Source organism: Micromonospora sp. LZ34 (assembly GCF_052981855.1).
Genome location: NZ_JBRIQN010000025.1, coordinates 56,176 through 107,592, shown reverse-complemented (window position 1 = coordinate 107,592; position 51,417 = coordinate 56,176). Strand labels below are relative to the sequence as shown.

Here is a 51,417-nt window from a genome sequence, read left to right as displayed (position 1 = left end):
GCCGACTCGGCCAACCCGGACACCGCCTCCTACCGGATGAGCGTGGACAACCTGGCCGACTGGATCGCCACCCGCGGTTACGCCACCTCCTGAGGTTGCTGACCGACCGAGCCGAAGGGCCGGCCCCACCCCTGGGTTCTAGGAGTCGTTGCAACACCCCAGCTTGCGATGGACTTCGAGATCCGGGAGGACCGGACGCCGCAGGGACCCAGAAAGTTGTTACGGGAGCGGGAGGCATACTCCCGGCTCGTGCAGCAGGGCTACAGCAACATCGAGGCGTGCCGGATCGTCGGCGTCGACTGCCGGACGGGCCGTAAGTGGCGCAACGGCCGTTCCGGGGAGCGGAACCAGAAGGCGGTACCACCGATGCGTATGGTGGTGCCGCCTTCCGGCCCGTCCCGGTATCTGCGTGAGGACGAGCGGATCCGCATCGCCGACCGGCTGCGGGAGAAGGCCACGGTGCGCGCGATCGCCGCGGAACTGGGCCGCAGCCCGTCCACGATCAGCCGCGAGGTTAGGCGCAACCGGCACCCTGAAAGCGGGATCTACCGCTCTCACGCTGCTCAGGCTCGCGCCGATGCCCGGCGGCCCCGCCCCAAGCCCCGCAAGGTCATCCAGAACCCTGAGCTGCGCGACGCCGTCCAGGCGATGCTGGACGAGAAGTGGAGCCCGGAGCAGATCTGCCACGCTCTACGGCGGAAGTTCCCCCGACCGGCCGGAGATGCACGTGGTCCACGAGACCGTCTACCAGGCGCTCTACGTCCAAGGCCGAGGCCAGCTGCGGCGCGAACTCGCCGGCGCCCTGCGCTCCGGTCGCGCCCGCCGCAGGCCCCAGCGGCAGGCCAATCGTCGCCAGCCCCGCTTCACCACCCCGATGGTCATGATCAGTGAACGCCCGGCTGAGGCCGCGGACCGGGCCGTCCCCGGCCACTGGGAGGGCGACCTGATCATCGGCAAGGACGGGAAGTCCGCGATAGGCACCCTGGTCGAACGCGCAACCCGCTACGTGATGCTGCTGCACCTGCCGGGCGACCACGGGGCCGAAGCCGTACTCGACGCCCTGACATCCACCGTCCAGACCCTGCCCGCCCAGCTGATGCGGTCCCTGACCTGGGACCAGGGCAGCGAGATGTCCCGACACGGCGAGTTCACCCTCGCCACCGACATCCCGGTCTACTTCTGCGATCCGGCCAGCCCCTGGCAACGCGGCTCCAACGAAAACACCAACGGCCTGCTGCGACAGTACTTCCCCAAAGGAACCGACCTGTCCGCCCACAACCCCAACCACCTGGCCGCCGTCGCCGACCAACTCAACCGCCGCCCACGCAAAACGCTCGGCTGGGAAACCCCCAGCCGAGCGCCTGCATAAACTACTCACGGCCTGATCAACACGACCAGTGTTGCGACGACCCCTAGAAACCGCCACCCGGGGGCCGGCCCTTCGTCGTCTCAGCCGCCGGAGTCTTCCAGCTCGGCGCCCTCGGGGACGGTGTCGTCGTCCCGGCTGGCCAGCCAGCCGTCGGGCAGGAAGACCTTGCCCGGCGAGTTGGTCCGGCCACGCGGCTGACCCAGCGTGGCGACCGGGAACGGCTCGGCCGGGTCCAGCTTGCCGAGCAGGTCGTCGAGCTGGGCCAAGCTGTCGATCATCGCCAGCTCGCGGCGCAGCTCGCTGCCGACCGGGAAGCCCTTGAGGTACCAGGCGACGTGCTTGCGGAAGTCGGTGCAGCCGTCCCGCTCGCCCCGCCCCGGCGTACGCGACCCGGCGCTGAACTGCTCGACCAGCAAATCGGCGTGCCGGCGCATGGTCCAGGCCACCTCGCCGAGGGTGGGCAGCCGCCGCTCCGGCCGGCCGTCGAACGCGGCCTCCAGGTCGGCGAAGAGCCACGGCCGGCCGAGGCAGCCGCGGCCGATCACCACCCCGTCCACGCCGGTGTGCGCCACCATCCGCAGCGCGTCGTCGGCCTCCCAGATGTCGCCGTTGCCGAGCACCGGCACGTCGAGCGCCTGCTTGAGGGTGGCGATGGCGTCCCAGTCGGCGGTGCCCGAGTAGCGCTGCGCGGCCGTACGCCCGTGCAGGGCCACCGCGGCCACGCCGGCGTCCTGGGCGGCCAGCCCCGCCTCGACGTACGTCAGGTGGTCGTCGTCGATGCCCTTGCGCATCTTGACCGTGACCGGCACCCCGGCGGGCGACGCGGCGTCCACCGCGGCCCGCACCAGCCGGGCGAAGAGCCGGCGCCGCCAGGGCAGCGCGGCGCCCCCGCCCTTGCGGGTGACCTTCGGGACCGGGCAGCCGAAGTTCAGGTCGATGTGGTCGGCGAGGTCCTTCTCGACCACGATCCGCACTGCGGCGGCGGTGGTCTCCGGATCGGTGCCGTAGAGCTGGAGGCTGCGCGGCCGCTCGCCGGGGCCGAAGGCGATCATCCGCAGCGTCTTGGGGTTCCGCTCCACCAGCGCGACAGTGGTGATCATCTCGCAGACGTAGATGCCGCCGCCCTGCTCCCGGCAGAGCTGACGGAAGCCGACATTGGTGATGCCGGCCATCGGGGCGAGCACCACCGGCGGCCACACCTGGTGCCGCCCGAGGGTGAGCGGGCCGAGGGCGGGAACGGCGGGACTGGTCACGTCCCCAAGAATCCCACGCCGGCCGCGCCGGGCCGGCGGGGGAGGCCGGTCGCCGCCGCGATGGTGAGCGAACTCGCACCGCGGCGGCGACCGCCGCCGGTCAGCCGGCCGGGTTGGCCAGGATCAGCCCGGAGACGTCCACGATCACCGCGGTGGCGCTGGCGGTGTAGATCGTGAACGAGTAGCCCCGGCTGCCGTGCGTGCCGAGCTGCACCTCCACCAGGTTGGAGAGGATCTGGTTCGGCCCCCACCAGTTCAGCGAGGAGGTCGACGGCAGCGCCAGCGAGGAGCTGTACGCGGTCAGGAAGCCGCCCGTGATCGTCCCGGCCACCGTGATGTTGATGTACGCCGCCTGGGCCCGTCCCGGGCCGACGCCGGACAGCCCGCTGATCGACAGCTGGATGGCGGTCTTGGCCATCAGCCGGCCGCCGCTGTCGACGTTGGCCCGCCCACCGGCGATGTACGTGTCGTACTTGGTGGACTTCGGCACCTCGCGGGTGTCCAGGATCCGCTGCGGCTGGATGGCCACCGTCCGGTTCGCCCACCGGGAGGTGTTCACGTAAGCCTTGGTGTTGCCCCGGCCGCCGATGACCAGGTCGCCCGCGTCGGTCACGGCGAGCGACCCGGTGGGCAGCTCGGTCGGGATGCTCGAGTCGCTGGTGGGTTGCAGCACCAGCGGTGCCTTGCCGGCGGGCGCGCGCAGCGCCAGCGCCGGGTTGGCCGAGGAACCACCCGTCAGCAGGGTCTCGCTGCCGCCGGCGGCGGTCGTGCCGCCGAGGATCACGGGGTCGCCCGGGTCCGCGCTCGCCGGGGTGGCCACGACGGCCGCCGCGCCGACCCCGGCGCCCGCGACGACGCCGGCCTTAATGATCCGACGCCGGGTGGTCGACGGGGTCTCGTCGGCGCTCATGCTGCTGCTCTCCTCGGTTCCGTGGTCACGCACCGGTCCGCACCTCCCGGTCGCCGCGCTCGGCCCGGGCCTTCAGCTCGCGCACCCGCACCTGCGGGGTGTCGGATTCCGCGGCCAGCGCCGTCCGGGCCGCCGTCTTGGGGTTGTTGATGACCGCCGAGTCGGGGTGCCAGACCAGCAGCCCGGTCACGTCGAGGATCACCGCGGTGGTCGCCTGCACGTAGATCGCGACCACGTCCGGGTAGTAGTCGCCGTTCACCGTCTCGTACGCGCCGAGCTGGGTGATCACGCCGTTGGAGAGCAGCTGCCCGGCGCTCCACCAGTTGATCGTGGAGGCGTTCGGCCTGTCGCCGTAGCCGAAGACGGTGGCGAAGCCGCCCTTCTCGGTCTTGGCCACGGTGATGTTGCCGAGCATGCCGTCGGCGTACAGCGCGATGCCGTCGAGGTGCACGACCAGGAAGGAGCCGGCGAGCGCGCGACCCTGCGAGTCGATCAAGCCGGCGCCCTCGATCAGCCGGGCCCGGCCGGTGGCGCTGCGGGTGTCCAGGATCCGGGTCGGCGGGATCGGCACCAGCATCGTGGAGTTGGCGGTGGTGTGCACCTCGTGGCGCGGCACCGCGCCGGCACCGTCCGCCTTGCCGGCCACGCCCAGCCCCGCGGTGGTGGAGTAGACGCCACCCGCCTGGGGCGAGGTGACAGCCGTCCGGGCGAGGTGCAGCGGCGCGCCGGTGGCGTTCTTCAGGGCCAGCGTCGCCTGACCGCCGGTCGCGGAGCCGGTCAGGGTGGTGCCGTCGCTGCCGGTGTTCTCCAGCCCGATGACGGCCGGGTCACCAGGGGCGGCCGCGGCCGGCGAGGCGTTGGCCGCGGTCACGGCGGTAGCCGCGACCGCCGCGCCGCCGGTGACGGCGGCCCGCCGCAGCAGGGAGCGCCGCGACGCGGAACGCTCGGGTTCGGACGAAGTCATCTCGTTCCCCCGTTGCAGGATTGGTGGTCGGGTTGGCGGCGGGTCGGGTCCGGCGTCGGTGGCATCCCCGCCACCTACGCCCCACCGCCGAGCAGGACCTGGCTCGGGTGGCCGACCAGCAGGCTGGTCAGGTCGACGATCACGTGGGTCGGCGAGGCGGTCGCCTGGATCGTGATGACGCTGCGGAAGGCACCGCTGACGCCCAGTTCGGTGAAGAGGAAGTTGGACAGGATCGTGCCGGCGGCCGACCAGTTCAACGTCGACGTGGCGGGCCGGGTGCCGGCGCCCCAGACGGTCAGCACGCCGCCGCCGGTCATCCCCGCCACGGTGACGTTGGCCTTGATCGCGTAGCCGTCCCGGACGTAGGAGTCCAGGCTGAGCACGATCGGGTTGCCGGGCGTCAGCCGGCCGGTGGAGTCGAGCGTGTCCGCGCCCGAGACGATCAGGCGGCGCAGGTCCGGGTTGCGGGTGTCGAGCACCCGGGTGGGCGGCACGGCCACCGAGGTGGTGGCCCACTCGGTGGTGAAGGCCCAACCGTTGGTGCCGTTGTCGACGCTGTCAGTGCCCGCCCGGACGAAGAGGTCGCCCATGTCGTCGACGGCGAGGGTGCCCACCTCGGAGTCGAGCACCTGCGGGTAGAGGCTCTCGCCGGGCACCAGGCGCAGCGGCGCGCCGTTGCTGTGCTGGAGCTTCAGCGCCTCGACCGGCTGGCCGGCGACGAGCGTCGTGGTGGCCGGGCTGGCGTCGTTGGCCGCGCCGGCGATGAGGTTGTCGCCCGGAGCGGCCTGGGCCGCACCCGGCACGGCGACCGCGGCGGCGACGCTCGCGCCGGCCGTGGTGGCGGCGACCGTGGCCGCCCGGCGCAGCAGCCGCCGGCGGTTCGGGTCGTGGTCGTGGTCCTGCGACGCGCGCGTCATACACACACCCCCGTGACGAGAATCAACGCCGGGAATGCTCGCACGAGATCATCGCCTGCTCAACCACCGGGTCGCCCCCGGCCGTGGCCGGTCAACCCATTGGTCCGCATCGCCCGGAAATGCCGACCGACCGGTCGGCGAAGCCGGACGGCCCCGCCCCGGATCGGGACGGGGCCGTCGGACGGGTCGTGGTCAGCAGCCGGGCAGGCGCTCGATCAGGTAGCGCTCGACCTGGTCCAGCGGGATCCGCTCCTGGGCCATGGTGTCCCGGTTCCGCACGGTCACCGCGTTGTCGTCGAGGGTGTCGAAGTCGACGGTCACGCAGAACGGGGTGCCGATCTCGTCCTGCCGGCGGTAGCGGCGGCCGATCGCCTGCGAGTCGTCGAACTCCACCACCCAGCGCTTGCGCAGCGTGGCGGCCAGGTCCTTCGCCTTGGGCGAGAGGGCCTCGTTGCGGGACAGCGGCAGCACCGCCACCTTGACCGGGGCCAGCCGCGGGTCGAACCGCATCACGGTGCGCTTGTCCACGCCGCCCTTGGTGTTCGGCGCCTCGTCCTCGTCGTACGCCTCCAGCAGGAACGCCAGCACCGCCCGGGTGAGGCCGGCGGCCGGCTCGATGACGTACGGCACCCAGCGCTCCTGCTTCGTCTGGTCGAAGTAGGACAGGTCGACGCCGGAGTGCTTGCTGTGCGTGGAGAGGTCGAAGTCGGTGCGGTTGGCGATGCCCTCCAGCTCGGCGAACTCCGTGCCGCCGAACTGGAAGCGGTACTCGATGTCCACCGTCCGCTTCGAGTAGTGGGAGAGCTTCTCCTTGGGGTGCTCGTAGAAGCGCAGGTTCTCCTCCGACAGGCCGAGGTCGAGATACCAGTTCCAGCGCTCGGCGAGCCAGTACTCGTGCCACTGCTCGTCGGTGCCCGGCTCGACGAAGAACTCCATCTCCATCTGCTCGAACTCGCGGGTGCGGAAGATGAAGTTGCCCGGGGTGATCTCGTTGCGGAACGACTTGCCGGTCTGCGCGATGCCGAACGGCGGCTTCTTGCGGGCCACCGTCTCGACGTTCTTGTAGTTGACGAAGATGCCCTGGGCGGTCTCCGGGCGCAGGTAGTGCAGCCCCTCGTCGCTCTCCACCGGGCCCAGGAAGGTCTTCATCAGACCGTTGAACATCTTCGGCTCGGTGAACGTGCCCTTGTTGCCGCAGTTGGGGCAGTTCAGCTCGGCCAGCGAAGCCAGCGGCTTGCCGTGCTTCTCGGCGTACGCCTCCTCGAGGTGGTCGGCCCGGTAGCGCTTGTGGCAGAACTGGCACTCGGTCAGCGGGTCGACGAACGCGTCCAGGTGACCGGACGCGGCCCAGACGTCGCGGGCCAGGATCACCGCGGAGTCCAGGCCGACCACGTCGTCGCGCTGCTGGACCATGGTCTTCCACCACTGCCGGCGGACGTTCTCCTTGAGCTCGACGCCGAGCGGACCGTAGTCCCACGCCGACCGGGTGCCCCCGTAGATCTCGCTGGAGGGAAAGACGAAGCCCCGGCGCTTGGCGAGGCTGACGACGGCGTCGATACGGTCGGCTGGCATGTTTCCTCCTACGCCGGCTGGCGGTCGGCGGGGACGTGATGTGGACGGAACGAACAGTTCGGGACAACGGTACGGCCAGCAGGGTCCCGAGCCCAGCAGAATACCGGGGCGGGTCAGTTGACCCCGCACACCTCCAGGCCGCCGGTCTGCCGGTCCTGCCCGAGGACCACCTGCTGGCGCTCCTGCCGGCCGCCGGTGAACGTCACGTCGACCGGCACGGTCAGGTTGCTCGGGTCGACCTCGCCGACCCGGTACGCGGCGACCTGCGGCTCGGCGGCCACCCGCCGCTCGAACTCCCGCCGCGACTCGCGCCGCTGGGCGTCGTCGCAGAGCTGGTCGTAGGCCTGGCCGTACTTCCGCTCGACCAGCGCCTGGTAGTAGTCGGTGGAGACGGTGCGGCCCTGCTCCTCGACCGCCTGCACGCCACTCACCGCCAGCCCCACCACGGCCGCGCCGCCACCGCCGCAGCAGATCAGCACCGCCAGCGCCCCGGCGCCGAGGCCGAGCCAGAGCCGGGTGCGCCGGCCCTCGGTCGGCGGCGCCGCGAACGGCGGGGCCACCCCGGGGCCGGGCGGCGGCACGGGGGCGCCGTGCTCCGCCGGGGGTACCGCGGGCGGCTGGGCGCCCTCCTGGCCGGGCAGCGAGGGGTACGGCGAGGCGGCTGCCGGTCCGGAGGCGGTCATAGGAGCAGGGTAGTGCCCACCGGCTCAGCGGTAAGGACCAGCGGCCCGATCGCTCGCCGCGACCACCACCTCGCCGCCGGGCGCGGCGGTGGCCAGCGCCTCGTACGCGGACGGCTCGTCGAGGCTCTCGGCGAGCAGCGGGACGGCGGTGACCTTGACGTCGAAGCCGCCGAGCGCCCGCCGGTAGGTGCCCACCGACTCCCACTCGGTGACCAGGCACCAGTGCCGCGGGTCGTCCAGCGCCCGGACCAACTGGCCGCGCAGGTAGCCGGGACGCGCGGCGAGCGCCGCGAGGGCCGCGTGCGCCCGCTCGGTGAACGCCTCCGCGACATCGACCTCGACCACGAACCGGTTGGTCACCAGCACCGGCCACCTCCTCGTAGAGTCTGTGGGATGCAGCGTACGCAGAGCTCCCTGCCGGGCCGGCTGGCCCGGGCGAACCCGACCGCGGTGTTCCTGGTCACCCTGGTGCTGGTGCTGGTCGCCTTCTTCACCCCGGGCGTGCCGGGCGGGCTGCTCACCCTGCTGCTGGCCGCGGCGGTGGCCGCGCTGCTGGTCACCACCTGGCCGGTGCAGACGCCGCAGACCCGGGTGATCCGGCTGCTGGCGCTCACCCTGCTGGTCACCGCGGGTCTGGTGAAGCTGCTCTGACATGCAAGCATGCGTTTTTGACAATCATTATCGTTGGCGCGGACAGTTGATGTCATGAACTTCCGCACCGCTCCGCGCGCCCTGGCCGCGGCCACCGCCGCCCTGCTCGCCCTCGGTGGCCTGGCCGCCTGCTCCGACGACGGCACGGCCGGCGCCGACCCGCAGCGGGTCGACGTGGTGGCCGCCTTCTATCCGCTGCAGTTCGTCGCCGAGCGGGTAGGCGGGGACGCGGTCTCCGTCACCAACCTGGTCAAACCGGGCACCGAGCCGCACGACCTGGAACTCAACCCCGGCCAGGTCGGCGAGGTGGCCGGTGCCGAGCTGGTCGTCTACCTGAAGGGCTTCCAGCCGGCGGTCGACGAGGCCGTCGAGCAGAACGCCGCGGACCGCGCCTTCGACGTCGCCACCGTGCAGCCGCTGCTCGACGCCGCCGCCGGCGGTCACGACCACGAACACGAGGGCGAGGAGGCCGGGCACGCCGAGGAGGAGTCCGGCGGCAAGGACCCGCACCTCTGGCTCGACCCGACCCGGCTCGCCACGGTGGGCGACCAGCTCGCCGCACGGCTGGGCAAGGCCGACCCCGAGCGGGCCGCGGACTACACCGCCCGCGCCGCGACGCTTCGTACCGACCTGGAGAAGCTGGACGCCGAGTACACCCAGGGCCTGAAGACCTGCCAGCGCCGGGAGATCGTGGTCAGCCACACCGCCTTCGGCTACCTCGCCGAGCGCTACCAGCTGGAGCAGATCGGCCTCACCGGGCTGAGCCCGGAGACCGAGCCCTCCCCCCAGCGGCTGGCCGAGGTGGCCGAGGAGGCCCGTTCCCACAAGGCCACGACGATCTTCTTCGAGACGCTGGTCAGCCCGAAGGTGGCCGAGACCATCGCCGCCGAGGTCGGCGCGAGGACCGCGGTGCTGGACCCGCTGGAAGGCCTGTCGGCCGAGAACGGCGGGGACTACCTTTCGGTGATGCGCACCAACCTGCAGACCCTCCGGACGGCGTTGAGCTGCTCGTGACCGCACCTGTCATCTCCGTCACGCACGGGGTGGTCGGCTACGACGGCCGCCCCGTGCTGCGGGACGTCTCGCTGACCGTGACCGCCGGCGAGGTGGTCGCCGTGCTCGGCGCCAACGGCTCCGGCAAGTCCACGCTGATCCGCGCCGCGCTTGGGCTGGTCCCGCTCAGCGCCGGGTCGGTCACCCTCTTCGGCACCCCGCTGCGCCGCTTCCGGCAGTGGCGGCGGATCGGGTACGTCCCGCAGCGCCTCGGCGCCGGCGGCGGCGTACCGGCCACGGTGCGCGAGGTGGTGGCCTCCGGCCGGCTGGCCCGGCGCGGCGTGCTGCGCCCGCCCGGCGCGGCCGACCGGGCCGCCGTCGACGCGGCCCTGGCCGCGGTCGGGCTCGCCGACCGGGCCAGGGACCCGGTCGCCACCCTCTCCGGCGGGCAGCAGCAGCGCACCCTCATCGCCCGGGCGCTGGCCGGCGGGCCGGAACTGCTGGTGCTCGACGAGCCCACCGCCGGGGTGGACGCGGCGAGCCAGGAGGCCTTCGCCAAGGCGCTGCACGACTTCGTCGCCGGCGGCGGGACGGTGCTGCTGGTGGCGCACGAGCTCGGGCCGCTGCGGCCGTTGATCAGCCGCGCGGTCGTCGTGCACGAGGGCGGCATCTGCCACGACGGGGCGGTGCCCGAACCGGCCGGCCACCACGCCGAGCCCGACCACGACCACGTGCACCCGCACGGTCCCGACGAGCCCGCCGGGCTCTGGAGCAGCTGACCCGATGGAACTCTTCCAGTACCCCTACATGCAGCGGGCCCTGATCGGCGCGCTGGTCATCGGCCTGGCCGCCCCGGCGCTCGGCATCTACCTGGTGCAGCGCCGGCTGGCCCTGATCGGCGACGGGGTCGGGCACGTGGCGCTGACCGGCGTCGGCGCCGGCCTGCTGCTCAACCGCTCCCCGGTGCTCGTCGCGGTGGTCGTGGCGACCCTCGGCGCGATCACCATCGAGCTGGTGCGCGCCCGCGGCCGCACCTCCGGCGACCTGGCCCTGGCGCTGCTCTTCTACGGCGGCATCGCCGGCGGCGTGATGCTGGTCGGTCTCTCCGACAGCACCAGCGCCAACCTCAACGCCTACCTCTTCGGGTCGCTGACCACCATCTCCCCCGCCGACCTGACCACCATCGCCGTGCTGGGCGCGGCGATCCTGGTCACCATGCTGGCGCTGCGCCCGGCGCTCTTCGCGGTCAGCCACGACGAGGAGTACGCCCGGGTCTCCGGCCTGCCGGTGCGGGCGCTCAACCTGCTGATCGCGGTCGCCACCGCGGTCACCGTGACGATCGCCATGCGGGCGGTCGGGGTGCTGCTGATCAGCGCGCTGATGGTGGTGCCGGTGGCCACGGCGCAGCAGGTCACCCGGGGCTTCCGCAGCACGATGACGGCGGCGATGGCGCTCGGCCTGTTCGCCGCCGGCGCGGGCGTCTGGGTGGCCGCCACCGCCGACACCGCCCCCGGCGCCTCGGTGGTGCTGCTGGCGATCGCGTCCTTCGCCGTGGTCGCCGTGGTGGGCGCGGCCTGGCGCGCGCTCCGCCGCCGGCGCATGCCGGCCGCCGCGCCGGCTCCCGAGCCGCACGAGGTGGTGCTCCACTGAGCCTGCTCAGCGCCGTGTCGGCGGGATTGGTTACCGTTATCCGGTGAGCAGCGGTTCGGGTTACGACGCCTACGAGGGCGCGAGCGAGCTGCTGCGCGCCCTGTCGGCGCCGATCCGGCTGGCCATCGTCAGCGAGCTCGGCGGGGGCGAGCGCTGCGTGCACGAGCTGGTCGAGAAGCTCGGCGTCGCCCAGCCGCTGGTCTCCCAGCACCTGCGGGTGCTGCGCGGCGCGGGCGTGGTGCGCGGCTCCCGGCGCGGGCGCGAGATCGCGTACACGCTGGTCGACGAGCACGTCGCGCACATCGTGGCCGACGCGGTCAGTCACGCCGGGGAGGGGTCATGAGCAGCAGCGCCGCGGTTCGCAACACCCGCCAACGCTCCGCCGTGAGCGCCCTGCTGGCCGAGGTCGAGGGCTTCCACAGCGCGCAGGACCTGCACGCCATGCTGCGCGCGCGCGGCGAGCGGGTCGGCCTGACCACGGTCTACCGGACGCTTCAGGGGCTGGCCGACGCGGGCGAGATCGACGTGATGCGCCCGCCCGGCGGCGAGCACCTCTACCGCCGGTGCAGCGAGGGGCACCACCACCACCTGGTCTGCCGGGCCTGCGGCCGGACGGTGGAGGTGGCCGGCCCGGCGGTGGAGACCTGGGCCGAGCGGGTGGCCGCCCAGCACGGCTACGCCGACGTCAGCCACACTCTGGAAATCTTCGGCACCTGCCCGGCCTGCGCCGGCTGACCACCGAGGGGCCGCGCCGCGGGGTGCCACCGGGGGCCGGGCGTGGCACGCTGTCCGGCGTGAAGATCTACGCTGATCGCTTCCCCGTCGCCGTCCGACAGCTGATCACCGACCTGCTCGTCGTCGCCTGGGTGTACGCCGCCGTGCGCGGCGCGCTCTGGCTGCACGACCTGGTGCAGAAGCTCGCCGTACCCGGGCAGAAGCTGGAGGGGGCCGGCGGCGGACTGGCCGACAACCTGGCCGAGGCCGGCGGCAAGGTCGGCCGGGTGCCGTTGGTCGGCGACGAGCTGACCGCGCCGTTCGAGCGGGCCGCCAATGCCGCCCGGTCGCTGGCCGAGGCCGGCCGGGACCAGCAGGAGCTGGTCGACCAGCTGGCCCTGGCCCTCGCCGTCGCCGTGCTGGTCTTCCCGCTCGGCCTGGTGCTCTTCGGCTGGCTGCCGCTGCGGGTGCGTTGGATGCGCCGCGCCGGGTCAGCCGCGAAGCTGGCCGCCGCTCCCGCCGGCCGGGACCTGCTGGCCCTGCGCGCGCTGGCCACCCAGCCGCTGGGCCGGCTGACCCGGATCGCGCCCGACGTGGCCGAGGCGTGGCGGCGCGGCGACGACGACACGGTCGACGCGCTGGCCGCACTGGAGCTGCGCCAACTCGGCCTGCGGGGCGGCCGCTAAGGTCGTCGGGTGTTCTACTTCCTGGTCGTCATCGCCGTCCTGCTGCTCGGCTACGCCGCCGTCCTGGTCAACTTCGTCCGCCAGGGCCGCAAGATCCCGCCCGCGGCGTACCTCGGGCTGGCCGTGCTCAACGGGCTGATCCTGGCGGCGATCCTGGCCTGGGCGATCGCCCGCTGAGCCGGTCGCCGGTCGCCGGTCGCCGGTCGCCGGTCGCCGGTCGCCGGTCGCCGGTCGCCGGTCGCCGGTCGCCGGTCGCCGAGGGCATCATCACAACCAGCTTGATACCTCAGAGTCATCAATATGACTCTGAGGTATCAAGCTCAACACTCCTCTGCCCCCGGGACCGGCGACACGCCAGAGGCGGCCACCGGCCACCCGCCACCCAACGCGACGCTGCGAGTGCGGCGGTGATCCGGTTGGTCAGTGTGGTGCCGGAGACCGACCGGGCACACCCGTGCCGGTCGGGATGGCGCACTGGACGCGGGGCGCGCGGTGTCGGGTGCCGAGCGTCATCGCGGCGGGACACGGCGGCGGGCGGGCGTCATCGCGGCGGCGGGACGCGGCGGCGGACGTCTGCCGCGGTGGCCGGGCCGGGTGACCAGCGGGCCACCCACGGCAGGTCGTCGGCCGGGGTGATCACGCCGGACTCCAGGTCGGCGTAGCGGCCGTCGAGGATCCGCTTCGCCGCGGCGACGTCGACCGAGTCGGTGTTGTCCCAGAGCGCGGTGAAGAGCGCGTCGACCCGGACCCGGGCCTGCCGGCAGAACAGGTCGGCCAGTTCGACGTTCTCCGGCCGGTTGTCCCGCTCCGCGTAAGCGCGCACGCAGACCGCGGACATCGCGAACAGCTCGGCGCCGATGTCCACCACCCGGCCGAGGAACGCCTGCTTGCGTTCCATCCGGCCCTGCCAGCGGGACATCGCGTAGAACGTCGAGCGGGCCAGCTTGCGGGAGTAGCGCTCCACCTGCCGCAGGTGCCGGGCGAGCGGCCCGAACTCGGCGTACGCCCCGGGGCTCTGGCCCTTGCCGACGGCGAGGGTGGGCAGCCACTTCGCGTAGAAGGCGCCGGCCCGGGCACCCGCCCGCGCCTTCCGGCCGAGCCCGGCGTCGGGGTCGATGATGTCGCCGGCGACAGAGAGGTGCGCGTCAACCGCCTCCCGGGCGATCAGCAGGTGCATGATCTCGGTGGAGCCCTCGAAGATCCGGTTGATCCGCAGGTCGCGCAGCAGCTGCTCGACGGCGGCCGGGCGCTCGCCCCGGGCGGCCAGCGACTCGGCCGTCTCGTAGCCACGGCCGCCCCGGATCTGGATCAGCTCGTCGGCGATCCGCCAGGCCATCTCGCTGGCGTAGAGCTTGACCAGCGCCGCCTCGATCCGGATGTCGTTGCGGTCGTCGTCGGCGAGCAGGCAGCACAGGTCGAGCATGGTCTCCATGCCGTACGTGGTGGCGGCGATGAAGGCGACCTTCTGGGCGACCGCCTCGTGCTCGCCGACCGGCCGGCCCCACTGCACCCGCTCGGCGGCCCAGCCCCGGGCCACGTGCAGCGCCCACTTGCCGGCGCCGACGCACATCGCCGGTAGCGACAGCCGCCCGGTGTTCAGCGTGCTCAGGGCGATCTTCAGCCCCTTGCCCTCGCCGCCGATCACGTTCTCCTTCGGCACGAAGACGTCGTGGAACCGGGTGACGCTGTTCTCCAGGCCGCGCAGGCCGAGGAAGGCGTTGCGCCGTTCGATGGTGATGCCCTCGGCGTCGCCCTCGACCACGAAGGCGGTGATGCCGCCCCGCCGCCCCTCGGCGGCCGGCACCCGGGCCATCACCACGAGCAGGGTGGCGACCGTGCCGTTGGTGGCCCAGAGCTTGACGCCGTTGAGCCGGTAGCCGGTGCCGTCCTCGGTCGGCTCGGCGGTGGTGGCCAGCCGGGCCGGGTCGGAGCCGACGTCCGGCTCGGTGAGCAGGAACGCGGAGACCTCGCCGGCGGCGAGCCGGGGCAGGAAGCGCTGCTTCTGCTCGGCGGTGCCGAACATCTTCAGCGGCTGCGGCACCCCGATGGACTGGTGCGCCGAGAGCAGTGCCCCGATCGCCGGGCTGACCGAGCCGGCCAGCATCAGCGCCCGGCAGTAGTGCAGGTTGCTCAGACCCAGCCCGCCGTACGACCGGTCGATCTTCATTCCGAACGCGCCCAGCCGGGCCATCCCGTGGAACACCTCGTCCGGAATGGACGCGTCGCGCTCGATCGCCGCGCCGTCCACGTCGACGGTGAGGAATTCGCGGAACCGGCCGAGGAAATCGTCGGCGCGCGCGTCGTCCGCCGGATCCGACCGGGGCCAGGGGTTGATCAGGTCGAGCCGGAACCGGCCGAGGAAGAGTTCCTTGCCGAAGCTGGGCCGGTCCCAGGAGGACTCGCGGGCGGCCTCGGCGACCTGGCGGGCCTCCTTTTCGGAGACCTGCCCCGCCTCGGTCGGCAACGGCCCGGTGGTGCCGGCCGGAGTCCCGCCCTCGGCGGGGGTGGGCTGGTCGGGGCCGGCGCCGTCCGGCGCGGGTCGGCTGTTCTGCGTCGTGGTCACGGTTGCCCCCTCGAACCTCGGTCCGGCTGCGTCAACGTGCGTGACACAAGCCACGCTACCCCCGGGTGTTACCCAGGGGTAGCGTTCCGTAAAGATCGAGTTCTCTCGACGCCGTTCAGTCGCCGGAGACGGTCCGCGGGGCGTCGTCCTCGTCGTCGATGTCGTCCTCGCCCCAGTTGCGCCGGGCGAACGGCAGGAGCACCCAGAAGGTGAGGAACCAGAGCCCGGTGACGGCGCTGAGCACCAGCGCGATGCTCCGGTCCAGCACGAAGTCGGTGATCAGCAGGACCGCGCTGACCATCGAGATCAGCATGAAGGCGAGGCCCGCGCTGGCCATCCGGTGCGCGAACCGGACCAGTTCCGGCTTGCGCCCCTGCCGGAACAGCGCCCGGTGGAAGGCCACCGGAGAGATGATCATCGCGGTCGCGGCCGCCGCCGCCAGCAACGAGACGATGTAGACGTCCTTCTGGAACCCGCTGGTGCTGCCGAACCCGTTGCTGAACGGCAGGGTGAGCAGGAAGGCGAAGAGGATCTGCACACCGGTCTGGGCGACCCGCAACTCCTGGAGCAGGTCGGCGAAGTTGCGCTGCCAGCGCTGCTTCTCGGTTTCCTTCGACACGCGCTACCTCCGCTGAGACGGTACTGCCGGCGGACTCCCGCCCGCCGGCAGCAACGCTGATGCCCCGACGCACCTGTCGCGAAACCGGCTCACGACCGGTCGCGGCGCCGCGGCTCAGGCGCCGCGACGGATCCGGCCGGCGTAGCGGGCCTCCAGCGTGTGGTTGTGCTCGTCGCCCCCGGCGATGTTGGCCGACAGGTAGACCGGGGGCGTCTCCCCCGCCGCCAGCAGCCGGGCCACCACCTCGACCGTGATCTGCTGGGCCAGCAGCGCCGCGGTGATCGAGGAGACCGCGCCGACCGCGCCGCCGCCCGGCAGCGGCAGGGTGGCGTCGCCGTACGGGGCGCCGTTGTCGAGCACCACGTCGGCGAAGTCGGCGAGCTTTCGGCCGGACGGGTGGCGCGAGGTCATCCGGGCGGAGTGCTGCGCCGAGGTGATCGCCACCAGGGCGTGCCCCTTCTCCTTGACCAGGGACGCGAACTCCACCATCGCGCCGTTCACCCCGGAGTTGGAGGCCAGCACGAAAACGTCCCCGGGGCGAACCGGGGCCAGGTCGTAGAGCCGGTGCGCAACCGACGGATCCCGCTCCAGGGTCGGCCCGAGCAGGCCGACCGGCTCACCGCCGAGCAGCACCAGGTCGCGCAGCGCGATCCGGTTGGTCGGCACCAGCCCGCCGGCCCGGCCGGCGATCTCCATCGCCAGCGCCTCCGAGTGGCCGGTGCCGAAGGCGTGCACCACGCCGTCCGCGCGCACCGCATCGGCAATCAGGTCGGCCGCCCGACCGACCGCCTCGCGCTGGCTGGCGGCGACCCGACCCACCGTCTCGGTCACCACGGCCAGGTACTCGTCGGCGCTCACCGTCATGTCTCCTCCGTCCATCCGTGCCTCCACCCTCGGCGTCCGGCGCCGTCAGGCCAGTCCGCGTACCCGGGCCAGGATCGCCTCGGCCAGCGGCGCGGGCGCCTCGTCCGGGATCCAGTGGCTCACCCCGGGCAGTTCCACGAAGCGGTAGTCCCCGGTCACCTGCGCGGCGCACGCCTCGGCGGCGGTGCGGCCGATCGCCACGTCCCGGTCGCTCCAGACGAAGGTGGTCGGCACGGTCACCGGGCCGGTCCCGGCCAGCCCCGCCCGCGAGGGCATCGCCCGGTACCAGTTCAGCGCGGCGGTCAGCGCGCCCGGCCGGCGCATCGGCTCCGCGTACCCGGCCACCCGGGCGGCGTCGCCGACCCCACCGAGCAGCCGGCGCAGCGCGGCGGCGTCCAGGCCCAGCAGCACCGTCTCCGCCTTGCCCGGCTGCCGGAAGAGCACGATGTACGCCGAGCGCACCTTCTGCTGCGGGTCGTTGGCCAGCGCGTACGCCATGGCGGCCGGGTGCGGCACGGAGACCGCGGTCAGCGTGCGCACCCGCTCCGGATGCCGGACCGCCAACTCCCAGCCGACCAGCGCGCCCCAGTCGTGGCCGACCACGTGCGCGGCGGGCAGCCCGAGGGCGTCCAGCAGGGCCACCGCGTCGGCGACGAGTTCCGCCATCCGGTACGCCTCGACCTCCGCCGGCCGCGCGCCGGGCGAGTAGCCGCGCTGGTCCGGCGCGTACGTGCGCAGCCCCGCGGCGTGCAGCGCCGGGACCACGTCGTCCCACTCCCCGCCGTGCTGCGGGAAGCCGTGCAGCAGGAGCACGGGTTCGCCGCCCTCCGGGCCGCCGACGCGTACCTCGAACTCCAGCCCTCGGGCGTCGATGCGCATGATCGGCAGCCTACCCAGCCGGCGCGGGCCGCTCGTCCCGGCGGCGCCATCGGTGCTAGCGTCTGCCGGGACAACTTCACATCCGACAGGGGAGCGCACAGCGCTGAGAGTGCGGGCACCTTCCGCAGACCCTCGAACCTGATCTGGGTAATGCCAGCGCAGGGAGTTCGGTCGACCTCCAGCCGCGCCGCCGTCCGGGACACCGGGCGCGGCGTGCGTCTTCTCCTGGTTCGCGGTCAGGACTGGGAGCACACATGAACCACACCCCCGCCACCAGCCGGTGGCGCACCATCGACATCGTCGTCGCCGCCGTGATCGCGGTTGCCTTCGGCGTCATCTTCTGGGCCTGGGGCCTGCTCTGGCGCGCCGTCGACCCGGCCTTCACGTTCTTCCCGGCCGGCCAGGCAGTCATGTACGGCGTCTGGCTGGTGCCGGCGGTGCTCGGTGGCCTGGTCATCCGCAAGCCCGGCGCGGCGCTGTTCTGCGAGGCGGTCGCCGCGACGATCTCCGCGCTGCTCGGCTCGGAGTGGGGCGGCATCACCATCGTCCAGGGCCTGATCCAGGGCCTCGGCGCCGAGCTGGCCTTCGCCGCCTTCCGCTACCGCTCGTTCCGGCTGCCGACCGCGCTGCTCGCCGGCGCGCTGACCGGCCTCGGCGCGGCGCTGTTCGACTTCTTCGTCTGGAACGTCGACTACGCGCTGGGCAGCTACCGGATCCCGTACGCGCTGCTGACCGTGGTCAGCGCCACGATCATCGCCGGCGCCGGCGGGTGGTACCTGACCCGCGCGCTGGCCGGCACCGGCGCCCTGGACCGCTTCCCCGCCGCCCGCGACCGCACCCTGGTCTGACCTCCGTGCCCCGCCCCCGCCCCACCTCGTTGATCATGACGTTGTTGTCGACCGCGCCGGCGTGTCGCGCCGACAACTTCATGGTCAACGCCGGGTCACCGGGGGTGGTGGCGTGAGTGCGGTGCAGGTGCGGGGGTTCGGGTGGCGGCACGCCGGGCGGCGGGCGTGGGCGGTGCGCGAGCTCGACCTGCGGGTGGAGAGCGGCGAGCGGGTGCTGCTGCTCGGGCCCTCCGGGGCCGGCAAGAGCACCCTGCTCGCCGCGCTGGCCGGGCTGCTGCCCGAGGATTCCGGCGAGCAGGAGGGCACCGTCGAGATCGACGGGCTCGACCCACGCAAGGGCCGGGAGCAGGTCGGCATCGTCTTCCAGGACCCGGAGTCCCAACTGGTGATGGCCCGCTGCGGCGACGACGTCGCGTTCGGGCTGGAGAACCGCGGGGTGCCCGCCGGGGAGATCTGGCCCCGGGTGGACGAGGCGCTGGGCCGGGTCGGCTTCCCGTACCACCGGGACCGGCCCACCGCCGCGCTCTCCGGCGGTGAGCAGCAGCGGCTCGCCCTGGCCGGGGTGCTCGCCCTGCGCCCCGGGCTGCTGCTGCTCGACGAGCCGACCGCCAACCTCGACCCGGCCGGCGCCGCGCTGGTCCGCGCCGCGGTCGCCGGGGCGTTGGACGCCGACACCACGCTGATCCTGGTCGAACACCGGGTCGCCGAGGCGCTGCCGCTGGTCGACCGGGTGGTGGTGCTGGCACCCGGGGGCGGCGTCCGCGCCGACGGCACCCCGGAGGCGGTGTTCGGCGCGCACGGCGACGCGCTCGCCGCCGAGGGTGTCTGGGTGCCGGGCCGTCCGGTGCCGCCGCGGCGGGCCACCACCCCGGCCGGCGACGTGCTGCTCACCGCCGACCGGCTCGGCCTGCCGCCCCGGCTGGCCCCCACCGACCTGGCGGTACGCGCCGGCGAGGCGCTCGCCGTGCTCGGCCCGAACGGGGCCGGCAAGTCCACCCTGGCCTTGCTGCTCGGCGGGCTGCTCCGCCCCGGCGCCGGCACGGTGACCGCGACCCCGGCGCTGGCCGGCGCGGACGCCCGCACTCCCCCGCACCGGTGGCGCGCCCCGGCGCTGGCCCGCCGGATCGGCTCGGTCTTCCAGGATCCCGAGCACCAGTTCGTCACCGGCACGGTCTTCGACGAGCTGGCGCTGGGCCCGCGCCGCACCGGCGCGCCCGAGCCGGCGGTACGCGCCACCGTGGACGCGCTGCTGTCCCGGCTCCGGCTGGAGAAGCTGGCCGGCGCCAACCCGTACACCCTCTCCGGCGGCGAGGCGCGGCGGCTGAGCGTGGCGACCGCGCTGGCCACCGCGCCCCGCCTGCTGATCTGCGACGAGCCCACCTTCGGCCAGGACCGGCGGACCTGGCTGGAGCTGGTGGACCTCTTCGCCGAACTGCGCGACGCCGGGCACGGCCTGGTCACGGTGACCCACGACGCGGAGTTCGTGGCCGCGCTGGCCGACCGGACGCTCCTGCTGGACCGCCCGTGACCGGCACACCCCCCGTCGCCGCACCGGTCGGCCGGCCCGGCGCCCCGGACCGCCCGTGATCACGCTCGAGCCGGTCGCCGCACCGGACGCCCCGCTGGCCCGGCGCAACCCGGTCGCCAAGCTCGCCGCGGCGCTGGTCTTCTCGTTCATCATGATCGCCACCCTGGACCCGGTGGCCCCGGCGATCGCCGTCGCGGCCGAACTGGCGGTGCTGCCGCTGTTCGGGGTCCGCTACCGGGTGCTCGCCCGGCGGGCCTGGCCGCTGCTGCTCGGCGCGGTCGGCATCCTGGTCACCCTGGTGCTCTTCGCCGCCGAGCGGTCCGGCCGGGTGCTGGTCGAGGCCGGTCCAGCGGTGGTCACCTCCGGGGTGCTGCTCACCGCGCTGGGCCTGGTGCTGCGGATGTTCGCGGTGGCGCTGCCCGGCGTGATCGTCTTCGCCACCACCGACCCGACCGACCTGGCCGACGCGCTGATCCAGAACGCGAAGGCACCGGCCCGCTTCGCCATCGGGGCGCTGGCCGCGTTCCGGCTGGTGCCGCTGCTCGGCCAGGAGTGGCAGATGATCACCCTGGCGCGGCGAGCGCGCGGGGTGGACGCCGGCCGGAACCCGCTGGCGAAGCTGCGGCTCTTCGTCTCGACCGCGTTCGCGCTGCTGGTCGGGGCGATCCGGCACGGCACCCGACTGGCGGTGGCGATGGACGCCCGGGGCTTCGACGCGGGCACGCCCCGGACGGTCGCCCGGCGGCAGCACTTCGGCCCCGCCGACGCCCTGCTGGTCGCCGGAGCAGCCGCCCTGGCCGCCGCGGCCCTGACGGTCAGCGTCCTCCTCGGCACCTTCCGCCCGCTGATCGGCTGACCACCCGGTCGAACGGCCGGCCACCGGGCCACGCCGATTAACACAGTTCAGCTATTCCTTCGGCCGGGTGGACGAGCCGTTCTACCTGCGGATCCGGGGTACCGACGGCAAGCGCGGCCAGCCCGGCCTGATGGGCGCGGCGGTCGACCCGTCCGGCCCGGCGCTGGACGTCGCCGGAGCGGCCGACCCGTGAGAGGACCTCTGGTTCTACGCCAACCCGATCTGGGTGCTGCCGCAGTGATCCTCGGCCTCAGCCTGGGTCATCGGACGGTCCGGGAGGCAGAGCACTGGCTCGCCGGTCACGTCGCGCCACTCGGCCTGCCGGACCTGGTCGCGTGCACCCACCTGGTCGCCACGCCGTACCCGCACGTGGCGCTCACCGTGGCGGCGGCCCCGGACCGGCTGGCCGGTCTCCCCGACAGCCCGCCCGGGTTGCGGGCGGCGGCGCGACGGGCGGCGGGCGAGCACGCCGCCCGCCGGTCGGGCCGGGCGGTGCACTACCCGGGCTCGGACCGGATGGTCGGCACGCTCACCGTCGCCGACCTGCTCGCGGCGAGCGCGATCGAGCGGGTCGTGGTGCTCGGGGGCGGTGCGCCGCCCGGGCCGGAGACGCCGCTGCACACCCGCGACTTCGTCCGGCCACAGTGGCGTGCCGGTGAGTTGGTGCTGGTGGCCACGCCGCGCAGCGCGGGGGGCGTCGCCCCGTTCGAGGTGCCGGACCCGACGCCCTGCTGCGCCGACCACTGAGGAACGCGGGTGCGGCCGCCGCCACGACGGCGACCGCACCCGCCTCCGCCGGACCGGTCAGCTGCGCCGGAAGGCGTACCGGCGGGCCTGACCGGCCCGCTGGCTGCCCCGCCCGGCGGCGGACCGGCCCCGGGCGACCGACGGGCCGGCAGTCGGTGCGGCCGGCCGAGGCGCCGCCGCGGCCGTGGGGTCGACCGGCAGCGGTGGCACGGCCGGTACGACCGTCACCTGGTCGAGGTCGGCCGGCGTCAGGTCCGCGACAGTTGCCGTGGGCTGAGGTGTACGCGACTTCTTCGGGTTGCGCCTGGCGGGCATCCGGGCCTCCTTGTCTGCGGACCGGCCGGTGCGGTGCGGCGACCGGGTCGGTCACCGCGTCCGCTGGCCGGACCGGTCGTCTGCTGAGGACCGCGCTGACGAGACAGCCGCGGTCGGACGGTATGGGACTGGTCCCGGGATCGGCCACGGCAAGCACCGCCGCGCAGCGGCAGGTGGGATGCGGACGCCCGGGAGCACACGGCCCGCGCACATGGGCGGGGGCCGGCTCGGAGGTGGGGCGTCACTTGCGCATGACCACACCCTAGCCGCCCACCCGGACCCGCGCAGCCGAATTACTGGCACCATCGACGGCATGCTGATCGCGTTCTCCGTCACTCCGCTCGGCGTCGGCGAGTCCGTGGGCGACCTGGTCGCCGAGGCGGTCCGGGTGGTCCGGGAGTCCGGCCTGCCCAACCGCACCGACGCCATGTTCACCACCGTCGAGGGCGAGTGGGACGAGGTGATGGCGGTGGTGAAGCGGGCGGTCGACACGGTCGCCGCGCGGGCGCCCCGGGTCAGCGTGGTGCTCAAGGCCGACCTCCGCCCCGGCGTGACCGACGCGCTCACCAGCAAGGTCGCCCACGTCGAGGCGCGCCTCGCCGAAGGCTGACTGCGAGGCGCGCCGCGGCGCCGCGGCGACCTGCGCGCCCCGTCGGGCGCACGCCGCGACGTCGTGGTCACCCGCTGTCGATGTCCGGCCCGCCGGTCGTCCGCGCCGCGATACGGTCGCAACGGCAGGTGTCGACGGCGGAAGGTGGCGGACGGATGGCCGAACAGGCGACGGCGCAGATCGGGGTGACCGGGCTGGCGGTGATGGGCCGGAACCTGGCCCGCAACCTGGCCCGCAACGGCTTCACCGTGGCGGTGCACAACCGCTCGCCGGAGCGCACCCGCAGCCTGGTCGCGGAGCACGGCGACGAGGGGACGTTCGTGCCGGCCGAGTCGATGGCCGACTTCGTGGCCGCGCTGGAACGCCCCCGCGCGGTGATCGTCATGGTCAAGGCGGGCGGCCCCACCGACGCGGTGATCGACGAGTTGGTCCCGCTGTTGGACGCGGGCGACATCGTGGTCGACTGCGGCAACGCGCACTTCGCCGACACCCGGCGTCGGGAGGAGGCGCTGCGCGGCCACGGGCTGCACTTCGTCGGCACCGGCGTCTCCGGCGGCGAGGAGGGCGCGCTGCTGGGGCCGAGCATCATGCCCGGCGGCTCCGCCGAGTCCTACCGCAAGCTCGGGCCGATCTTCGAGAAGATCGCGGCCCAGGTGGACGGGGTCCCGTGCTGCCGGCACATCGGCCCGGACGGCGCCGGGCACTTCGTCAAGATGGTGCACAACGGCATCGAGTACGCCGACATGCAGCTCATCGCCGAGGCGTACGACCTGCTCCGGGCCGGGCTGGGCGCCGAGCCGGCGGAACTCGCGCAGATCTTCCGCGACTGGAACTCCGGCGAGCTGGAGTCCTTCCTCATCGAGATCACCGCCGACGTGCTGGGGCACCGGGACGCGGCCACCGGGCGGGCGTTCGTCGACGTCGTGCTCGACCGGGCCGAGCAGAAGGGCACCGGCCGCTGGACCGTGCAGAGCGCGCTCGACCTGGGCATCCCGATCACCGGCATCGCCGAGGCGACCTTCGCCCGGTCGCTGTCCGGCCACGCCGACCAGCGGGCGGTGGCCCGCCGGGCGTTCCCGGACGCCGGTGAGAAGAAGTGGCAGGTCACCGACCGGGACGCGTTCGTCGAGGACGTCCGGCGGGCGCTGCTGGCCAGCAAGATCGTCGCGTACGCGCAGGGCTTCGACCAGATCCGCGCCGGCAGCCGGGAGTACGACTGGGGCATCGACCTCGGTGGCACGGCGACCATCTGGCGGGGCGGCTGCATCATCCGGGCCCGCTTCCTGGACCGCATCCGGCAGGCGTACGACGAGCAGCCGGAGCTGCCCACGCTGCTGGTCGCGCCCTGGTTCGCGGACACCGTCAACGACGGCGTGCCGAGCTGGCGGCGGGTGGTGGCCGAGGCGGCCCGGGCCGGGGTGCCGGCGCCCGCGTTCGCGTCCTCGCTGGCGTACTTCGACGCGCTGCGGGCCGAGCGGCTGCCGGCCGCGCTGATCCAGGGGCTGCGGGACAACTTCGGCGCGCACACCTACCACCGGGTGGACCGCGAGGGCACCTTCCACACCCTCTGGGCCGGCGACCGCTCCGAAGTGGAGGCTTGACCCGCCCCGTCCCGTCCCGCCCCACGCGGGGCGGGGCGGGGGTCGTCAGGCGAGGGTGGCGTGCATTTCCCAGACCAGGATCTCGGCGGGCTCGGTGGCGGTCAGGCGCTGCCCGCCGGTGCCGGTGAGGCGGGCGGCGTCGCCGGTGCCGAGCAGGCCGCTGCCCTCCAGGGTCGCCGCGCCGACCGGCACGTAGAGGTGCACGAAGGGCGCGTCCGGCAGGGTCACCTCGTCGCCCGGGGTGAGCCGGGCGGCGTGCAGGGTGGCGTACCGGTTGCGGATCCGGATCGCCGACGCCCCGTCGTACCGGTCCATCCCGGACGCCACCGGCACCAGGCCACCGCGGAGCACCTGGTCGTCGATCTCCAACTGCTCGTAGCCGGGCTCGACGCCCTCGGTGTCGGGCAGCACCCACATCTGCACGAAGTGGACCGGGTCGGTGTGCGGGTCCCGGCCGTCGAGCCGCCAGGCGTCGTTCTTCTCCGAGTGCAGGATGCCGGTGCCGGCGCTCATCCGCTGGGCCAGCCCGGGGTAGATCACCCCGGAGTGCCCGGTCGAGTCCTGGTGCACCAGCGACCCGCGCAGCACCCAGGTGACGATCTCCATGTCCTGGTGCGGGTGGGTCTCGAACCCGGCGCCCGGGCGCACCACGTCGTCGTTGTTGACCAGCAGCAGGCCGTGGTGGGTGTTGGCCGGGTCGTAGTGCCGGGAGAACGAGAACGAGTGCTTCGAGTCGAGCCAGGAGATCCGGGTGGCGAAGCGGTCGTCGGCCCGGCGGACGTCCACCGCCGGCGCGGCCCCGGTCACCGGGTCACCGGCCTGCCGCCCGGTGCCGGCGGCGCACCGGCGGGCCCGCTGTCGGGCGCGGTCACCAGGCACGCTGCCCGGTGTCGGTGGGCGCGGGCGCCCAGGTCAGGGCCGGTTCGCCGGTGGCCAGCTCGGCGATCTCGCCGGAGCGCAGCCGGGGCGCGTGGCCGAGTTCGGCGCAGTGCTGCTCGGCGATCTCGGCGCAGATCTCGGCCACCTGGTCGCAGATCGGGTCACCGAGGTCGGCGGCGTTCAGCGCCATGATCATTTTGAACCGGAGATCCCGCATCCCCACCCCCCGAGGCTCGACGCGGTCCGGGGCATGCCCCTGCCCCCACGTCCGATCCTAGGCACCCTCGCCCCCGCCCACCCCGAAACCCCGAACCCCGACCCGATCAGTCGATCATGCGGGTGTGGTGGGTGGTCCGTCCGGTGGACGGCTCTCACGGTGCACCACCACCGCGTGACCGCCGACGGGTCGGGGCGGCGCTGGCCGACGGGGTCAGAAGAAGCGGCGACGCTTGGTCTTCTGCGGGCGGAGCAGGTCGGCGCCCTTGGTGAGCAGGCGGGTGACCCCGGACGGGCCACGGCGGGCCTCCAGCGTGTGGCTGATCCGGCGCACGCCGGCCGCCGCCAGCGGCACCGCGATCGCCATCAGCGCCCACTGGGCAATGCGCTTCTGGATCATGTGGGTTCACCTCCGTCAGTGGCTGCTGACCGGATTGATACCCAGCGTGACGGTCGGGTAAGCCTGCGGCCTCAGCTCGGCGGGGCGACCGGGTTGGGTAGCGCGCCGCCGAAGCGCCGGTCCCGCTGCGCGTACAGCTCGCAGGCGTACCAGAGGTGGCGGCGGTCGAAGTCCGGCCAGAGCGTGTCCAGGAAGACCAGTTCGGCGTACGCGGTCTGCCAGAGCAGGTAGTTGGAGATCCGCTGCTCGCCGGAGGGGCGGAGGAAGAGGTCCACCTCGGGGACCTCCGGGTGGTAGAGGTACTTCGCCACCGTCTTCTCGGTGACCTTCGCCGGGTCGAGCCGGCCCGCGGCCGCGTCCCGGGCGATCGCCGCGGCGGCGTCGGCGATCTCGGCCTGCCCGCCGTAGTTGACGCAGAACTGCAGGGTCAGCGTGGAGTTGCCGCGGGACATCTCCTCGGCGGTCTGCAGCTCCGAGATCACGCTCTTCCACAGCCGCCCGGCCCGGCCGGACCAGACCACCCGGACGCCGAGGTCGACCAGCTGGTCGCGGCGGCGGCGGATGACGTCCCGGTTGAAGCCCATGAGGAAGCGGACCTCATCCGGCGAGCGCCGCCAGTTCTCCGTCGAGAAGGCGTACGCCGACAGGTAGGGGATGCCCAGCTCGATGGCGCCCTCGATGGTGTCGAAGAGGGAGAACTCCCCCGCCTCGTGGCCCTTGGTGCGGGGCAGCCCGCGCTCCTTGGCCCACCGGCCGTTGCCGTCCATCACCACGGCGACGTGCCGGGGCAGCGCCTCCCGGGGCAGCGCCGGCGGCCGGGCGCCCGAGGGGTGCGGTGTCGGCGGCACCGGCTCGCGCCGGCCGCCCCTCATCGATCGGATCACTCGCTCTTCTCCCTGCTCGCGCCTTCCGCGCCGGGCACCGGGGCGCCCCGGTCGACCAGCGGCAGCGAGCGTAGCGCGCGCTCCAGGTGCCACTGCAGGTGCGCCGCGACCAGGCCGCTGCACTCCCGGCGTACGCCGGTCTCGGTGGCGTCGGCGACCCGCCAGTCGCCGCTGGTCAGCGCGGACATCAGGTCAATGGTGGCCGGGGCGGGGTGGGCGGCGCCGGGCGGCCGGCAGTCCGGGCAGACCGCGCCCCCGGCTGGTACGGAGAACGCCCGGTGCCGCCCGGGGGTGCCGCAGACCGCGCAGGCGGTCAACGCCGGCGCCCAGCCGGCCAGCGCCATCCCGCGCAGCAGGTAGGCGTCGAGCACCAGGGTGGTGGCGTGGCTGCCGTCGGCGAGCGCGCGCAGCGCGCCGAGGGTGAGCTGGAACAGCCGCAGCGAGGGCTCCCGCTCCACCGGGGTGAGCCGCTCGGCCGTCTCGGCGATCGCACTGGCGGCGGTGTAGCGCGGGTAGTCGCCGAGGAAGCGCTTGCCGTAGAGGTCGATCCCCTCGACCTGGCTCACAGTGTGCAGCGAACTGCCGTGGTTGCCCTTCGGGTCACCGGCGAGCTGGAGGTCGACGTGGCCGAACGGCTCCAGCCGGGCGCCGAACTTGCTGGTGGTGCGCCGGATGCCGCGGGCGACCGCGCGCAGCCGGCCGTGCCGGCGGGTGAGCAGGGTGATGATCCGGTCGGACTCGCCGAGCTTCTGCACGCGCAGGACCACCGCGTCGTCGCGGTAGAGCTGTCGGCGGTACCCGGCCATCGGGCCATTCTCCCTCGGGGTGGGAAATCAGGGTCGGTTCGGGGTGCGCGGTCGGTTGACCCGGATGTGTGGTGCCGGGGATCGGCCGTAGCGTGCTCGGCATGGCACTGCACCGGACCACCGCCGCCCTCGCCGCGACCGCCGCGCTCATCGTCCTCGCCGGGTGCGACAACCTCTCCTTCCGGCGGCTCGACTTCGACAACACCGAGGCGGCCCGGATCACCACGATCCGGGTGCTGCCCGGCTCCGGCGACGTGGTGATCCGGGCCTCCGGTCCGGCCGGCGAGGTGCGGATCAAGCGGGTGGTGCGCTACCAGGGCGGCCAGCCCGACGCCCGGTACGAGATCAAGGGCAGCGAGCTGGTGCTGGACGCCGACTGCGGCTCCCGGTGCAGCGTCTCCTACGAGATCACCGCACCGGAAGGGGTCGCCGTGCAGGGCGAGACCGGCTCCGGCGACGTCGACCTGAGCCGGGTCGGCCCGGTGGAGTTCCAGCTCGGCTCGGGCAACATCCGGGTCACCGGCGCCTCCGGCGCGGTACGTGCCGAGACCGGCTCCGGCAACATCGACGTGGACGACGTGGCCGCCCCGACCACCCTGCGCGCCTCCTCCGGGGACATCTCCGCGCGCCGCCTCGGCGGCGAGGTGGACGCCGAGACCAGCTCCGGCAACGTCACCCTCGAGCTCAGCACGGCGGCCTCGGCCCGGGCGCACGCCTCCAGCGGGGACGTCACCCTGCTCGTGCCCGCCGGTCCGTACCGGGTCCGGTCCAGCGCCGGCTCCGGCGACGTGCACGTCGCCGTTCCCGACGACCCGACCGCGCGGCTGGTGATCGACGTGGGCACCGGCAGCGGCAACATCAGGGTCGCCCAGCGCTGAGCTCCACGGTCTCCGGCTCGCCGAAGCCGCGCGGCGCCGGGACGACCGCCCGGACGCCGGCCGGCGCGCCGGGGCCGACCGAGGCGGCGCCGGCGGGCGGCGGGCTGGACGGCGCCACCACCGGCGCCCGGGCCGCCCCGGAGGCGGGCGACGGGCCGGCCGGCGCCCGTACGGGTCGGTGGCCGCCGGGGACCAGTTCCGGCGGCCGGCCGGCCGCCACGTCCTCCACCCAGCCGACCAGCGCGGTCACCGCCGCGACCAGCGCGAAGACCAGGGCGATCCGGATGGCCAGCCCGAGCGGGTCCTGATGCGACCAGCCGACCACGTCGACCAGCGGGGTGAGCGCGACCACGAACGGCATGTGCCAGAGGTAGACGGTCAACGCCCGCCGGTTGAGCACGGTCACCAGCCGGCCGAACCGGGGAACCCGGTCCAGCCAGGCCGCGCCGGCCGGTCCCCGGCCCAGCAGGACGAGCACGAAGGCCGCCGACCAGAGCGCGTTGCCGAGGTGGTTGTCGTTGAGGTCCAGACCGCGCGGCCCCGGATGGGTGACGATCCACGCGCCGCCGGCCGCGGCGAGGGCCAGCGCGACCGGCAGCAGCACCCGGTTGGCCAGCCGGCGCAGCATGCCGGCCTGGTGGGCGAAGCCGAGCAGCCAGGCGCCGAAGTAGAGGCCGAACTCGCGCAGCACCACCGGCGCCGTCGGGTACAGGCCCAGCTCCACGGCGGCGAGCAGGGCGTACGGGGCGAGCAGGGTGGGCACCGGGGCGCGCCGGAAGAGCCAGAGGGCCACCGGCGAGGCGAGCACGAACCAGAGGTAGTCGCGCAGATACCAGATCACGCTCAGCGCGAGGGCGCCCCAGTCGTTGGCCGGCGGGTCGGCGACCGGGAAGAGCCAGAGCAGCACCTTCGGGCTCAGCGGCATCCCGGTGAGCAGCATGGCCGGGACGAAGATCGCGGCGACCACCCAGAGCGACGGCAGCAGGCGGCGCAGCCGGCGGCCGACGGCGGCCGGACCCCAGCGGTGCAGCGAGGCGGCCATCAGCGAGCCGGCGAGCGCGAACATCACCGACATGGCCGGGAAGACCAGGGTCAGGGTGGCCCACCCGGTGACGTGGTAGACGACGACTCGAACGATGGCCAGGAAGCGGAGCAGGTCCAGGTATCGGTTTCGCATCAGCCTGCGCAGGGGTCCGGGGGCGGGGGATCTCTCCCCCTACCCTCCGCCGCGGCCCCGCCAAACGGCCGGCGCCCCGACCGGAACGTGAAACTCCCCATATGCCCGACCGGTACCGATCACTGCGCACCCCGGTCCGCCCGGGCCAGCGACGGCCGGTGCCGGACCGGCGGTCAGAAGCCGAGCTTGCGCAGCTGCTTCGGGTCCCGCTGCCAGTCCTTGGCCACCCGGACGTGCAGGTCGAGGTAGACCCGGGTGCCGAGCAGTTCCTCGATCTGCCGGCGGGCGGTGGTGCCGACCTCCTTGAGCCGGCTGGCCCGGTGACCGAGCACGATCGCCTTCTGGCTGGGCCGCTCGACGTAGACGTCGGCGTAGATCTTGGTGAGCTGACCCTCGGGGATCATCTCCTCGACCACCACCGCGATGGAGTGCGGCAGCTCGTCGCGGACGCCCTCCAGGGCGGCCTCCCGGATCAGCTCCGCGACCAGCACCTGCTCCGGGTCGTCGGTGAGCATGTCGTCCGGGTAGAGCTGGGGCGACTCGGGCAGGTAGCGGGTCATCACGTCGACCAGCGTGTCGACCTGGTGCCCGGATACCGCGCTGACCGGCACCACCTCGGCGAAGTCGCCCAGCTCGCTGACCGCGAGCAACTGCTCGGCGAGCCGCTTGCGGTCGACCAGATCGGTCTTGGTCACCACCGCCAGCACGGTGGCCTTCAGCTCGGACAGCTCGGTGGTGATGAACCGGTCGCCCCGGCCGACCGGCTCGTCGGCCGGGATGCAGAGGCCGATCACGTCGACCTCGCTCCAGGTCTGCCGGACCAGGTCGTTGAGGCGCTCGCCGAGCAGCGTACGGGGGCGGTGCAGACCCGGGGTGTCGACGAGGACGAGCTGCGACTCGGGGCGGTGCAGCACGGCCCGGATCACGTGCCGGGTGGTCTGCGGCTTGTTCGAGGTGATCGCGATCTTCTGCCCGACGATCGCGTTCGTCAGCGTCGACTTGCCGGCGTTGGGCCGGCCGACGAAGCAGGCGAACCCGGCCCGGTAGGGACGCGGTGCCAGGTCGCTCACGCGGTCACCGTGCCGAGGACGGTGCCGTCCGGCGCGGCCACGTGCACCGGCGCGTCGGCGGAGAGGTCACGCACCGCGGCGTGCCCGGCGCCGTCCAGTGTCGACGCCTCTGTCACCACCGCGGCCGCCTCCAGCCGGGTGGCGCCGGCCGCCGCCGCCGAGGCGACCGCCAACTGGAGCGCGGTGATCGTCAGCGAGGGCAGCGCGACGCTGGCCGCGGCGTACGTCCGGCCGTCCTGGTCGCGGACCGCCGCGCCCTCCACGGCGCCCACCCGGCCCCGTGCGCCCCGGGCCAGCACGACCAGCTTGGCGTCCTCGGCGCTCAGCTCGACCGGCTCGGACGGGCTCGGCCGGGCGGCCGGCAGGGCGGATGACTCAGGCATCGGCGGGTTGCCTCTCCTCGGATCGGTTGTGGTTGCCCCGGGACTCGGGGTGCTCGCCCCGGCGCGGGCTCTCCGGCTCGCCGGTCGACTCCACCCGCCGCACCAGCACCGTGTCGATCCGGTTGCGTCGGCCGGTGGTGCCCTCGGCGACCAGCCGGAGGCCGGCCACCTCGACCTCCGCCCCCGGTATCGGAACCCGGCCCAGCGACTGGGCGAGCAGCCCGCCGACCGTCTCCACCTCGTCGGCGGGCAGGTCGGTGTCGAACAGCTCGCCGAGGTCCTCCACCGGAAGCCGGGCGGTGACCCGCACCGCCCCGTCCTCCAGGCGTTCGACCGGCGGCCGCTCGACATCGTACTCGTCGGTGATCTCGCCGACGATCTCCTCCAGGATGTCCTCGATGGTGACCAGCCCGCCGGTGCCGCCGTACTCGTCGACGACGATCACCAGGTGGTTGCGGGCGGCCTGCATCTCGGAGAGCAGGTCGTCGACCGGCTTGGACTCGGGCACGAAGGTGGCCGGGCGCATCAGCTCGGCGACCGGCAGCCGGCCGTCCTCCGGCGCGCCGCCCTGGGTGCGCCGGATCAGGTCCTTGAGGTAGAGCACGCCGAGCACGTCGTCGACGCTCTCGCCGATGACCGGGATCCGAGAAAAGCCGGAGCGCAGGAAGAGCGCCAGCGCCTGGGAGAGGGTCTTACTCCCCTCTATCCAGACCATCTCCGTGCGCGGGACCATCACCTCGCGGGCGATGGTGTCGCCGAGCGCGAAGACCGAGTGGATCATCTGGCGTTCGCCGTGCTCCACCACGCCGCGCTGTTCGGCCAGGTCGACCAGCTCGCGCAGCTCCACCTGCGTGGCGAACGGGCCCTCCCGGAAACCGCGCCCCGGGGTCACCGCGTTGCCGATCAGGATCAGCAGCGAGGCGAGCGGGTTGAGCGCCCGCCCGAGCCAGCGCACCAGCGGCGCGACCGCCCGGCCGACCGCGTACGCGTGCTGCCGGCCGATGGTGCGTGGGCCGACGCCGACCACGACGAAGCTGACCACGGTCATCGCGCCGGCGGTGATCAGTGCCGCCCGCCAGCCCGCGCCGAAGGTGTCCACCGCGACCAGGGCCACCAGGGTGGTGGCGGTCAGTTCGGCGAGCAGCCGCAGCAGCAGCAGCAGGTTGAGGTGGCGGACCACGTCACCGGCGACGGCCTGGAGGGTACGCGCGCCGCGAGCGCCGTCGCGGGCCAGTTCGGCGGCCCGGGCCGGGGAGACCGCGGCCAGCGCGGCCTCGGTCATCGCGATCAGGCCGGCGAGCACGACCAGCCCGGCGGCGAAGACGAGCAGTTGCGCGTCGGGCAGGCCGGCGGTGGCGCCGGCCGCCAGTAGCGGAGTGGACATCACCGGGATCGGGTCGACCGCCAGCTCGCCAGCAGTCGGGCCTGGAGCGCGAACATCTCCCGCTCCTCCTCCGGCTCGGCGTGGTCGTAGCCGAGCAGGTGCAGCACCCCGTGCACGGTCAGCAGGTGCAGCTCGTCGGCGGCGGAGTGCCCGGCGGCGGCCGCCTGCTTGGCCGCCACCTCGGGGCAGAGCACGATGTCACCGAGCAGGGCGGGCTCGCCGCCGGCGGCGGTGGCCTCGCCCGGCCCGTGGTCGACGCTGCCCTCGTCCATGGGGAAGGCGAGCACGTCGGTCGGCCCGTCACCGCCCATCCAGCGGTGGTTGAGCTCGGTCATGTAGTCGATGTCGACCAGCAGCACGGAGAGCTCGGCGAGGGGGTTGACCCCCATCTCGTCGAGGGCGTGCCGGGCGACGGCGAGCACGGCGTCGGTGTCGACCTCGACACCGGACTCGTTGGCGATCTCGATGGACAAGTGTCTTCCTCTGTCTATCGGCGCCGGCCGGCCCGGCCGCCCTGGGCGGTGCGCCCCGGCACGGCGTGCACGCTCTGCGCCTGCTGGTTCTCCCGCTCGGCGTCCCAGCGGGCGTACGCGTCGACGATCTCCCCGACCAGCCGGTGCCGCACCACGTCCGAGCTGGAGAGCTGGGCGAAGTGCACGTCCTCGACTCCGCCCAGGATCTCCCGGACCACCCGCAGGCCGCTGGTCGTACCGCCGGGGAGGTCCACCTGGGTGACGTCACCGGTGACGACGATCTTGGAGTTGAAGCCGAGCCGGGTGAGGAACATCTTCATCTGCTCGGGCGTGGTGTTCTGCGCCTCGTCGAGGATGATGAACGCGTCGTTGAGCGTCCGGCCGCGCATGTACGCCAGCGGCGCGACCTCGATCGTGCCCGCCGCCATCAGCTTCGGGATCGAGTCCGGGTCGAGCATGTCGTGCAGCGCGTCGTAGAGCGGCCGCAGGTAGGGGTCGATCTTCTCGTTCAGCGTGCCGGGCAGGAAGCCGAGCCGCTCGCCCGCCTCGACCGCCGGCCGGGTGAGGATGATCCGGTTGACCTGCTTGGCCTGGAGCGCCTGGACGGCCTTCGCCATCGCCAGGTAGGTCTTGCCGGTGCCGGCGGGCCCGATGCCGAAGACGATGGTGTGCGCGTCGATCGCGTCGACGTAGCGCTTCTGGCCCAGCGTCTTGGGACGGATGGTGCGCCCGCGCCGGGAGAGGATGTTGAGCGTCAGGACCTCGGCGGGCCGCTCGGCGCTGCCCTGCTCGAGCATGCCGACGGTACGCCGTACGGCGTCTGTGGTCAGAGTCTCGCCTTTCTCGATGAGTTCGAGCAGCTCACTGAAGAGTCGCTCGGCGATGGCGTTGTCCGCGGGGGCACCGGTGATCGTGATCTCGTTACCCCGGACGTGCACGTCGCTGTTCACCGAGCGCTCGACCAGTCGCAGGATCTCGTCACCCGCGCCGAGCAGGTTGACCATGATCTTGGAATCGGGAACCGTGATCCTGGTCTGCACCCGGGGCGGGCCGGGAGGTGGGGTGCCGGTCATAGATCGGGCCGAGGGGCCCTGCGCCACCTGCTCTCGAATCGGCGCCGGCCCTGCTGGCGCGGCGTGCGGACGTTACACCCATCGTATCGGTTCAACCCGGGTGGCACCCCGTCCATTTCCGCCGCCCCCGGATCAGCTCCCGGCGCGGAAGTCGTACCGCTCGAAGGTCTCCTGGGTGCGGGTGAACCGGTACGTCGCCCAGTGCATCCGGACCACCGTGCCGCGCTCGTCACGGGTCAGTCGGAGCAGCTCACCGGCCTCCCGGCCGGAGACCGTGCGGTACACGTCCGGCCGGTCCGGCAGCGGCGCGAAGATCGCCGGCGGCTTGCCCGGCGGGTCGTCGGCGCCCCGGGCCCGCAGGGCCCCGTCGTGCCAGGAGAAGACGTACTCGAAGCCCTCGCCCCACCAGCGGCCGAGCAGCCCGCGTACCGCCTCGGGGGCCGGCGCCCCCGGCCGCCACGGCTCGATCTCGGCCGGGTCGTGCTCCACCGCCGCGGCGAGCAGCCGGTGCGGCAGGTCGAACAGCTCCGCCGCGGTGCCGGAAGAGCCGAGCACCGCGGCGCCCATCGCGCCGGACGTGCCGTCGCCGCCCCGCCGGCCGTAGACGGCGGCCAGGAAACCGGGCATCGCGCCGTCGTGCCCCACGTGCATGATCCGCTTGCCCTGCGGGACCAGGATCAACCCGAGCCCGAAGCCGCCGGCCCAGAGCGTCTCGTCGGTGACCGTCACCGGCCAGCGCATCTCGTCCAGGGTCGCCGGGGCGAGCACCCGGCCGGCCGCGTCGAGCGCCGCCGGATCGGCCAGGAACGCGGCCCACCGGGCCATGTCCCCGGCGGTGCTCCAGAGCTGGGCGGCCGGGCCGACCGCGCCGAAGTCGGTCGGCGGCTCCGGGTGCGCCTCGTCGGAGTACGCGTCGACCAAAAAGCCCGTGGCGGCCCGCCGGCCGGGGGTCACCGTGGTGTGGGTCAGCCCCAGCGGAGTGAGCACCCGCTCGGCCAGCACCTCCGCCCAGGTGCCGCCGCGCAGCTCGCCGACCAGGCGGCCGAGCAGCGCCATGCCGAGGTTGGAGTAGTGGTAACGGCGCCCCGGCGGCAGCACCCGCTCGGCGCGGGCCAGGTCGGCCAGGAGTTGCTCGGTGTCCGGGGCACGCAGGGTGTCCCAGACGTCGCCGTACGGCTCCCGTTGCAGCCCGGCGGTGTGCGAGAGCAGCCGGCGCACGGTCAGCTCGCCGTGCGCCGGCAGGTCGAGGTGGCGGCCGATCGGGTCGTCGAGGTCGAGCAGGCCGTCATCGCGGCACTGGAGGGTCAACACGGCGGTGAAGGTCTTGGTGACCGAGCCGATCCGGAACCGGGTCTCCGAATCGAGCGCGGTGTCGTTGCCGGTCCAGCCGACCGTGCACGTCCACGGTTCCCGGTCGGCCCGGTGCAGCGCCGCCGACACCGCCGGCACCCGCGCCTGCGCCTGCACCTGCCGCACCATCCGCCCGAGGCGGTCCCGCACATCCGTCACCCGGGCAGTGTAAGGAGGGGCGCCCGCCGGCGGTGACCGGTCAGCGGCAGAGCATCGGACCGAGCGGCGCGCCGCCGAGCAGGTGCGCGTGCGCGTGGAAGACCTCCTGGCCGCCGTACGCCCCGGTGTTGAACATCAGCCGGAACCCGTCGCCGAGCAGCCCCTCGTCCTCGGCCACCGCGGCGGCCGTGGCGAGCAGCTCACCGGCCAGCGCCGGGTCGCCCTGGCCGAGCGTGGCCACGTCGGCGTAGTGCTCCTTGGGGATGACCAGCACGTGCACCGGCGCCTTCGGGTCGACGTCGCGGAACGCGAGGATGGTGTCGGTCTCCCGGACGATGGTGGCCGGGATCTCCCCGGCGACGATGCGGCAGAACAGGCAGTCGGATCCCATTCGGGCATGCTAAGCGCTGCGCCGGGGGCCGGTGGGCGAGGCCGCACCGCTCCGGCATGATGGCCGGCGTGACTTCACGGGCGGTACTGGTGACGGGGGGCTCGCGCGGCATCGGGCGGGCGGTGGTGCGGGCCTTCGCGGCCGGCGGCGACCGGGTGGCGATCCACCACCGGGACTCCGCGGAGCTGGCCGAAGAGCTGCGCGCGCAGCTACCCGGCGAGGGGCACGTGGCGGTCCGGGCCGACCTCGCCGACCCGGACGCGGTCCGGGCGATGGTTGACGAGGCGGCCGGCCTGCTCGGTGGGCTCGACGTGCTGGTGAACAACGCGGGCGTGTTCGGGCCCGCCGACCCGCCGCACCCGGTCTTCGAGAGCAGCTACGAGCAGTGGCGGCAGCGCTGGCGCGAGGTGCTCGACACCAACCTCTTCGGCGCGGCCAACGCCAGCTGGTGCGCCGCCCAGCACATGCGCGAGCGGGGCGGCCGGATCGTCAACGTCTCCTCCCGGGGCGCGTTCCGCGGCGAGCCGGGCAACCCGGCGTACGGGGCGAGCAAGGCGGGGTTGAACGCGATGGGGCAGTCGCTGGCGGTGGCGCTGGCCCCGTACGGCATCGCGGTGGCCACGGTCGCGCCCGGCTTCGTGGCGACCGACATGACCAACGAGCACCTCAAGTCGCCGCGCGGCGAGGCGGTCCGGGCGCAGAGCCCGTTCAACCGGGTCGCCCGCCCGGAGGAGATCGCCGCCGCCGTGCACTGGCTCGCCTCGCCGGAGGCCGAGTGGGCCTCCGGCACCATCGTCGACCTCAACGGCGCCTCCTACCTGCGCAGCTGACCCGGATCGGACGACTCTCCCGCACGCCCTTTGCACTGCTTCACCGGACGCAACAGCTGGCGGCCGCAACCTGGGCGTGGGTTGACGCAGAGCAAAGGAGGCGCGGCAGCGGACCCCGGGGGCCCCGCCGGTCCGCCCGGCGGAGCGGCTACCAGCGGTCCAGGCGGGTCGAGAGCACGGAAAGCGCGGCGACGCCGGCCGTCGAGGTGCGCAGCACGGACGGCCCGAGCCGGACCGGGCGGGCGCCGGCCGCGGTGAACGCGTCCAGCTCGGCCGGGGCGATGCCGCCCTCGGGGCCGACCACCAGCACGATCTCGCCGCTGTCGGGCAGCTCGACGGTGGTCAGCCGGTCGTCGGCCTCCTCGTGCAGCACGAACGCGGCGGCGGCCCCGGCGATCCGGCGGGTCACCGTGCCGGTCGACTCGTCCGGCGCTCCGGCGACCACCGGCAGCCAGGCGCGGCGGGCCTGCTTGGCGGCCTCCCGGGCGGTCGCCGCCCACTTCTCCCGGGCCCGTACGCCCCGGTCGCCGCGCCACTGGGTCACCGAGCGGGCCGCCGCCCAGGGCACGATCTCGTCCACCCCGACCTCGGTCATCGCCTGCACGGCCAGTTCGCCCCGGTCGCCCTTGGCGATGCCCTGCACCACCACCAGCCGCGGTACGGACGCGTCCACGTACCCCCGGGAGCGGACGTCGAGCTCCAGGCTGCCCCGGCCTACGGCGGTGACCACGGCGGTGGCCGTGCCCCCGTGCCCGTCGGCGAGCAGCAGTTCCTCGCCGACGCGCAGGCGCTGCACCGTGGCGGCGTGGTGGCCCTCGGGGCCGTCGAGGGTCAGCGAGTCGGCGGTCGGCAGCGACTCGACCAGGAACAGCGGTGCGGACACGACGACAGGCTAGCCGCCCCGGCAGCGGCCGGGACGGCGAGCCGGCGGGTCAGGCGTGGCCGTTGAAGGCGTCGCGCATCCGGGAGAAGAAGCCGCCCTGCTTGGTCAGCTCGGCGACCTCCTCGCCCCGGGTCTTGGCGAACTCGCGCAGCATCCGCTCCTGCTCGGCGTCGAGCTTGGTGGGCGTGCGTACGTCGAGGTGGACGTAGAGGTCGCCCCGGCCGGTGCCGCGCAGGTGCGGCACGCCCCGGGCGCGCAGCCGCAGCGTGCTGCCCGGCTGGGTGCCCGGCTTGACGTCCACGGTCTCCTCGCTGTCCAGCGTCTTGATGGTCAGCCGGGTGCCGAGCGCGGCGGCGGTCATCGGCACGGTGACCCGGCAGTGCAGGTCGTCGCCCTTGCGGGAGTAGACGTCGTGCGGACGCTCGTGGATCTCCACGTAGAGGTCGCCGGCGGTGCCGCCGCCCGGGCCCACCTCGCCCTGCTGGGCCAGCCGGATCCGCATGCCGTCCTCGACGCCGGCCGGGATCTTCACGGTCAGCGACCGGCGGGTCCGCACCCGGCCGTCGCCGGCGCAGGTCGGGCAGGGGTGCGGGATGGTGGTGCCGTAGCCCTGGCAGACCGTGCACGGGCGGGCCGAGACGACCTGGCCGAGGAAGGTGCGCTGCACCGACTGCACCTCGCCCCGGCCGCCGCACGCCTCGCAGGTGGCCAGGTGGGTGCCGGCGGCGGTGCCGGCGCCCGAGCAGGTGGTGCAGAGCACGGCGGTGTCGACGGTGATCGGGGCCTCCACGCCGAACGCCGTCTCGTGCAGGTCCAGTTCCAGCCGCAGGATCGCGTCCGCCCCGGGCCGGGTACGCGGCCGCGGCCCGCGGGCGCCGCCCGCGCCGCCGAAGAACGCGTCCATGATGTCCTGGAAGCCGACGAACGGGCCGGCGCCGCCGGGGCCTCCGGGGCCGCCCGCGCCCCCGCCGCCGGGGGCGAGCGGGTCGCCGCCCAGGTCGACGATCTGCCGTTTCCGGTCGTCCGAGAGGACCTCGTACGCGGCGTTGATGTCCTTGAACTTCTCCTGGGCCTCCGGGTCCGGATTGACATCCGGGTGGTACTGCCGCGCCAGCTTGCGGTAGGCGCGCTTAATTTCGTCGTCGGAGGCGTCCCGGCTCACGCCGAGAATGCCGTAGTAGTCCCTGGCCACTGCGTTCCGTGTCCTCATGTTCGTCTCGCGTTGCGCCGGTCGCCGGCCGGAACCGGCCGTCGGTTCTGCCTGGTCAGTTCTGGGCCAGCAGGTCGCCCACGTAGCGTGCCACGGCCCGCACCGTGGCGATGGTGCCGGGGTAGTCCATCCGGGTCGGCCCCAGCACGCCGAGGCCACCGACGATCGTCGAACCCGGGCCGTAGCCGGTGCTCACCACCGACGCGGCCCGCAGGTTGTCGATCTCGTTCTCGTCGCCGATCAGCACCCGCGTCGTGCTCGGCTCCGCCTCGCCGATGAGCTTGAGCAGCACGACCTCCTCCTCGAGCGCCTCGAGGATGGGGCGCAGCGAGCCCTGGAAGTCGAGCAGGCCGCCGCGGGTCAGGTTGGCCGTGCCGGCCAGCGCGATCCGCTCCTCGTGCCGCTCGACCAGCGTCTCCAGCAGCACGGTGGAGAGGGTGGCCATCGCCGGCCGCAGCTCGGGCGAGACGTCGTCGACCAGCGCCTGCACCAGCGGCGGGGTCTCCGAGAGCCGGGTGCCGACCAGCTTCTCGTTGACCAGCCGGCGCAGGTCGGTGACGTCGTCGGCCGGGATCGGGCCGGGCATCTCGACCAGCCGCTGCTCGACCCGGCCGGTGTCGGCGATCATCACGAGCATCAGCCGGGTGGTGGAGATCGGCACCAGCTCCAGGTGGCGCACCGAGGAGCGGGCCAGGCTCGGGTACTGCACGACGGCGACCTGCCGGGTCAGCTGCGCGAGCAGCCGTACCGTGCGGTGCACCACGTCGTCGAGGTCGACCGCGCCGACCAGGAAGCGCTCGATCGCCCGGCGCTCGGCCGGGCTGAGCGGCTTGACCCGGGACAGCCGGTCCACGAAGAGCCGGTAGCCGCGGTCGGTGGGCACCCGGCCGGCGCTGGTGTGCGGCTGCCGGATGTAGCCCTCCTCCTCCAGCACCGCCATGTCGTTGCGGACGGTCGCCGGAGAGACCCCGAGCTGGTGCCGCTCGACCAGCGCCTTGCTGCCGACGGGCTCCTGCGTGGCGACGTAGTCCTCGACGATCGCCCGCAGGACCGCGAGCTTGCGGTCGTCGAGACCCATCCTCCCCACCTCCTGTCGCACGTCAGCCGGCGGCGCGCGGCGACCGCGCGGCGCGTCCTGGCACTCGACTGTAGCGAGTGCCAGTCTACGTCGGTGGGCCCACGGACGCGATGATCAAGACGGGCCACCGGCGCGCCCCGCCCGGGGGCCGGGACCGCACCGACCGATCATCCGGACAACCGGGACGACGTCGCTCTGGTGTGCCGTTGCCGGCTGCCCCTACCGTGACGTGCATGACTGAACCACCTCGCCCCCCGGGAGCCGACGGCCCCGGCGCACCGCCGCCGGACCCGACCGCTCCGTCGGCAGTCCCCGGCCCGCCGGCCGGCGACGAACCCACCGCACCACTGTCCGGGGCGCCGGCCCCGGGCGGCTATCCCCCGCCCGGTGGCTATCCGCCGCCCACCGGTGACCAACCGCCGTCGGGTGGCTACCCTCCGCCAGGTGGCGCTCCCCCGCCCGGGGGCTACCCGCCGCCCGGGGGCTACCCCCCGCCGGGTGCCGGCTATCCGGCCGGCGGCGGCTACGGCCCGCCCGCCGGCGGCTACGCCAACAACGAGGACAAGACCTGGGCCCTGATCGCCCACTTCGGCGGCGCGGCCGGCGTGATCGTCGGCGGCGGCCTGCTCGGCTGGCTGGCGCCGCTGATCGCGATGATGGTCCGCGGGCAGCAGTCGCCGACCGTCCGGGCGCACGCCGTCGCGGCGCTGAACTTCCAGATCACCTGGACGATCGTCAGCGTGCTGAGCTGGGTGCTCACGCTGGTCACCTGCGGGCTGCTGTTCTTCGTCCCGATGCTCGTCTGGTTGGTGCCGCTGATCTTCGGCATCATCGCCGGGGTCAAGGCCAACGAGGGCGTGCTCTACCGCTACCCGATGACCTACAACTTCACCAAGTGACCCGGGCCGGCCGCTCCCCCGGCCGGCTCCGGGCACCACCGCCGGCGGGCGGGATCAGCGACCGCCTCAGGGCAGCAGGTCGCGCACCACGGCGTCGGCGAGCAGCCGCCCGCGCAGGGTGAGCACGGCCCGCCCGGCCGCGTACTCCGGCGCGGCCAGCAGCCCGTCCGCCAGCGCCCGCTCGGCGCCGGCCCGCCCGGCCGCGTCCAGGCCGGCCGCGTCCAGGCCGGCCAACGGCAGCCCGGCGGCGAGCCGCAGCCGGAGCATGACGTCCTCGGTGTGCGCCTCGTCGGGGGTGAGCACCTCCCGGGCCAGGCCGGGCGACCCCCCGGCGGCGAGCCGCTGGGCGTACGTCGTGGGGTGCTTGACGTTCCACCAGCGCACCCCGCCGACGTGGCTGTGCGCCCCCGGGCCGAGGCCCCACCAGTCGGCGCCGCTCCAGTAGAGCAGGTTGTGCCGGCACCGGGCGGCCGGCGTGCGGGCCCAGTTGGAGACCTCGTACCAGGAGAAGCCGGCCGCGGACAGCGCGGCCTCCGCGGCCAGGTAGCGGTCCGCCGCGACGTCGTCGCTGGGGTACGGCAGCTCGCCCCGGCGCATCCGGGCGGCGAGCCGGGTGCCGTCCTCCACGATCAGGGCGTAGGCGCTGACGTGGTCGACGCCCGCCGCCACCACCTGGTCCAGCGAGGCGGCGAAGTCCGCCGCGCTCTCGCCCGGCGTGCCGTAGATGAGGTCGAGGTTGACGTGGTCGAACCCGGCGTCGCGCGCCTCGGACGCGGCGGCGGTGGCCCGGCCGGCGCGGTGCGTACGGTCCAGGATCGCCAGCACCCCGGGGGACGCGGACTGCATGCCCAGCGAGATCCGGGTGTAGCCGGCCGCGCGGAGCGCCTTGAGCGACTCCGGGGTGACCGACTCGGGGTTGGCCTCGGTGGTCACCTCGGCGTCGGCGGCCAGCCCCCAGGTGCGGTCGATGCCGTCCAGGATCCGGACCAGGTCGTCGGCGGGGAGCAGGGTCGGGGTGCCGCCGCCGACGAAGACCGTGTCCACCCGCGGCGGCGGGGTGTCGCCCAGCACCCGGGCGGCGAGCGCCAGCTCGGCCAGCACGGTGTCGGCGTAGCCGTCCCGGCTCGCGCCGCCGCCCAGCTCCGCCGCCGTGTACGTGTTGAAGTCGCAGTAGCCGCAGCGGCTGGCGCAGAACGGCACGTGGACGTACACGCCGAAACCGCGCGCGCCGACCGCGCGGGTGGCGGTGGCGGGCAACGAGCCGTCGACGGGGACGGGTTCGCCTTCTGGAAGGACGCCGGGCATGGCCACTAGTGTGCCCGCATGACCTCTCCCGACGCGCTGGTGCGGGTCGCCACGGCCCGCGGGGTGACCACCCTCACCCTGGACAGCCCGCACAACCGCAACGCGCTCTCCACCCCGCTGATGACCGAGCTGCTCGCCGGCCTGGCCGCCGCGGTCGCCGACGACGCCGTCCGGGTGATCGTGCTGGACCACACCGGTCCGGTCTTCTGCTCCGGCGCCGACCTGAAGGAGACCGCGGCCGCGTACGCCAGCGGGACGGTGCCGGCGGGGATGCTCGGCGACGTGCTGGCCGCGGTCTGGGAGTGCCCGAAGCCGGTGGTGGCCCGGGTCGCCGGGCCGGCCCGGGCGGGCGGCCTCGGCCTGGTCGCGGCGGCCGACCTGGCGGTCTGCGCCGAGGAGGCCACCTTCGCCTTCACCGAGGTGCGGATCGGGGTGATCCCGGCGGTGATCTCGGCGACCGTGCTGCCCCGGCTGCACCCGCGGGCGGCGGCCGAGCTCTACCTGACCGGGGACACCTTCGACGGCCGCCGGGCCGCCGAGATCGGCCTGGTCACCGCCGCGGTGCCGGCCGACGAGCTGGATGCCGCGGTGGCCCGGTTCTGCGACTCGCTGGTCCGCGGCGCGCCCGCCGCGCTCGCCGGGGCGAAGCGGCTGCTGCGCCGGCCGCCCGCCGCCGACCTGCGCGCCGAACTCGCCGAGCTGTCCCGCCTCTCCACCGGCTACTTCCTCTCTGCCGACGGCCGCGAAGGCGTCCTGGCGTTCCGGGAGAAGCGGCCGGCGCGCTGGGTGGCCGAGCTCGACGCGGAGGTGTCCGGCTGAGCCTCTCGCGGTCGGTCGGGCCGGCCGGCGACAGGTGAGTTACCGGCCGGAACGGGAATCTTCCGGCTCACCCGACCACCGGGGGCGCTGCCCGCGCGGCGGGCGCGAACCGGTCGGACGACACGGGCCGCCCGTTCGGGGACGTACGCTTGTCGGGCTGTCGAACAGGGGGGTGTGGGTGCGAACTCGGGCAGTCGCTGCGGGCGGAGTCGTCCTCGTGCTCGTCGCCGTGATCGGGATCCTGTACGCCGTCCGGCAGTTCGGGCAGGAGCTGCGGTTGCCGCTGGCCAGCCGGACGTGCACGGTGCAGGCCGACGGCGAGGTGGCGCTGGACGGCGACCAGATGGCCAACGCGGCGACGATCGCGGCGATCGGGATCCAGCGGAAGATGCCGGAGCGGGCGGTGGTGGTGGCGCTGGCCACCGCGTACCAGGAGTCCGGCCTGCGCAACCTCGACGGCGGCGACCGCGACTCGGTCGGGCTGTTCCAGCAGCGGCCGAGCCAGGGCTGGGGCACCCCGACCCAGATCAGCGACCCCCGGTACGCGGCCAACCGGTTCTACGCGGCGTTGAAGAAGGTGCGCGGCTGGGAGCGGATGCGGGTGACCGACGCGGCGCAGAAGGTGCAGCGGTCGGCGTTCCCCGAGGCGTACCAGAAGTGGGCGGACGAGTCCCAGGTGCTCACCCGGGCGCTGCTCGGGCACGCCACCGGGGCGGTCGCCTGCACGGTGAGCCAGGATCCGGCGATGCGCGGCGTGGCCGCGACCGCGGCGTTGACCCGCGGTCTGACCCTGGACTGGGGGCTGGCCGCGGCGGTCGCCGCCGACGACCTGACCGGCCTGACCGTGCCCGCCGCCGACCAGCGCGGCGGCTGGCGGTACGCCCACTGGCTGGTCTCCCACGCCGGCGACCACGGGGTCAAGCGGGTGCGCTTCGGCGACCTGGAGTGGACCGCCCGGGACGGCACCTGGAAGCGGGTGACCGACGGCTCGCCCGACCCGTCACGGGTGGTGGCGGAGGTCTTCGCCGAGGGGTGACAGTCCCCGCCCCCGATCTCCTTACCGGCAGTCACCGCACAATCCGGCATTTACCGCGATTGGCACGAGAAGCCCGCCCGACGTATACCCACCGCACTCGTACCGCTGCCCATGGTCCGGCTCGCGCACCGAACGGCCGGTCGGGCATTCCCGCCCGCCCTTCCACCGCGTTACGATCGGCGACCTGTGCCAGCAATGGTTTCGCCTCATGGGGAGGGGTACGACGTGGCGTTCGACTACGGCGACCGGACCGGTTACGAACCGATCAGCGACACTGACCGCAAGGAGTTTCACGAGCAGGGCTTCCTCCTGCTGCGGAACGTCCTGACGGAGGACCACCGGGCGGCGCTGGAGGCGGCGGTCGACCGCGTCTACGCCGAGGAGAAGGCCAAGGGCAACACCACCAAGGACGGGACCCTGCACCTGCTGGGCTTCCTGGAGCGGGACGAGCTCTTCGGTGACCTGCTCACCCACCCAATCACCTTCCCGTACATGTGGGGCCTGGCCGGGTGGAACATCTACACCCACCACAACCACCTGGACGTGACCCCGCCGGCGCTGGAGCCGGAGAAGCCGTACTGGGGCTGGCACCAGGACGGGTACCGGCAGAACTCCGACCCGGAGACGATGGACCCGAACCTCCCCCGGCCGATGTTCTCGCTGAAGGTCGCCTACGTGCTCTCCGACCTCTCGGAGAACGGTCGCGGCGCCACCAAGGTCATCCCGGGCAGCCACCTGTGGAACTCGCTGCCCCGCCCGGCGGACACCACGGTGCACAACCCGGACCCGGAGGGCACGGTGGAGATCACCGCCAAGCCGGGTGACGCGTTCATCTTCGACCGCCGCCAGTGGCACTCCCGGTCGACCAACCTGTCGACCATCACCCGCAAGATGCTCTTCGTCGGCTACACCTACCGGTGGATCCGCCCGCTGGACGAGCTGCACATCGACAAGGACGGCCCGTGGTGGGCCAACCGCACCCCGGTGCAGCGCCAGCTCTGCGGTGAGGGCACCCACACCGCGAACTACTGGGGCATCAACTGGGACGGCTACATCGACGACGAGATCCCGCTGCGCAAGGAGCTCAAGCAGCGCGATCTGCTCGACCGCAACATCCCCTGGCTGCGCTGACCCGACGCTGAACGGGCCCCTCCCCTCCCGGGGCGGGGCCCTTCGTCGTTTCCGGGCCGGCGGTCAGCGGCGGCCGGCCACCCGGCGGCGCGCCTTCTCCCGGATCGACTCCGGCAGGTCCGCCGCGTCCAGCAGCCGGGGCAGCAGCTCCGGCTCCAGGTTCAGCGCCCGGAACACCTCGCCGATGGTCACCCCGTGCGCCGGGCGGTCGACCACCTCCACCGGGTCGCCCGCGCCGACCTCGCCCGCCCGCAGCAGCCGCAGGTACGCCCCGGGCGTCGCGCGGACGGTGAACCGCTTGATCAGATCCGGCACCCCCCAGAAGCCGGCGAAGGTGGTGCACGGGGTGCGCGGCTTGGTCACCTGGAGCAGCGCCGACCCGATCGCCCACTGCTCACCGATCACCGCACCGGTCACGTCGACCGCGTAGGTGGTCAGGTTCTCGCCGAAGCCACCGGGGCCGATCGTCCGGCCCAGCTCGCCGGCCCACCAGCCGGCGTCCTCCTCGGCGTAGGCGTAGACGGCCTGGTCCGGCCCGCCGTGGTGGGCCCGCTCGCCGATGAAGTCGCCGGCCACCCCGTCCGGGTGGAGCAGCACCGGGCCGTCCGCCGGCCGCTTGTCGATGCCGCTGCGGCCGCTCGGGTCGCCCGCCCACTCCGCCTCGGTCACGATGCCGAGGTTCACCGATGCCAGCCTGCCCGTCATGGCGGTCAGCCTAGCCAGGACCGGCCGGCGGCCGGTATCGAGATCCACTCGGCGGCCCGCCGCCGGCGGCGCCCCGAGGGCCGGCACACCGACGCGCGGTCAGCCCTTCACCGCGCCGGCGACCAGACCGGAGACCATCCGGCGCTGCACCAGCAGGAAGAAGATGATCACCGGCAGGGTGAACAGCGTGGAGGCGGCCATCACCGGCCCCCAGGCGGTGTCGTCCCGGCCGAAGAAGAAGGTCATCGCCACCGGCAGGGTGTAGCGGTTCTGGTCGTTGATGAAGGTCAACGCGAAGATCAGCTCGTTCCACGCGGTGATGAAGGAGAAGATGCTGGTCGCCACCAGGCCGGGCGCCACCAGCGGGAAGAGGATCCGGCGGAAGATCTGGGCCCGGCTGGCGCCGTCGATCGCGGCCGCCTCCTCCAGTTCCTTGGGCACCGCGGCGACGAACCCGCGCAGCATCCAGACCGCGAACGGCAGCGAGAAGCCGAGGTAGGTGAGGATCAGGCTGGGCAGGGTGTTGTAGAGCCCGAGCCGCTGGATCATCAGGAACAGCGGGATGACCAGCGCCTCCAGCGGGATCATCTGCACCACCAGCAGCATGATCAGGAAGCTGGTCCGGAGCTTGAACCGGAACCGGGCCACCGCGGTGGCGGCGAGCAGCGCGACCAGGCCGCTGAGCAGCACCGTGGAGATCGCGACCAGCGCGCTGTTGAGGAAGAAGTCGGCGAAGGTCACGCCGGGGATCAGGTTGCCGGTGAGGATCTCCCGGTAGTGCTCCAGGGTCGGCTCGTTCGGCACCGGCTTGGGCGTGCTGGAGAAGATCTCCGAACTCGGCTTCAGCGAGGTGGCGATCATCCAGTAGACCGGGAAGGCCGCGAAGAGCGCCACCAGCAGACCCGCGCCGTTGAGGGCGATCCGCTTCACACCTGCGCCGCCCGCGCGTCGCGTCACGCGTCCTCCTCCTGCTTGAGCACCATGCGGACGTAGAAGCCGGTCACCACGAGCAGGATCAGGGTGAGGATCACCGCGATCGCCGCGCCCAGGCCGTACTTCGGCGGCGGCGAGAACGCCTCGGCGTACGAGTAGATGGCGAGCATGAACGTCGGCCGGTCCTGGGTGCCGCCGGCGAGCACGAACTGCTGGGTGAAGACCTTGAAGTCCCAGATGGTGGAGAGCACGATCAGGATCCCGAAGACCGGCCGCAGCAGCGGGAAGGTGACCTTCCAGAAGACCCGCCACGGCCCGGCCCCGTCGACCCGGGCCGCCTCGTGCAGCTCACTCGGCACGCTCTTCAGCCCGGCCAGCACGCTCACCGCGATGAACGGGAACGAGTGCCAGACCACCACCAGGGTGAGGATCGAGAAGAACAGCAGCGGGGAGTTGAACCAGCCGTAGCCGGTCCAGTCGCTGCGGCCGAAGAGGCTGGTGGAGAGCCCTTCGGGCAGGGCGTTGAACAACCAGGTGACCAGGCCGCTGGTGTCGTCGAAGATCCACTTCCAGACGATCGTGCCGGTCAGCGCCGGGGTGGCCCAGGCCAGCATCACGCAACTGGCCACGAACGCGGCCATCTTCCGGCCCAGCCGGTTGAGCAGCAGCCCGACCAGGGTGCCGAGGATCATCGTCAGCACCACGTTGGCCACCGCGAACAGCACCGTGTTGCGCAGCACGGTGAGGAAGAACGGGTCGCCGAGGATCTCGCTGTAGTTGCCCAACCCGATCCACGGCCACTCCCGGTCGCCGCGCAGCTGCCGGACGTTGTTGAGCCGGTAGAAGGACATCACCACGACCTGGCCGAGGGGCCAGAGCAGCAACACCCCGATGATCACCAGGCAGGGCAGGAGCAGCAGGTAGGGCAGGCGGTCCACCCGGCGGCGCCGCCGCGCGGGGTTCTCCCGCGCGGCGGTCGCCTCCGTCGCCTCGGTCAGCGTGGTCACTTGGCGTTGAGGATGCTTTCCATCTCGGCGGCCGCGTCGGCGGTGGCCTTCTCGACCGTCTTCTGACCCTTTATGACCGAGCTGTTCATCGCCTGGGTCACCGTCTTGGTCCGGCTGACCTCCACCCACTTCGGGGTGAGCGGCGTGAGCTTGGTGTTCTGCATCGCGGTGGCGAAAGGCCCCATGATCTTGTCGCTGGTGTACTTGTCCCCACCGACCAGGTCCTTGTAGATCGGGAAGAAGCCCAGGCTCTCGGCGAACGCCGCGTCGTTCTTCTTGCTCAGCAGCACGGTCAGGTAGTCCCAGGCCAGGTCCTGCCGCTCGCTGTCCTTCCAGACGGCGACGTCCGAGCCACCGGCGAAGGCCGGCGCGGGCTGGCCGTCGGGGCCGGGAATCGGGAACGTCCCCCAGACCTTCTCGATCTCCGGGTTGTCCTTCTTGATGGCGCCCTGCTGCCAGCTGCCGCCGAACGCCATGGCCGCCTTGCCGGTGGCGAACTGGGTCCGCGCGTCGATCTCATTCCAGCCGGCGGCGGCCGGCGGGGCGACCTTGTGCACGGTCACCAGGTCGGTCCAGAACTTGACCGCCTTCTGCGCCTCCGGCGTGTTGTAGCCGGACTTCCAGGAGTCACCCTGCTTGGTGGCGATCTCCGCACCCGCACCCCACAGGAACGAGTAGAACGGCAGCTCGGAGTTGCCGGGCAGGGCGATGCCGTAGGTGCCCGGCTTCTTCGCCTGCACGGCCTTGGCCGCGGCGACCAGGTCGTCCCAGGTCTTCGGCACCTGCACGCCGGCCTCGGCGAACCAGTCGGTGCGGTAGTAGATGCCGCGCACGCCCGCGTACCACGGCACGCCGTACTGCTTGCCGTCGAGCTGAGCGTTCTGCACCAGGTCGGGGAGGATGTCCTTGCCCTCGGCCCAGCCGCCGAACTTGCCCGTCAGGTCGGCCAGCGCCTCCTGGGAAGCCCAACCCTGCGTCTCGGTGTTGCCCAGCTCGGTGACGTCCGGGCCCTCACCGCCGGCGAGCGCCGCCTGGAACTTCTTCGGCGCCTCCAGCCAGGGGATGTACTGGACCACCACGTCGGTGTCCGGGTGCTTCTGCCGGAACTCGGTCTCGACGCCGTCGAGGAACTTGGTCTGCGCCTCGCTGCCCTCGCCCATCATCCAGACCGTCAGCTTGCTGTTGTCGGCGGCTCCGTCGTCGTCCGAGCCGCCGCAGCCGGCGAGCACCATCGCGGCCGAGGCCACGACGGCGGTGACCGGAGCCAGCCGCTTCCACCTGTTCACGCCACTTCTCCCTCGCGCCGTCTGGCATTAACCTTCTCCGCCGCACCTTAGTAGGAAAAATTCCTTTACGACAGTGGACGCTCGGCGGAAGCGAGGCGACCGTATCGCAGCGTTGCTCCCAGGGACAGCCGGGCGACGGGGCGAATCAGGGCGTACGCAGACGCACGGGCGCCCGGCCTGCCGGCCGGGCGCCCGTCGTTGCTGGCTGTGCGGAATTACCGGTGGGTGACACCCCGGCGACGACCGGCCCCGGCCACCAGGGCCACGGCGACGGCGGCCAGCAGGACCTGCAGCAGCAGCTCACGCCAGTCCAGTCCGGCGGTGTCGGCGAAGCCCGAGGCGCGGGCGATCACCGTGCCCAGCAGCGCGGCGCCGACGCCGATCAGCATGTGCAGCCAGATCGGCATGTTCTGGCGGCCCGGCACGACCAGCCGGCCCAGAGCGCCGACGATCAGACCAACGATGAGCGCAGTGATGATGCCCCAGACGGTCAGCTCCACGGTCGCCCTCCTTCAATGGATGTCTGTGACGATGGGTGATGTTCGTGTCGCGCCCCCTGATTGCCCGATGCGCCAGAAACCCAAACCGACTTGAGGTGACAACCCGACCCGAGCAGCGCCAGACCGGGAGGTTCCACCGAACCCGCCCTGGCCGCCGCGCCGCCGGCGCCACCCGAGCCCCGCAGGTGGACGGGCGCCCGACCTGGTGGTCGGGCGCCCGTCGGGTTCAGGCTGTGCGGTTACCGGTGGGTGACGCTGCGGCGTCGGCCAACGCCGGCCACCAGGGCCACGGCGATGGCGGCCAGCACCACCTGGACGAGCAGCTCGCCCCAGTCGATGCCGGCGGTCTCGGTGGCGATGCCCATGGCCCGGGCGAGCACCGTGCCGAGCAGCGCGGCACCCACGCCGATCAGCATGTGCAGCCACATCGGCATGTTCTGGCGGCCCGGCACGGCCAGGCGGCCCAGAGCGCCGACGATCAGACCAACGATGAGCGCAGTGATGATGCCCCAAACGGTCAGCTCCACGGTCGCCCCTCCTTTGCAGAATGTCTGTCACACGGTGTGTGGTTCCTGTCGTGACCGCTAAATTCCCGACCGGTCGATTCGCCAAACCGACGCAGTCCCCGCCGACCTCGTCCGCGGTCGATGCCCGGCGCTGCGTCGAATTCGCGCCGGGCGCCGTCGGCGCAGGTCACGGCGGCCCGCGGCGGTGACTCCAGCCGATGCCGGGCGCCGGAAAATTCCTTCGACCGCCCCACCTAACCGGCAAGGCTCCTTCGCCGAACGGCCCGCCGGCCGGGGCACCGGCCACGCCGGCGAGCCCGACACGACAACGGCCGGCGCCCCCGGTCGGGCCGGACCGCGGTGGTCCCTGCCCGGCCGGGGCGCCGGCCGTCGTACGTCAGCCGCCGGTCGACCGGCGGCGGCTCACTTCTTGCCGGGGGCCTTGCCGTCGCCGGAGTCGGAGGAGAGCGCGGCGATGAAGGCCTCCTGGGGGACCTCCACCCGGCCCACCATCTTCATCCGCTTCTTGCCTTCCTTCTGCTTCTCCAGCAGCTTGCGCTTACGGCTGATGTCACCGCCGTAGCACTTGGCGAGCACGTCCTTGCGGATCGCCCGGATCGTCTCCCGGGCGATCACCCGGCTGCCGATCGCGGCCTGGATCGGCACCTCGAACTGCTGGCGCGGGATCAGGTTGCGCAGCTTGGCCGCGATGCTGGTCCCGTAGTTGTACGCCTTGTCCTTGTGCACGATCGCGCTGAACGCGTCGACCGGCTCGCCGTGCAGCAGGATGTCGACCTTCACCAGGTCGGACGACTGCTCGCCAGAAGGCTCGTAGTCCAGCGAGGCGTAGCCCTTGGTGCGGCTCTTCAACTGGTCGAAGAAGTCGAAGATGATCTCGGCCAGCGGCAGGGTGTAGCGCAGTTCCACCCGGTCGGCGGAGAGGTAGTCCATGCCGAGCAGGTTGCCCCGGCGGCCCTGGCAGAGCTCCATCACCGCGCCGACGTAGTCGTTCGGGGTGAGTACGGTGGCGCGCACCGTCGGCTCGTACACCTCAGCGATCTTGCCGGTCGGGTACTCGCTCGGGTTGGTCACCACCACCTCCTCGCCGTCCTCCTGGAGGGCCCGGTAGACCACGTTCGGCGCGGTGGAGATCAGGTCGAGGTTGAACTCACGCTCCAGCCGCTCCCGGATGATCTCCAGGTGCAGCAGGCCAAGGAAACCGCAGCGGAAGCCGAAGCCGAGCGCCCCGGAGGTCTCCGGCTCGTAGGTGAGCGCGGCGTCGTTGAGCTTGAGCTTGTCGAGCGCGTCGCGCAGGTTCGGGTAGTCCGAGCCGTCGATCGGGTAGAGGCCCGAGTAGACCATCGGCTTCGGGTCCTTGTAGCCGCCGAGCGCCTCGGTGGCCGGGCGGGAGTTGATGGTGACGGTGTCACCGACCCGGGACTGGCGGACGTCCTTCACGCCGGTGATCAGGTAGCCCACCTCGCCGACCCCGAGGGCGTCGGCCTTGACCATCTCCGGCGAGATGACCCCGATCTCCAGCAACTCGTGCACCGCGCCGGTGGACATCATCTTGATCCGGTCCCGGGCGCTGATGTGCCCGTCGATCACCCGGACGTAGGTGACCACGCCCCGGTAGACGTCGTAGACCGAGTCGAAGATCATCGCCCGGGCGGGCGCCGCGGCGTCGCCGACCGGCGGCTGGAACTGCCGGACGATCTCGTCGAGCAGGTACGGCACACCCTCGCCGGTCTTGCCGGAGACCTTGATGCAGTCGGCCGGGTCGCCGCCGATCAGGTGGGCCAGCTCCTCGGCGTACTTCTCCGGCTGGGCGGCCGGCAGGTCGATCTTGTTGAGCACCGGGATGACGTGCAGGTCGTTCTCGAGCGCCAGGTAGAGGTTGGCCAGGGTCTGCGCCTCGATGCCCTGCGCGGCGTCGACCAGCAGGATGGCGCCCTCGCAGGCGGCCAGCGAGCG

At 73.3% G+C, this 51,417-nt stretch carries 57 protein-coding genes, 2 pseudogenes and 1 riboswitch (1 of these 60 only partly in view); of the genes and pseudogenes, 23 read left to right on the top strand and 36 right to left on the bottom strand.

Translation table 11 applies throughout. The features are described from left to right. Together ACVCAH_RS24375 and ACVCAH_RS24370 are read left to right on the top strand one after the other, a co-directional pair. Positions 1-93 (top strand): annotated as a pseudogene (locus ACVCAH_RS24375) (C39 family peptidase); the annotation flags it as partial. Positions 94-168: 75 nt separating this feature from the next. Beyond that, positions 169-1,385, top strand: a pseudogene (locus ACVCAH_RS24370) (IS30 family transposase). Between the two features lie 64 nt (positions 1,386-1,449). Here ACVCAH_RS24370 and dusB read toward each other — a convergent pair. The 7 genes from dusB to ACVCAH_RS24335 form a co-directional block, all read right to left on the bottom strand. Beyond that, complete coding sequence (gene dusB / locus ACVCAH_RS24365) at positions 1,450-2,622, bottom strand: tRNA dihydrouridine synthase DusB (RefSeq protein ID WP_447138508.1); 1,173 nt, start codon at positions 2,620-2,622, stop codon at positions 1,450-1,452. A gap of 100 nt (positions 2,623-2,722) precedes the next feature. After that, entirely contained in the window at positions 2,723-3,565 is an 843-nt protein-coding gene (locus ACVCAH_RS24360) for a hypothetical protein (RefSeq protein ID WP_447138507.1), read from the bottom strand. Beyond that, entirely contained in the window at positions 3,558-4,496 is a 939-nt protein-coding gene (locus ACVCAH_RS24355; RefSeq protein ID WP_447138506.1) for a hypothetical protein, read from the bottom strand. The genes ACVCAH_RS24360 and ACVCAH_RS24355 overlap by 8 nt, the downstream gene beginning before the upstream one ends. 74 nt (positions 4,497-4,570) lie before the next feature. Further along, positions 4,571-5,413, bottom strand: a complete 843-nt coding sequence (locus ACVCAH_RS24350) for a hypothetical protein (RefSeq protein WP_447138505.1) — start codon at positions 5,411-5,413, stop codon at positions 4,571-4,573. A 192-nt stretch (positions 5,414-5,605) separates the two neighbouring features. Beyond that, the gene (locus tag ACVCAH_RS24345) at positions 5,606-6,985 is read right to left on the bottom strand and encodes a glycine--tRNA ligase (RefSeq protein ID WP_447138504.1); all 1,380 of its coding nucleotides are present in this window, start codon (positions 6,983-6,985) and stop codon (positions 5,606-5,608) included. A gap of 113 nt (positions 6,986-7,098) precedes the next feature. Further along, positions 7,099-7,668 carry an Rv0361 family membrane protein gene (locus tag ACVCAH_RS24340; RefSeq protein WP_447138503.1) on the bottom strand — a complete coding sequence of 190 codons (570 nt, stop codon included), beginning with the start codon at positions 7,666-7,668 and terminating at the stop codon, positions 7,099-7,101. A gap of 24 nt (positions 7,669-7,692) precedes the next feature. Beyond that, a complete protein-coding gene (locus tag ACVCAH_RS24335) occupies positions 7,693-8,034 on the bottom strand; it encodes an antibiotic biosynthesis monooxygenase family protein (RefSeq protein WP_109899743.1) in 342 nt (113 codons plus the stop codon). A gap of 27 nt (positions 8,035-8,061) precedes the next feature. Here ACVCAH_RS24335 and ACVCAH_RS24330 point away from each other — a divergent pair, with 27 nt between their 5' ends. The 8 genes from ACVCAH_RS24330 to ACVCAH_RS24295 are packed head-to-tail and all read left to right on the top strand — an operon-like array spanning position 8,062 to position 12,539. Beyond that, on the top strand, positions 8,062-8,319 hold the full coding sequence (locus ACVCAH_RS24330) for a hypothetical protein (protein ID WP_447138502.1): 258 nt from the start codon (positions 8,062-8,064) through the stop codon (positions 8,317-8,319). A 54-nt stretch (positions 8,320-8,373) separates the two neighbouring features. Further along, a complete protein-coding gene (locus tag ACVCAH_RS24325) occupies positions 8,374-9,333 on the top strand; it encodes a metal ABC transporter substrate-binding protein (RefSeq protein ID WP_447138501.1) in 960 nt (319 codons plus the stop codon). Then, positions 9,330-10,091, top strand: a complete 762-nt coding sequence (locus ACVCAH_RS24320; protein WP_447138500.1) for a metal ABC transporter ATP-binding protein — start codon at positions 9,330-9,332, stop codon at positions 10,089-10,091. Before ACVCAH_RS24325 ends, ACVCAH_RS24320 begins: the two co-directional genes overlap by 4 nt. Positions 10,092-10,095: 4 nt before the next feature. Beyond that, positions 10,096-10,962 (top strand): metal ABC transporter permease, encoded by an 867-nt coding sequence (locus ACVCAH_RS24315; RefSeq protein WP_447138499.1) that lies wholly within the window; start codon positions 10,096-10,098, stop codon positions 10,960-10,962. 43 nt (positions 10,963-11,005) lie between these two features. Beyond that, positions 11,006-11,305 (top strand): ArsR/SmtB family transcription factor, encoded by a 300-nt coding sequence (locus ACVCAH_RS24310; protein WP_447138498.1) that lies wholly within the window; start codon positions 11,006-11,008, stop codon positions 11,303-11,305. Then, entirely contained in the window at positions 11,302-11,697 is a 396-nt protein-coding gene (locus ACVCAH_RS24305) for a Fur family transcriptional regulator (protein WP_447138497.1), read from the top strand. Before ACVCAH_RS24310 ends, ACVCAH_RS24305 begins: the two co-directional genes overlap by 4 nt. 59 nt (positions 11,698-11,756) lie before the next feature. Further along, positions 11,757-12,362 (top strand): hypothetical protein, encoded by a 606-nt coding sequence (locus tag ACVCAH_RS24300; RefSeq protein ID WP_447138496.1) that lies wholly within the window; start codon positions 11,757-11,759, stop codon positions 12,360-12,362. Between the two features lie 9 nt (positions 12,363-12,371). After that, positions 12,372-12,539, top strand: coding sequence for a hypothetical protein (locus tag ACVCAH_RS24295; RefSeq protein WP_447138495.1), 168 nt, complete (start codon positions 12,372-12,374; stop codon positions 12,537-12,539). A gap of 364 nt (positions 12,540-12,903) precedes the next feature. Here the strand turns inward: ACVCAH_RS24295 and ACVCAH_RS24290 are convergent, their stop codons facing one another. The 4 genes from ACVCAH_RS24290 to ACVCAH_RS24275 form a co-directional block, all read right to left on the bottom strand. Next, entirely contained in the window at positions 12,904-14,925 is a 2,022-nt protein-coding gene (locus ACVCAH_RS24290; RefSeq protein ID WP_447138494.1) for an acyl-CoA dehydrogenase family protein, read from the bottom strand. Between the two features lie 115 nt (positions 14,926-15,040). After that, on the bottom strand, positions 15,041-15,544 hold the full coding sequence (locus ACVCAH_RS24285) for a DUF6328 family protein (RefSeq protein ID WP_447138493.1): 504 nt from the start codon (positions 15,542-15,544) through the stop codon (positions 15,041-15,043). 114 nt (positions 15,545-15,658) lie between these two features. Next, positions 15,659-16,408 (bottom strand): sugar isomerase domain-containing protein, encoded by a 750-nt coding sequence (locus ACVCAH_RS24280; RefSeq protein ID WP_447138518.1) that lies wholly within the window; start codon positions 16,406-16,408, stop codon positions 15,659-15,661. A 45-nt stretch (positions 16,409-16,453) separates the two neighbouring features. Further along, complete coding sequence (locus ACVCAH_RS24275) at positions 16,454-17,287, bottom strand: alpha/beta fold hydrolase (protein WP_447138492.1); 834 nt, start codon at positions 17,285-17,287, stop codon at positions 16,454-16,456. Between the two features lie 77 nt (positions 17,288-17,364). Then, a riboswitch (TPP riboswitch) is annotated at positions 17,365-17,470 on the top strand. A 71-nt stretch (positions 17,471-17,541) separates the two neighbouring features. Between ACVCAH_RS24275 and ACVCAH_RS24270 the strand changes: the two genes are divergently transcribed. The 5 genes from ACVCAH_RS24270 (at position 17,542) to ACVCAH_RS24250 (ending at position 21,266) form a co-directional block, all read left to right on the top strand. Continuing rightward, positions 17,542-18,135 (top strand): ECF transporter S component, encoded by a 594-nt coding sequence (locus tag ACVCAH_RS24270; protein WP_447138491.1) that lies wholly within the window; start codon positions 17,542-17,544, stop codon positions 18,133-18,135. A gap of 112 nt (positions 18,136-18,247) precedes the next feature. Then, positions 18,248-19,663: an ABC transporter ATP-binding protein gene (locus ACVCAH_RS24265; RefSeq protein WP_447138490.1), complete on the top strand. Its 1,416-nt coding sequence runs from the start codon at positions 18,248-18,250 to the stop codon at positions 19,661-19,663. Positions 19,664-19,718: 55 nt separating this feature from the next. Next, positions 19,719-20,519 (top strand): energy-coupling factor transporter transmembrane component T family protein, encoded by an 801-nt coding sequence (locus tag ACVCAH_RS24260; RefSeq protein ID WP_447138489.1) that lies wholly within the window; start codon positions 19,719-19,721, stop codon positions 20,517-20,519. Positions 20,520-20,586: 67 nt separating this feature from the next. Further along, positions 20,587-20,712 (top strand): hypothetical protein, encoded by a 126-nt coding sequence (locus ACVCAH_RS24255; protein ID WP_447138488.1) that lies wholly within the window; start codon positions 20,587-20,589, stop codon positions 20,710-20,712. 44 nt (positions 20,713-20,756) lie between these two features. Beyond that, on the top strand, positions 20,757-21,266 hold the full coding sequence (locus tag ACVCAH_RS24250; protein ID WP_447138487.1) for a hypothetical protein: 510 nt from the start codon (positions 20,757-20,759) through the stop codon (positions 21,264-21,266). 57 nt (positions 21,267-21,323) lie between these two features. Here ACVCAH_RS24250 and ACVCAH_RS24245 read toward each other — a convergent pair whose 3' ends face one another. After that, positions 21,324-21,581, bottom strand: coding sequence for a hypothetical protein (locus ACVCAH_RS24245; protein WP_447138486.1), 258 nt, complete (start codon positions 21,579-21,581; stop codon positions 21,324-21,326). A 313-nt stretch (positions 21,582-21,894) separates the two neighbouring features. On the opposite strand from ACVCAH_RS24245, the gene ACVCAH_RS24240 reads away from it, so the two are divergent. Beyond that, positions 21,895-22,191: an MTH1187 family thiamine-binding protein gene (locus ACVCAH_RS24240; protein WP_447138485.1), complete on the top strand. Its 297-nt coding sequence runs from the start codon at positions 21,895-21,897 to the stop codon at positions 22,189-22,191. 155 nt (positions 22,192-22,346) lie between these two features. Beyond that, on the top strand, positions 22,347-23,792 hold the full coding sequence (gene gndA / locus ACVCAH_RS24235) for an NADP-dependent phosphogluconate dehydrogenase (protein ID WP_447138484.1): 1,446 nt from the start codon (positions 22,347-22,349) through the stop codon (positions 23,790-23,792). Positions 23,793-23,837: 45 nt separating this feature from the next. Here gndA and ACVCAH_RS24230 read toward each other — a convergent pair whose 3' ends face one another. The 5 genes from ACVCAH_RS24230 to recO form a co-directional block, all read right to left on the bottom strand. Beyond that, the gene (locus ACVCAH_RS24230; protein ID WP_447138483.1) at positions 23,838-24,671 is read right to left on the bottom strand and encodes a pirin family protein; all 834 of its coding nucleotides are present in this window, start codon (positions 24,669-24,671) and stop codon (positions 23,838-23,840) included. Further along, entirely contained in the window at positions 24,661-24,888 is a 228-nt protein-coding gene (locus ACVCAH_RS24225; protein ID WP_447138482.1) for a thioredoxin reductase, read from the bottom strand. The genes ACVCAH_RS24230 and ACVCAH_RS24225 overlap by 11 nt, the downstream gene beginning before the upstream one ends. Before the next feature lie 213 nt (positions 24,889-25,101). Next, on the bottom strand, positions 25,102-25,287 hold the full coding sequence (locus tag ACVCAH_RS24220; protein ID WP_447138481.1) for a hypothetical protein: 186 nt from the start codon (positions 25,285-25,287) through the stop codon (positions 25,102-25,104). Between the two features lie 71 nt (positions 25,288-25,358). Next, positions 25,359-26,159, bottom strand: coding sequence for an isoprenyl transferase (locus ACVCAH_RS24215; RefSeq protein WP_447138517.1), 801 nt, complete (start codon positions 26,157-26,159; stop codon positions 25,359-25,361). Positions 26,160-26,167: 8 nt separating this feature from the next. Beyond that, positions 26,168-26,977, bottom strand: a complete 810-nt coding sequence (gene recO, locus ACVCAH_RS24210; protein WP_447138480.1) for a DNA repair protein RecO — start codon at positions 26,975-26,977, stop codon at positions 26,168-26,170. 101 nt (positions 26,978-27,078) lie between these two features. Here recO and ACVCAH_RS24205 point away from each other — a divergent pair, with 101 nt between their 5' ends. Then, positions 27,079-27,855: a DUF4097 family beta strand repeat-containing protein gene (locus ACVCAH_RS24205; protein ID WP_447138479.1), complete on the top strand. Its 777-nt coding sequence runs from the start codon at positions 27,079-27,081 to the stop codon at positions 27,853-27,855. On the opposite strand, the gene ACVCAH_RS24200 is transcribed toward ACVCAH_RS24205, so the two are convergent. The 8 genes from ACVCAH_RS24200 to ACVCAH_RS24165 all read right to left on the bottom strand — a co-directional run bounded on the left by ACVCAH_RS24200 (position 27,836) and on the right by ACVCAH_RS24165 (position 35,315). Next, positions 27,836-29,032: an acyltransferase family protein gene (locus ACVCAH_RS24200; RefSeq protein WP_447138478.1), complete on the bottom strand. Its 1,197-nt coding sequence runs from the start codon at positions 29,030-29,032 to the stop codon at positions 27,836-27,838. The two genes, ACVCAH_RS24205 and ACVCAH_RS24200, sit on opposite strands and share 20 nt — an antisense overlap. Positions 29,033-29,205: 173 nt before the next feature. Continuing rightward, positions 29,206-30,102 (bottom strand): GTPase Era, encoded by an 897-nt coding sequence (era, locus tag ACVCAH_RS24195; RefSeq protein ID WP_447138477.1) that lies wholly within the window; start codon positions 30,100-30,102, stop codon positions 29,206-29,208. Further along, the gene (locus tag ACVCAH_RS24190) at positions 30,099-30,485 is read right to left on the bottom strand and encodes a cytidine deaminase (RefSeq protein WP_447138476.1); all 387 of its coding nucleotides are present in this window, start codon (positions 30,483-30,485) and stop codon (positions 30,099-30,101) included. The genes era and ACVCAH_RS24190 overlap by 4 nt, the downstream gene beginning before the upstream one ends. Then, on the bottom strand, positions 30,478-31,893 hold the full coding sequence (locus tag ACVCAH_RS24185; protein ID WP_447138516.1) for a hemolysin family protein: 1,416 nt from the start codon (positions 31,891-31,893) through the stop codon (positions 30,478-30,480). The genes ACVCAH_RS24190 and ACVCAH_RS24185 overlap by 8 nt, the downstream gene beginning before the upstream one ends. After that, positions 31,869-32,342 (bottom strand): rRNA maturation RNase YbeY, encoded by a 474-nt coding sequence (ybeY, locus tag ACVCAH_RS24180; protein ID WP_447138475.1) that lies wholly within the window; start codon positions 32,340-32,342, stop codon positions 31,869-31,871. The genes ACVCAH_RS24185 and ybeY overlap by 25 nt, the downstream gene beginning before the upstream one ends. A 14-nt stretch (positions 32,343-32,356) precedes the next feature. Further along, complete coding sequence (locus tag ACVCAH_RS24175) at positions 32,357-33,415, bottom strand: PhoH family protein (protein ID WP_447138474.1); 1,059 nt, start codon at positions 33,413-33,415, stop codon at positions 32,357-32,359. A 132-nt stretch (positions 33,416-33,547) separates the two neighbouring features. Continuing rightward, positions 33,548-34,924 (bottom strand): serine hydrolase domain-containing protein, encoded by a 1,377-nt coding sequence (locus tag ACVCAH_RS24170; protein ID WP_447138473.1) that lies wholly within the window; start codon positions 34,922-34,924, stop codon positions 33,548-33,550. A gap of 40 nt (positions 34,925-34,964) precedes the next feature. Continuing rightward, positions 34,965-35,315 carry a histidine triad nucleotide-binding protein gene (locus ACVCAH_RS24165; RefSeq protein ID WP_447138472.1) on the bottom strand — a complete coding sequence of 117 codons (351 nt, stop codon included), beginning with the start codon at positions 35,313-35,315 and terminating at the stop codon, positions 34,965-34,967. 68 nt (positions 35,316-35,383) lie between these two features. On the opposite strand from ACVCAH_RS24165, the gene ACVCAH_RS24160 reads away from it, so the two are divergent. Beyond that, a complete protein-coding gene (locus ACVCAH_RS24160; RefSeq protein WP_447138471.1) occupies positions 35,384-36,145 on the top strand; it encodes an SDR family NAD(P)-dependent oxidoreductase in 762 nt (253 codons plus the stop codon). Between the two features lie 148 nt (positions 36,146-36,293). On the opposite strand, the gene ACVCAH_RS24155 is transcribed toward ACVCAH_RS24160, so the two are convergent. The 3 genes from ACVCAH_RS24155 to hrcA form a co-directional block, all read right to left on the bottom strand. After that, positions 36,294-37,028, bottom strand: coding sequence for a 16S rRNA (uracil(1498)-N(3))-methyltransferase (locus tag ACVCAH_RS24155; RefSeq protein WP_447138470.1), 735 nt, complete (start codon positions 37,026-37,028; stop codon positions 36,294-36,296). A 49-nt stretch (positions 37,029-37,077) separates the two neighbouring features. Next, a complete protein-coding gene (dnaJ, locus tag ACVCAH_RS24150; RefSeq protein ID WP_447138515.1) occupies positions 37,078-38,220 on the bottom strand; it encodes a molecular chaperone DnaJ in 1,143 nt (380 codons plus the stop codon). Positions 38,221-38,293: 73 nt separating this feature from the next. Further along, on the bottom strand, positions 38,294-39,316 hold the full coding sequence (gene hrcA, locus ACVCAH_RS24145) for a heat-inducible transcriptional repressor HrcA (protein WP_447138469.1): 1,023 nt from the start codon (positions 39,314-39,316) through the stop codon (positions 38,294-38,296). A gap of 233 nt (positions 39,317-39,549) precedes the next feature. On the opposite strand from hrcA, the gene ACVCAH_RS24140 reads away from it, so the two are divergent. Further along, complete coding sequence (locus ACVCAH_RS24140; protein WP_447138468.1) at positions 39,550-40,215, top strand: DUF4870 domain-containing protein; 666 nt, start codon at positions 39,550-39,552, stop codon at positions 40,213-40,215. A 66-nt stretch (positions 40,216-40,281) separates the two neighbouring features. Here the strand turns inward: ACVCAH_RS24140 and hemW are convergent, their stop codons facing one another. After that, entirely contained in the window at positions 40,282-41,520 is a 1,239-nt protein-coding gene (gene hemW, locus ACVCAH_RS24135; protein ID WP_447138467.1) for a radical SAM family heme chaperone HemW, read from the bottom strand. Positions 41,521-41,538: 18 nt separating this feature from the next. Between hemW and ACVCAH_RS24130 the strand changes: the two genes are divergently transcribed. From ACVCAH_RS24130 to ACVCAH_RS24120, 3 genes are all read left to right on the top strand, one after another. Then, positions 41,539-42,339 carry an enoyl-CoA hydratase-related protein gene (locus ACVCAH_RS24130; protein ID WP_447138466.1) on the top strand — a complete coding sequence of 267 codons (801 nt, stop codon included), beginning with the start codon at positions 41,539-41,541 and terminating at the stop codon, positions 42,337-42,339. Positions 42,340-42,511: 172 nt separating this feature from the next. Continuing rightward, positions 42,512-43,375, top strand: a complete 864-nt coding sequence (locus ACVCAH_RS24125) for a hypothetical protein (RefSeq protein WP_447138465.1) — start codon at positions 42,512-42,514, stop codon at positions 43,373-43,375. Between the two features lie 225 nt (positions 43,376-43,600). Next, a complete protein-coding gene (locus ACVCAH_RS24120; RefSeq protein WP_447138464.1) occupies positions 43,601-44,506 on the top strand; it encodes a phytanoyl-CoA dioxygenase family protein in 906 nt (301 codons plus the stop codon). A 63-nt stretch (positions 44,507-44,569) separates the two neighbouring features. On the opposite strand, the gene ACVCAH_RS24115 is transcribed toward ACVCAH_RS24120, so the two are convergent. The 7 genes from ACVCAH_RS24115 to lepA form a co-directional block, all read right to left on the bottom strand. Then, on the bottom strand, positions 44,570-45,211 hold the full coding sequence (locus ACVCAH_RS24115; RefSeq protein ID WP_447138463.1) for an MOSC domain-containing protein: 642 nt from the start codon (positions 45,209-45,211) through the stop codon (positions 44,570-44,572). A gap of 99 nt (positions 45,212-45,310) precedes the next feature. Then, positions 45,311-46,141, bottom strand: a complete 831-nt coding sequence (locus ACVCAH_RS24110) for a carbohydrate ABC transporter permease (RefSeq protein WP_447138514.1) — start codon at positions 46,139-46,141, stop codon at positions 45,311-45,313. 23 nt (positions 46,142-46,164) lie between these two features. Next, positions 46,165-47,151, bottom strand: coding sequence for a carbohydrate ABC transporter permease (locus ACVCAH_RS24105; RefSeq protein ID WP_447138462.1), 987 nt, complete (start codon positions 47,149-47,151; stop codon positions 46,165-46,167). Then, on the bottom strand, positions 47,148-48,437 hold the full coding sequence (locus tag ACVCAH_RS24100) for a sugar ABC transporter substrate-binding protein (protein ID WP_447138461.1): 1,290 nt from the start codon (positions 48,435-48,437) through the stop codon (positions 47,148-47,150). Before ACVCAH_RS24100 ends, ACVCAH_RS24105 begins: the two co-directional genes overlap by 4 nt. Positions 48,438-48,652: 215 nt before the next feature. After that, on the bottom strand, positions 48,653-48,937 hold the full coding sequence (locus ACVCAH_RS24095; protein WP_363775607.1) for a GlsB/YeaQ/YmgE family stress response membrane protein: 285 nt from the start codon (positions 48,935-48,937) through the stop codon (positions 48,653-48,655). 239 nt (positions 48,938-49,176) lie between these two features. Further along, positions 49,177-49,464: a GlsB/YeaQ/YmgE family stress response membrane protein gene (locus ACVCAH_RS24090; protein WP_447138460.1), complete on the bottom strand. Its 288-nt coding sequence runs from the start codon at positions 49,462-49,464 to the stop codon at positions 49,177-49,179. A 402-nt stretch (positions 49,465-49,866) separates the two neighbouring features. Beyond that, positions 49,867-51,417, bottom strand: the 3' portion of a protein-coding gene (lepA, locus tag ACVCAH_RS24085; RefSeq protein WP_447138459.1) for a translation elongation factor 4. Its footprint extends 327 nt past the window's final position; only the last 1,551 of its 1,878 coding nucleotides appear in the window; the start codon falls outside the window, past its right edge; its stop codon occupies positions 49,867-49,869.

Coding starts and splice junctions, on each gene's coding strand:
- ACVCAH_RS24355 (WP_447138506.1), bottom strand. CDS start 4,496: ATGACTTCGTCCGAACCCGAGCGTTCCGCGTCGCGGCGCTCCCTGCTG.
- ACVCAH_RS24350 (WP_447138505.1), bottom strand. CDS start 5,413: ATGACGCGCGCGTCGCAGGACCACGACCACGACCCGAACCGCCGGCGG.
- ACVCAH_RS24345 (WP_447138504.1), bottom strand. CDS start 6,985: ATGCCAGCCGACCGTATCGACGCCGTCGTCAGCCTCGCCAAGCGCCGG.
- ACVCAH_RS24340 (WP_447138503.1), bottom strand. CDS start 7,668: ATGACCGCCTCCGGACCGGCAGCCGCCTCGCCGTACCCCTCGCTGCCC.
- ACVCAH_RS24330 (WP_447138502.1), top strand. CDS start 8,062: ATGCAGCGTACGCAGAGCTCCCTGCCGGGCCGGCTGGCCCGGGCGAAC.
- ACVCAH_RS24325 (WP_447138501.1), top strand. CDS start 8,374: ATGAACTTCCGCACCGCTCCGCGCGCCCTGGCCGCGGCCACCGCCGCC.
- ACVCAH_RS24315 (WP_447138499.1), top strand. CDS start 10,096: ATGGAACTCTTCCAGTACCCCTACATGCAGCGGGCCCTGATCGGCGCG.
- ACVCAH_RS24305 (WP_447138497.1), top strand. CDS start 11,302: ATGAGCAGCAGCGCCGCGGTTCGCAACACCCGCCAACGCTCCGCCGTG.
- ACVCAH_RS24280 (WP_447138518.1), bottom strand. CDS start 16,408: ATGACGGTGAGCGCCGACGAGTACCTGGCCGTGGTGACCGAGACGGTG.
- ACVCAH_RS24275 (WP_447138492.1), bottom strand. CDS start 17,287: ATGCGCATCGACGCCCGAGGGCTGGAGTTCGAGGTACGCGTCGGCGGC.
- ACVCAH_RS24270 (WP_447138491.1), top strand. CDS start 17,542: ATGAACCACACCCCCGCCACCAGCCGGTGGCGCACCATCGACATCGTC.
- ACVCAH_RS24245 (WP_447138486.1), bottom strand. CDS start 21,581: ATGCCCGCCAGGCGCAACCCGAAGAAGTCGCGTACACCTCAGCCCACG.
- ACVCAH_RS24240 (WP_447138485.1), top strand. CDS start 21,895: ATGCTGATCGCGTTCTCCGTCACTCCGCTCGGCGTCGGCGAGTCCGTG.
- gndA (WP_447138484.1), top strand. CDS start 22,347: ATGGCCGAACAGGCGACGGCGCAGATCGGGGTGACCGGGCTGGCGGTG.
- ACVCAH_RS24225 (WP_447138482.1), bottom strand. CDS start 24,888: ATGCGGGATCTCCGGTTCAAAATGATCATGGCGCTGAACGCCGCCGAC.
- ACVCAH_RS24220 (WP_447138481.1), bottom strand. CDS start 25,287: ATGATCCAGAAGCGCATTGCCCAGTGGGCGCTGATGGCGATCGCGGTG.
- ACVCAH_RS24215 (WP_447138517.1), bottom strand. CDS start 26,159: ATGAGGGGCGGCCGGCGCGAGCCGGTGCCGCCGACACCGCACCCCTCG.
- recO (WP_447138480.1), bottom strand. CDS start 26,977: ATGGCCGGGTACCGCCGACAGCTCTACCGCGACGACGCGGTGGTCCTG.
- ACVCAH_RS24205 (WP_447138479.1), top strand. CDS start 27,079: ATGGCACTGCACCGGACCACCGCCGCCCTCGCCGCGACCGCCGCGCTC.
- ACVCAH_RS24200 (WP_447138478.1), bottom strand. CDS start 29,032: ATGCGAAACCGATACCTGGACCTGCTCCGCTTCCTGGCCATCGTTCGA.
- ACVCAH_RS24190 (WP_447138476.1), bottom strand. CDS start 30,485: ATGCCTGAGTCATCCGCCCTGCCGGCCGCCCGGCCGAGCCCGTCCGAG.
- ACVCAH_RS24175 (WP_447138474.1), bottom strand. CDS start 33,415: ATGACCGGCACCCCACCTCCCGGCCCGCCCCGGGTGCAGACCAGGATC.
- ACVCAH_RS24165 (WP_447138472.1), bottom strand. CDS start 35,315: ATGGGATCCGACTGCCTGTTCTGCCGCATCGTCGCCGGGGAGATCCCG.
- hrcA (WP_447138469.1), bottom strand. CDS start 39,316: ATGGGTCTCGACGACCGCAAGCTCGCGGTCCTGCGGGCGATCGTCGAG.
- ACVCAH_RS24140 (WP_447138468.1), top strand. CDS start 39,550: ATGACTGAACCACCTCGCCCCCCGGGAGCCGACGGCCCCGGCGCACCG.
- hemW (WP_447138467.1), bottom strand. CDS start 41,520: ATGCCCGGCGTCCTTCCAGAAGGCGAACCCGTCCCCGTCGACGGCTCG.
- ACVCAH_RS24130 (WP_447138466.1), top strand. CDS start 41,539: ATGACCTCTCCCGACGCGCTGGTGCGGGTCGCCACGGCCCGCGGGGTG.
- ACVCAH_RS24115 (WP_447138463.1), bottom strand. CDS start 45,211: ATGACGGGCAGGCTGGCATCGGTGAACCTCGGCATCGTGACCGAGGCG.